The sequence below is a fragment of the Streptomyces herbicida genome, from assembly GCF_032656585.1.
GTDB classification, from domain to species: Bacteria; Actinomycetota; Actinomycetes; order Streptomycetales; family Streptomycetaceae; genus Streptomyces; species Streptomyces herbicida.
The window spans coordinates 1-56362 of the sequence record NZ_JAUYWJ010000023.1; the positions used below are offsets into that span (position 1 = coordinate 1).

A 56362-nucleotide genomic window follows, 5' to 3' on the forward strand; every position below is an offset into this window, starting at 1 on the left:
GCCCCGGCCGCCCCGGCGCCCGCCCCGGCGGCGCCCGCGGCTCCGGCCGCCCCGGCTCCGGCCCCGGCCGCTCCCGCTCCGGTCGCCGCCGCTCCGGCGCCGGTCGTCCCGGTGGCCCCGGTCCCGGTCGCCCCGGCTCCGGCCGCGACCGCCAGTGACGAGGGCGCCTACGTGACCCCGCTGGTGCGCAAGCTCGCCGCCGAGAACGGCGTCGACCTGGCCACCGTCAAGGGCACCGGCGTCGGCGGTCGTATCCGCAAGCAGGACGTCATCGCCGCCGCCGAGGCCGCGAAGGCCGCCGCCGCTGCTCCGGCTCCGGCCGCCGCTGCCGCTCCGGCCAAGAAGGCGCCGACCCTCGAGGTCTCCCCGCTGCGCGGCCAGACCGTCAAGATGCCCCGCATCCGCAAGGTCATCGGCGACAACATGGTCAAGGCGCTGCACGAGCAGGCCCAGCTGTCGTCGGTCGTCGAGGTCGACGTCACGCGCCTGATGCGGCTGCGCGCCCAGGCCAAGGACTCGTTCGCCGCGCGCGAGGGCGTCAAGCTCTCCCCGATGCCGTTCTTCGTGAAGGCGGCGGCCCAGGCGCTGAAGGCCCACCCGGTCATCAACGCCAAGATCAACGAGGCCGAGGGCACGATCACCTACTTCGACTCCGAGAGCATCGGGATCGCGGTGGACTCCGAGAAGGGCCTGATGACCCCGGTCATCAAGCACGCGGGCGACCTGAACATCGCCGGCATCGCCAAGGCCACGGCGGAGCTCGCGGGCAAGGTCCGTGCCAACAAGATCACGCCCGACGAGCTGTCCGGCGCGACCTTCACCATCTCCAACACCGGTTCGCGCGGCGCGCTCTTCGACACGATCATCGTGCCGCCGGGCCAGGTGGCGATCCTCGGCATCGGTGCCACGGTCAAGCGTCCGGCCGTCATCGAGACCGAGGAGGGCACGGTCATCGGCGTCCGCGACATGACCTACCTGACCCTCTCCTACGACCACCGTCTGGTGGACGGCGCCGACGCGGCCCGTTACCTGACGGCGGTCAAGGCGATCCTGGAGGCGGGCGAGTTCGAGGTCGAGCTCGGGCTGTAAGCCTCTGTCAGTGCCGTACGGTGCCCCGCCCGGAGCCTCTCCGGGCGGGGCACCGTCGTATCACCTGGGCGTCAGCCGCGCGTCGGACCAGGTGATCAGCGTCTCCACCCACACGTTGGGGATGTAGAGGCGGGGCGCGGGGGTGAGGTCCTCGGTGCGGTAGGCCTTCAGGACGTCGTAGGTGGCGTCCAGGCAGTCCCGCGAGGTGAGCTCCCCGGTCTTCGGATCGACGCCCACGAGAAAGCCGCGGCCCTCGACGGTACGGATCATCCTCCGGGCCGACCGAACGTCGCTCGTCGAGGACGAGGTGCAGCGGTAACGGCTGTACGGATGGGTCGACTTGCCGGGATAGAAGGCGTCGCGGGACATGTCGCTGAGCATGCGGTCGTACGACCCCCGCGCGTGCCAGGCGCCGATGCCCCCGCCGGGCGGGGTGTAGAGCTTGTTGGTGGGGTTCTCGACCGCGCCGTACTCCCAGGTGTTCGTGCCGGTGATGCGGAAGCCCCAGCCGACATGGCCGAACTTCTGGGCGCCGTCCGGCTTGACGAAGACGCAGGCGCCGCCGTGGCCGGCGGGCTGCCCCCGGCCGGCCAGGACCGCGGTACTCCCCGCGGCCGAGGCCGCCGTGCTCTTCACCTTGCCGGCCTTGGTGTGCCCCGGCCGGTGCGCGCCCGTGCTCATCGGCCGGCACGCCGTGACTCCCGTGACCGCCGCCAAGGCGACCGCGACGACCGCCCAGCCGGCCCGTCCCCCGATGTCCATTCCGTCCCCCAGTGGTGCCCAGGGGTGCCCCTGCCGGAACCCCTCTGCCGACCGCGACACGGATCGGGCACCGGGGGTTCTGCCGGTGGCCCGGTGGTGACACGGCGGTTACGGCTCCGCGGCCCGCCCGGTACGGGGCTTTACGGAACAAGCCGCCCCGAGAGCGTGTAAGTCTCGTCTCACCTGCATGAAAGCGCCCCCGTGCGCCCCTCCCCGACGGCGGTCCGGCCTTATTGTCTAAACGTCAAACGCCCCGGGGGCCTGCGGCCCCTCCCTAAGGAGCCCTCATGACCGCGCCCGTCGTCCACTCGCTGCGCGAACAGATCCGCGAGCACATCGTGGAGGGAATCGTGAGCGGTCGCTGGAAGCCGGGCGAGCGGATCGTGGAGCGGCGGATCGCGACCGAGCTGGAGGTCAGCCAGACCCCGGTGCGGGAGGCGCTGCGCGAGCTGGAGTCGCTCCGGCTGATCGAGTCCGCGCCGAACAAGGGCGTGCGGGTGCGGAACCTGACGGCGGCCGACCTGGAGGAGAGCTACCCCGTGCGGGCCGGCCTGGAGGCGATCGCGGCGGAACTGGCGGCCGCGAAGCTGGCGCAGGACTGCTCGGCCCTGGAGCCCCATGTCGCGGCCCTGTACGAGGCCGACCGCAATGCCGACGGCACGGCCCAGGTGCGGCACACGGTGGGCTTCCACCGCGAGCTGGTCCGTGCGGCCGGCAACTCGGTGCTGCTGCACACCTGGGAAGGCCTGGGCATCGAGGTCTTCACGGCCCTGTCGATCCGCTGGCTGGGGACGGTGCAGCAGTCGTACGCCGAGGAGCACGAGGAGCTGGTCGCCGCCTTCCGCCGGCGCGACCCCCGGATCGCCGACATCGTGAAGGCCCACGTCCTGGGCTGCGCCCCGCGCGCCTGAAGCAGCCGAGCACACCCACGCTCACCTGCGAAAACCCCCTGCTGATGCGGCACCCGGTGCCTGCCTCAAAGGCACCGGGTGCCGACTTTCTCGAAATCGAGAGGTTTTCCCCCTCAACCCTTTGATCGATCATCGATCAGCGAGTTACAGTCGCCGACGGGCACGCGACGGAGTCGTAAAACGACACCGCACCCGAGTCCACGCCCTGTCCTGCCAAAGACCAAGGGCACCCCCGAACCCTTACCGATGAGGGAACCCCCTTCGACTGAGGAAGGCGGCGACATGACCGACCCCTACGCCATCCAGCCGAGCGAGCTCGACCAGCTCCCGGACCGCGACCCCGAGGAGACTGCCGAATGGCAGGCCTCACTGGACGCGGTGGCCAGGGAAGCCGGGCCGCACCGTGCCGCGTACCTGATGCGCCGCACGCTGGAGCGCGCGGAGGGCAACGGCATCTCGCTGCCCAAGCTGATCGAGACCGACTACGTCAACACCATCCCCACCGCCGCCGAGCCCGCCGCGCCCGGTGACGAGGAGATGGAGCGCAGGATCACCGCGTGGAACCGCTGGAACGCGGCCGCGATGGTGACCCGCGGCAGCAAGTACGGCGTCGGCGGTCACATCGCCACCTTCGCCTCCGCGGCCTGGCTGTACGAGACCGGCTTCAACCACTTCTTCAAGGGCAAGGAGGCCGACGGCTCGGGCGACCAGCTCTACATCCAGGGCCACGCCTCCCCCGGCATCTACGCCCGCGCCTTCCTCGACGGCCGGCTGGACGAGGCGCACCTCGACAACTTCCGCCAGGAGGCCGGCGGCAACGGCCTGCCGTCGTACCCGCATCCGCGCCGCCTGCCCTGGCTGTGGGAGTTCCCGACGGTGTCGATGGGCCTCGGCCCGCTCTCCGCCATCTACCAGGCGCGCTTCAACCGCTACCTCACCAACCGCGGCATCAAGGACCTCTCCGCGTCCCACGTCTGGGCCTTCCTCGGCGACGGTGAGATGGACGAGCCGGAGTCGACCGCGGCCCTCGCGCTCGCCGCGCGTGAGGAGCTGGACAACCTCACCTTCGTCATCAACTGCAATCTGCAGCGCCTCGACGGCCCGGTCCGCGCCAACTTCAAGATCGTGCAGGAGCTGGAGGCCCAGTTCCGCGGCGCCGGCTGGAACGTCGTCAAGAGCCTGTGGGGCAGCGCCTGGGACGAGCTGTTCGCGCTCGACACCACCGGCGCGCTCGTACGCCGGCTGCGCCAGGTGCCGGACGCCCAGATCCAGACGTACCAGACCCGCGACGCCGCCTACATCCGCCAGGACTTCTTCGGTGCCAACCCGGCGCTCGTCGAGATGGCGAAGCTGCTGAGCGACGACAAGATCCTCGAGTGCTTCCACCTCTCCCGCGGTGGTCACGAGGCGCGCAAGGTGTACGCCGCGTACAGGGCCGCCGTCGAGCACAAGGGCGCGCCGACCGTGATCCTGGCCCAGACGGTCAAGGGCCACACCCTCGGCCAGGGCTTCGCGTCGAAGAACGCCAACCACCAGATGAAGAAGCTGACGGTGGACGAGTTCAAGACGATGCGCGACCTGCTGGAGCTGCCGATCTCCGACGCGCGGTTCGCCGACGGCGTGGTCCCCTACGGCCACCCGGGCGCCGACTCCCCCGAGGTCCGCTACCTCCAGGAGCGCCGCGCGGCCCTCGGCGGCCCGGCCCCGGCCCGCCGGGTCCACCCGCTCGCGCCGCTGCCGGCCCCGGCCGAGAAGGCGTTCGCCTCCTTCGACAAGGGCTCCGGCTCCCAGAACGTGGCCACCACGATGGCCTTCGTCCGCCTGGTCAAGGACCTGGTCCGCGACAAGGAGACGGGCAAGCGCTGGGTGCCGATCGTCCCGGACGAGGCACGCACCTTCGGTATGGAGTCGCTGTTCCCGTCCCTCGGGATCTACTCCCCCAAGGGACAGACGTACGAGCCGGTCGACCGTGACCAGCTGATGTACTACAAGGAGGCCAAGAACGGCCAGATCCTCAACGAGGGGATCACCGAGGCCGGTTCGATGGCCGACTTCATCGCCGCGTCGACCGCGTACGCGACGCACGGCGAGACGATGATCCCCTTCTACATCTTCTACTCGATGTTCGGCTGGCAGCGCACGGCCGACCAGATGTGGCAGCTCGGCGACCAGCTCGGCCGCGGCTTCCTGGTCGGGGCGACGGCGGGCCGTACGACGCTGACGGGCGAAGGCCTGCAGCACGCCGACGGCCACTCGCCGGTGATCGCGGCGACGAACCCCGCCGCCCTCACCTACGACCCGGCGTTCGCGTACGAGATCGCGGTCATCGTGAAGGACGGTCTGCGCCGCATGTACGGCGAGACGGCGCCGGGTGAGGACCCGAACGTCTTCTACTACCTGACCGTATACAACGAGCCGCTGCCGCAGCCCGCGAAGCCGTCGGGCCCCGGCATCGACGAGGGCATCGTCAAGGGTCTGTACCGCTTCAACACGGCGGAGTCGGCGGGACACGCCCCGGCGGCCAACGCCCCCCGCATCCAGTTGCTGGGCTCCGGTACGGCGATCCACTGGGCGCTTCAGGCGCAGCAGCTGCTCGCCGAGGAGTGGGGAGTCGCGGCCGACGTGTGGTCCGCGACCTCCTGGACCGAGCTGCGCCGCGACGCGCTGGAGGCGGACGCCGCCCTGCTGCGCGGCGAGGAGCGGGTGCCGTTCGTCCGGCAGGCGCTGCAGGGCGCCGAGGGCCCGGTCCTCGCGGTCTCCGACTACATGCGCCAGGTTCCGGACCAGATCGCGCAGTGGGTCGAGCAGGACTGGTCCTCGCTGGGCGCCGACGGCTTCGGCCTGTCGGACACCCGTGAGGCCGCCCGCCGTCACTTCGGCGTCGACGCCCAGTCGATCGTGGTGGCGGCCCTGGCCCAGCTCGCGAAGCGGGGCGAGGTCAAGGTGACCGCGGTGAAGGAAGCGCGGGAGAAGTACGGCCTGTAAGGACGGCGCACGCGCGAGGGGGTACGGCACCTGCCGTGCCCCCTCGTTGTCGGTGGGGCCCGGCATCATGGCCGTATGCGCGCTGCCCGGCTGATCAAGATGGTGCTGCTGCTCCAGTCCCGGCCCTCCATGACCGCCGCCGAGCTCGCCCGCGAGCTGGAGGTGTCGGAGCGGACCGTGACGCGGGACGCACAGGCGCTGTCGGAGGCGGGGGTGCCGGTCTACGCGGACCGAGGGCGGGCCGGCGGCTACCGGCTGATCGGCGGGTACCGGACCCGGCTCACCGGGCTCGCCCGGAGCGAGGCGGAGGCGCTGTTCCTGAGCGGGGTGCCGGGAGCGCTGCGAGAGATGGGCCTGGAGGACGCTGCCTCGGCGGCCCGGCTGAAGGTGTCGGCGGCCCTCCTCCCCTCTTTGCGTGACGCGTCCCGCACGGCTGCCCAGCGGTTCCATCTGGACGCACCCGCCTGGTTCCGCGAGCCAAAGACACCGACGCTGCTGCCCGCAATTGCGGAGGCGGTGTGGGCCGACCACCGCCTCACGGCCCGCTACCGGCGCGGCGATCGAGAGGTGGAACGAACCCTCGATCCGTACGGCCTCGTGCTGAAGGCGGGCGTCTGGTATCTGTGCGCGCGGGTCCTGCCATCGGACGACGAGGACGGCGCGACCGGGGTGCACAGTACGACGGGTACGCGCGGCGTGGGCGACGCGAGCGGCACGGATGGCCTGGGCGATGCGGGCGGCATGGGCAGCGCGGGCGACCTGAGCGATGCGGACGGCCTGGGCAAGGCGAGCGGCATGGGCCACGCCGGTTCTCCGGGTGACCCGGGCAACGCGAGCAGCCTGGGCGACGCCGGTTCTCCGGGTGACCCGGGCAACGCGAGCAGCCTGGACGACAAAGCGGACCGTCTCGCCGACGCGGGCAGCGCGGACGGGCCGCGCAATGCGAGCAGCCTGGACGGCCCGGGCGATACAGGTCGTCTGGGCGGAACGAGCGGCACGGACAGCCGGTGCGGCGCGGGCGGCCTCAGCGATGCGGACCGTCTCGGCGACGCAGATGGCCGGGACGACACGGGCAGCGCGGACGGGCCGCGCAGCGCGAGCAGCCTGGACGGGCCGAACGCGGGTCGTCCGGGTGGCCTGGACGGCGCGGAGGGGCCGGACGGCTTCGGCGCCACGCGGGACGCGGGCGGCATCGGGGGCGGCGGCGCACGCAACGCGGGCGGCATCCGGGGCGGCGCATGCAACGCGAGCGGCGTGCCGGGCCCCGGCACGCGCGACGTCGGCGGCGTCCGGGGCCGGGGCGACGCGCGTGCGCGCGGCGGCTTCCGGACCTATCGCATCGACCGGATCACCGCCGTCGCCGACCACGGCACCCGCTTCGTCCGTGACGAGGCGTTCGAGCTGCCCGGCTTCTGGGCGGCGCAGGCCGAGGGGTTCGCGCGGTCGATCCTGCGGGCCGAGGTCGTCGTACGGCTGTCCGCTCAGGGCGTGCGCAGGCTGGCGTACGTCGTCGATCCCGTGTCCGCGCGCGAGGCACTGCACAGCGCGGGCGACGCGGACGACGAGGGGTGGGTGACCGCGACGCTGCCGGTGGAGTCGGAGGAGGTCGCGCACACCCAGCTCATGGCGCTCGGCCCGGAGGTGGAGGTGCTGGCCCCCGCCGCCCTGCGGGAGCGGTTCGCCCGGGACGCGGCGCGGCAGGCGGAGCTCTACGGCCGATAACAATCCGCCGCACTCCACGTGCGCCCCACCCGCTCAGGCCCGATGCTTGACCCGTGATGGAAGAGTCGGAGTTCTGGGAGCTGGTGGACGCCGCCCGCGAGGCCGCCGAGGGTGACCCGGAGGAGCAGGCCGACCTGCTCGTGGAGCGGCTGCTCACGCTGGACCCGGAGTCGGTCCTGGACTTCGCCCGTCACTTCGAGTCCCGCTACAACAGGGCCTATCGCTGGGACCTGTGGGGTGCGGCCTGGGTGCTGCTCGACGGGGCGAGCGACGACGCCTTCGACTTCTTCCGGTGCTGGCTGATCGGTCAGGGCCGGGACGTCTTCGAGGGCGCCCTGCACGACCCGGACGCGCTGGCCGACCTGCTCGGCGAGTTCGACGAGGAGATCGACGGGGACGGCGAGGAGCTGGGCTACGCCGCGGACGAGGCGTACGAACAGCTCACCGGCACCGTCGCCCCGGACCTGGGCATCGCGCCCGCGCCCTCCGAACCGGAGGGGGCGCCCGTCGACTTCGAGACCGAGCGGGTGCTCGCGGAGCGGTACCCCAAGCTGTGGGAGCGGTTCAGGGAGTGATTTCCCTCCGGTGAGCGTCAGGCAGCGGTGCGCCTGCGGCCGCCGGTGTCCGTCGGGATGTATGCCTGTGCCCGGTCGGCCCGCACCGCGTGGTGCAGGGGTGCCCTGTTGGCCTGGTCGAGGGCGGATGCGGTGACCGCGGCCGGGCCGAGGATCACCGTCGCGACCGCGCAGACGACCGCCCAGGGGCTGCGCGCGGCCTTGGCCCAGCCGGCGTTCTCCGGGGTGTCCCCGCTACGACTGCCGTTCATGATCCCCACCTCGAGTCGTCTTGTGTTGCCCTGACCGTAGGACGCGGGGATCTGAGGGGCCTGCGGGCCGCCTATGGGGTTGCTGTGGGCGTCCTGCCCTCCAATGGCGGCCATCCGGTGGACGTCCTGCCCTGCAGGCGGGCCGCCGTCTCCCGCATCTCCGGGAGCCGGGCGGTCAGGGCCGCGCCCGGGCAGCTCGTCATGTAGCCGTCGTTGTGGCCCGCGAGCGCGGGGAGCGTGGCGGTGGTGCCAGCCTCATAGCGGCTGAGGCCGTTGCTGGAGACCAGCCGGACCCGGCTGCGCGGGTCGATGCCGGCGGAGCCGAGCTTCCAGGCGGCGACGGCGGCGATCGCGTCGGTCATCGCCCGCGGCACGGATGCCCCCGCGGTGAAGGTGCCGATGGCCGCGATGCCCGTGGTGCGGTGGTTGAAGCCCTGGGCGTGGGCACCGGTGACGGCCCGGTCGACGCCGCCCGCGCGGCCCTCGTAGATCGTGCCGCAGCGGTCGACGAGGAAGTTGTAGCCGATGTCGTCCCAGCTGCGGACGCCGGTCTGGCCCGCGTAGAGGTGACGGATGATGCGGGGCGCGTCGGCGCAGTCGTAGCCGTTGGGCGAGTCGGTGTGGTGGACGAAGACCGCGAGGACCTTGTCGTCGTACCGCGGCGGCGGCTGGGTGCGCGCCGTGCTGCCGTCCAGCCAGACCTCCCGCGGCACGATGCGGGGCTTGGCCGCCCGGTACGGCGCCGGGCCGACCGCCGCGGGCTGTGCGGGCCGGGCCGGGGCGGCCGGGCGGTCGACGCCGCGCACGCTCAGTACCAGGGCGAGGACGGCGGCGAGGCCGGGCAGACAGCCGAGCAGCACCAGGACGGGGCCGGGCAGGCGCACGGCGCGCCACCACCCCGGCCCTGGCGTTCTTCGCAGGAAACGCATGCGGTCCACTGTGGGTGTGATCCACTCCGTCCGCGATGTGCGATGTGCCACCTGGTGGAACCATCGTCCTGGTCCGAGGCGTTTTTGGAGGTACATGCGTGCGTGGCCGGTTCCGGGAGTCACGCTCGTCCGACTGATCACTGGGCCCGTCCTGCTCGTACTAGGGGTTCCGAGAGAAAGGCGGCTCCGTGGACCTGCTCGACCTCCTCCTTGCGCTGGTGATCCTCGTGTACGCGGGGTCCGGCTACCGGCGCGGACTGCTGGCCGGATGCGTGTCGCTGGCCGGGTTCGTGGGCGGCGCGGTGCTCGGGGTGTGGGTGCTGCCGTGGATGATGAACCTGGTCGCGCGGGGGTCGACGGCGGCCACGGTGACCGCGGTGCTGACGGTGCTGGTCCCGGCGGTGGTGGGACACGAGCTCGCGGGGCGGCTGGCGCTGCGGCTGCGGCGTGAGCTGGACCGCACGGGCCGGGACGGGCTGCGGGTGGCGGACGGGATAGGCGGGGCGGCGGCCAACTCGCTCGCGGTGCTGATCGTGGCCTGGGTGGCGGCGAGTGTGCTGGGCGCCTCCTCGTCCCCGGTGGTGACGACGGCCATACGGGACTCGGCGCTGCTGGGTGCCGTGCAGGACGCGATGCCGGACACCACGCCCTCGTGGTTCTCGCGGGCCACGTCCGCGCTCACGGAGGCGGGTTTCCCGCAGGTCTTCAACCCGTTCGAGAACGAGTCGACGGCGGAGGTCGCCAAGCCCTCCGGCGACAGCGTCACGGCGCGCGCCACCGATGCCGCCAGGACGAGCACGGTGAAGATCGAGGGTGCCGCCGGCAACCAGGGCCGCGAGGGCAGCGGCTTCGTATACGCGCGCGAGCATGTGATGACCAACGCCCACGTGGTGGCCGGCATCGACCGCCCGAGCGTGCGGATCGGCGGTGTCGGGCGGTCGTACGAGGCCCGGGTGGTGCTCTTCGACCCGAACAGGGACGTGGCGGTGCTGTACGTGCCCGGGCTCCGGGCGCCCGTGCTGCGGTTCGACGACGAAGCCGGGCGCGGGGACTCGGCGGTGGTCGCGGGCTATCCGCAGGACGGCGATCTGAATCTGCAGGCGGCGACCGTGGCGAACCGGGTGCGGGCGGACGGCAGCACCATCTACAACGACGCCACGGTGACCCGTGAGATCTACTCGATCCGCTCGACGGTCCGCCCCGGCAACTCCGGCGGGCCGCTGCTGACCACGGACGGCCGGGTGTACGGCGTGGTCTTCGCCCGCTCCACCTCCGACGACGAGACGGGCTACGTCCTGACGGCGGACGAGGTGGCTCCCGATGCACGGCGCGCGGCCGCGGCGACGGCGCCGGTGGACACGGGGGACCTGGTCACGTCGTAGGGGTCGGCCGCGGGGCGGTCAGGGGTCAGAGGGAGCGCCCCATGAACACGTCGTCCACGTACTCCCCCGCCAGCAGGAACTCCCCCGGGAGCACGCCCTCGACCACGAATCCCTCCGACTCGTAGAGCCCCCGCGCGGGGGTGTTGTGCCCGAGGACGCGCAGCGTGACGCGCCGGGCGCCGCGGCGGCGGGCCTCGTCGACGGCGGCCCGGAGCAGCGCGCGGCCGACACCCCTGCCGCGGGCGTCGTCGTGGACGGCCAGCCCCTGGATCTGCCGTACGTGCGCGTTCGCGGCGAGCGGGGTCGGGAAGCCGAGGCGGATGTAGCCGACGATGCGGCGGTCGAGTTCGGCGACCAGCGTGTCGTCGGCGCCGTGGCGCTCGCTGAAGAAGGAATCGTAGGGCGGCTGCGGCTCGGGCATCACCGCGTGCAGATGCGACCAGGTGGCCTTGTCCAGGAGCTTCAACTCCTCGTCGTCGTCCGGCAGGGCGGTGCGTATGTACGGATCCGGCATGACGGACACCTTAGACGCGGCAGGGCAGGATGGACTCATGGAACGTTCGCGAATCGCGGTGGCCGGCGCGTCCGGTCTCATCGGCAGCGCTCTGGTGCGGTCCCTGGTCGCAGACGGGCACGAGGTGGTGCGACTGGTCCGCCGTGCGGCCCGCGGCGCGGCGGAGGTCTGCTGGGACCCCGAGGGGCAGTACGTGGACACGGCGGGGCTGGTCGGCTGTGACGTCGTGGTCAACCTCGCGGGCGCCGGGATCGGCGACCGGCGCTGGACGGACGCGTACAAGCGGCGGATCAGGGACAGCCGGGTGCTCGGCACGGCGGCGCTGGCGGAGGCGGTCGCCGCGCTGGACGAGCCGCCGCGGGTCTTCGTCAGCGGCAGCGCGATCGGCGTCTACGGCGACACGGGAGACCGTGCCGTGGACGAGACGGCGGCGCCCGGGGACGGTTTCCTGCCCTCCCTGTGCGTGGAGTGGGAGGAGGCGGCGGCGCCGGCGGAGGAAGCCGGCGTACGGACCGTGTTCGTCCGCACGGGGCTGGTGGTGGCCCGTGAGGGCGGTGCCTGGGCTCGGCTGTTCCCGCTGTTCCGGGCCGGGCTCGGCGGACGGATGGGGGACGGGCGGCAGTACTGGTCGTTCATCGCGCTGCACGACGAGGTGGCCGCGATCCGCCATCTCATCGACACCGAGGACCTGTCCGGGCCGTTCAACCTGACCGCCCCGACGCCCCTGACCAACCGTGAGATCGTGGCGGCGATGGGGCGGGTGCTGCACCGGCCGGCCGTCCTCCCGGTCCCGGCGCAGGTGTTGCGCTCCGTGCTGGGCGAGATGGCGGGAGATGTGCTCGGCAGCCAACGGGTGCTGCCGAAGCGGCTGTTGGAGTCGGGTTTCGTGTTCGCCTTCCCGGGAATCGAGGACGCGATCCGCGCGGCCCTGGCGTAGCCAAGAAATGACTGTATGCGACCGTCGTGCGACCGTGCTCTGTCGGTGCGCGACTGTCCTTGACCGATCACGGCCCTAACCTCGACCCGAACTCGGGTATCCCTGGAGCCAGTTGGGGGCATCACGTCTCCACCGGCCGCGCAACATCGAGGAGGGGCCTCGTGCTTGAGCCCGTGTACCAGGCGGACGTCGTCATCGTGGGAGCCGGAATCGCCGGACTGTCGGCGGCTCATCGGCTGACCAGCGCGGGCGTAACGACCGCAGTCCTGGAGGCCGCCCCCTACGTGGGCGGCCGCATGTCGACGGAGAAGGTCGACGGCTTCCGGCTCGACCGGATCGGACAGCTCCTGTCCACCTCCTATCCCGAGCTACGCCTGACACCAGGGCTCGAGGCCCTCGTTCTGCGCCCCTTCGCCCCGGGCGTCCTGCTGCACCACGACGGACGCCGGCACCGCGCGGGCGCTCCGGCGGGCGGAGGGAGCGCAAGGGGCGCACTCCACGCGGTGCGCGCCCTGGCGAGCGCTCCCAGGGGTTCGGCCGCGTCGCCCGTGCGCACGGGCGCGCCCATGGGCAGCGCCGTCGACCAGGCCCGGCTCGGGGTGGCTCTCGCCCGGATCGCCGCCACCCCCGTCGAGCGCATCCTGGCCCGCCCCGAACTGCCCGCCGCGCAGGCGCTCGCCGTTCGCGGGGTGCCTGCCCGCACGATCGACGGCTTCCTGCGCCCGCTGCTCGCGGCCCTGCTGTGCGACCCGGAGCTGCGGACGTCCAGCCGGTGCGCCGACCTGGCGCTGCGCGCCTTCGCGAGCGGGCGGCTCAGCGTGCCCGAGGGCGGCGCCGAGGCGCTGCCGGAACTGCTCGCCCGCGCGCTGCCGCCCGGCACCGTGCACACGGGGGTCCGGGCCACCTCGATCTCCACGACCTCGGTGACCACCGCCGAGCACGGCGAGATCCGCTGCCGTGCCGTGCTGCTGGCCACCGACGCGCGGGCCGCGGCCGTGCTGCTGCCCGGTCTGCGGGTGCCGGACTTCCACCCGGTGACGGTGGTGCACCACACGACCGACGAGCCCCTGGGCACCGGCGCCTCGCTGCTGCTCGACGCCGACCGCGGCGGCCCGGTCGCGCACACCGCGATGGTCAGCGCCGTCGACCCGAGCCGCGCGCCCGCGGGCCGGGCGCTCGTCTCGTCGACCGTCCTCGGCACCCCCCCGGAAGGGGTCGACACGGCCGTACGGATGCACCTGTCCCGGCTGTACGGCACCTCGACCCGCCGCTGGGAGACCCTCGCCGTGCACCACACCGCCGAGGCCGTCCCGGTGATGCGCCCACCGCACGATCTGCGCCGCCCGGTACGGCTCCTGGCGGGCCTTTACGTGTGCGGCGACCACCGCGACACCAGCACCGTCCAGGGCGCCCTGCACTCGGCCCACCGGGCCGCGGCCGCGATCCTGGCGGACCTGGGCGCGGCGGGCTCGCTGCACCGGGCGGACCCGCTGCCCGCGATGAAGCGCGCCGCCTAGCCGGCGCTCACCCGAGAGCCGCCACCTTGTCCCGGTAGCCCCGTACCGGTGCCGCGTCCTTGTACGGCTCAAGACGGCGCTCGAAGTCCTTGACGTACTCGAGCGCCCGCACCGAACGCATCTCCACCGCCTGTCCGGCCGCCTCCGCGCCCAGCGTGCAGGCCTGGTCGAGCTCGCCGAGACCGAGGCGGGCGGTGGCGAGGACGACACGGCAGAAGAGGCGGCTGCGGGCGAACGTCGGGGCGCGCAGCTGCAGCGAGCGCTCCGCGTGCTGCGCGCAGGCGCGGAACTGCTGCAGATCGCGGTGGCAGTGCCCGAACTCGTCGGCGAGCTGCGCCTCGTCGAAGAAGCGCGCCCAGTACGGCACCTCGTCGCCGGGCCGGGCCGCCTCCAGGGCGCGCTCGGCGCGGACCAGCGCGCCGGTGCAGGCCCGCACCTCGCCGAGCACGCCGTGCGCGCGGGCCTCCGCGGAGTGCAGCAGCGCCTGCACGACGGGCGGGGCGGTGGTCCCGACCCCCTGCTGCGCCACCCGCGCCAGCTGGACGGCCTCGCGGCCGTGCCCGAGGTAGACGGCCTGGCGGCTCATGGTGACCAGGACGTAGGAGCCGTAGGTCCGGTCCCCCGCCGCCTGCGCGAGCCGCAGCGCCTGCACGAAGTAGCGCTGGGCGAGTCCGTGCGCGGCGATGTCGTACGACGTCCAGCCGGCGAGCCGGGTCAGGTCGGCGGCCGCGGCGAACAGGCGGCGGCCCGTCTGCTCGCCGTAGGTGCCGCGCAGCATCGGCTCGCACTCGTGCTCCAGGTAGCGAACGAGGGCCTGGCGGGCGTGTCCGCCGCCGTAGGCGTCGTCGAGGGTACGGAAGAGCTCACCGACCGAGCGCAGCGCGGCGATGTCTCCCCCGGTGACCTTCTGGCCGGGCCCGCGCTCGGCCGTGCCGCGCGGGCGCGGCACGGCGGGCCGCCCCTGTGGGGGCACCTTGGGCAGCGGTTCACCGCGGGCCACCCGGTCGTCGGCCCGGCCGATCAGCCAGTCCCTGCTGGGCACGACGAGACCCGCCGGGGTGAAGGCGATCTTGCGCAGTTCGGCATGGCTGCCGGAGTCCTTGCGCCACAGCCCGCTGACGATGTCGACGGCCTCCTCGGGGGTGGCCGCGAACTCCAGCCCGGCGTACACCGGCGCACAGGCGTCCAGGCCGAGGTCCTGGGCCGTGAGGCGGCGCCCGAGCCGGCGTGTGAAGACCTCGGCGATGAGCGCGGGCGTGGTGCCCCGGGGCTGCTGCCCGCGCAGCCACCGAGTCACGGATGTCTTGTCATATCTGAGATCCAGCCCGTGTTCGAGGCCGAGCTGGTCGACGCGACGGGCCAGACCTGCGTTGGAGAATCCCGCTTCTGCGATGAGCGCGGCGAGCTGGCGATTGGGAGTGCGCTGCGCGGGTCGTTCCGTCATCTGCGGTGCGGTCTCCTGCCTTCCAGGCCTTTGAAGTGCCCGGATTGCCTGTGAGCAGCCCTTATGGCCTCGTGAACGGCGCGAATGTAGCGGAGAGTGAGCAGTCAGTTGCACACTTCGTAGTTCATTCATCCGATCGTGTGAGGATTGCCCCCTGGGCTGACGTGAGCGGACCGGTCGTACAGTGGCTTGGGCGCATTACATGCCTGACACACCCGTCGCCGAGGGAGGCACTTGCCGTGAGTGAGTTGCGGTTCGTCCGCATGGGGTTCGGCGCACAGGCCGTCGAGTACCAGGAGGCCTGGGACGAGCAGCGCCGAGTGCACGCGGCGCGGTTCGCGGACGAGGTACCCGACACCGTCCTGCTGCTCGAACACCCGCCGGTCTACACGGCGGGCCGCCGCACCGAGGACAACGAGCGGCCGCTCGACGGCACGCCGGTCATCGACGTGGACCGCGGCGGCAAGATCACCTGGCACGGCCCGGGACAGCTCGTCGGCTACCCGATCCAGAAGCTCCCGCGCCCGGTGGACGTGGTCGCGCACGTCCGGCGCCTCGAGGAGGCACTGATCCGCACCTGCGCCGAGTTCGGCGTCGAGACCACCCGGGTCGAGGGCCGCAGCGGCGTGTGGGTGCTCGGCGACCCCGTCGAGCAGCGGCCGGCGCTCGGCGGACTGGACTTCGACCCGAGGCTGAACGACGAGGAGTTCGACCCCCGGCTGAACGGCCCGGAGTACGCCCCCTCCAACGCCGGCCAGCGCCGCGAGGACCGCAAGATCGCCGCGATCGGCATCCGCGTCGCCAAGGGCGTCACGATGCACGGCTTCTCCTTCAACGTGAACCCGGACAACGCCTGGTTCGACCGGATCATCCCGTGCGGCATCCGGGACGCGGGGGTGACCTCCCTCGCGGGCGAACTGGGCCGGGAGATCTCGGTCGAGGAGATCCTGCCGACGGTCGAGCGGCACCTGAAGGACGTCCTCGAGAATGCCGATCCGAAGCCGCGGGTGATCGAGAAGGCGACCGCCTGATCTTGGGAATGGACCCCGTCGAGGTGAGGTTGGCCTCACGGGAAGGTCCCAACAAGCACGGGCGTACCCTGGTGTACGCCGAAGAATCGAAGCTACAGGGAGCCGGTCGTGTCCGCAGTCTCACCCGACGGACGCAAGATGCTGCGCCTGGAGGTCCGCAACAGCCAGACCCCCATCGAGCGCAAGCCCGAGTGGATCAAGACGCGGGCGAAAATGGGTCCCGAGTACACGGAGATGCAGAAGCTCGTGAAGAGCGAGGGTCTGCACACGGTCTGCCAGGAAGCCGGCTGCCCGAACATCTACGAGTGCTGGGAGGACCGCGAGGCGACCTTCCTCATCGGCGGCGACCAGTGCACCCGGCGCTGCGACTTCTGCCAGATCGACACCGGCAAGCCCGAGGCCCTCGACCGTGACGAGCCGCGCCGCGTCGGCGAGTCCGTGGTCACCATGGACCTGAACTACGCCACCATCACCGGCGTCGCCCGCGACGACCTGGAGGACGGCGGCGCCTGGCTGTACGCCGAGACCGTGCGCCAGATCCACCGGCAGACCGCCGGGCGCGAGGCCGGGCGGACCAAGGTCGAGCTGCTCGCCCCCGACTTCAACGCCGTCCCGGAGCAGCTGGAAGAGGTCTTCTCCGCCCGGCCCGAGGTCTTCGCGCACAACGTCGAGACGGTGCCCCGGATCTTCAAGCGGATCCGCCCCGGCTTCCGCTACGACCGCTCCCTGAAGGTCATCACCGCCGCCCGCGACTACGGTCTCGTCACCAAGTCGAACCTCATCCTCGGCATGGGCGAGACCCGCGAGGAGGTCAGCGAGGCGCTGAAGCAGCTGCACGAGGCCGGCTGCGAGCTGGTCACCATCACGCAGTACCTGCGCCCGTCCGTGCGTCACCACCCGGTGGAGCGCTGGGTCAAGCCGCAGGAGTTCGTGGAGCTGAAGGAGGAGGCCGAGCAGATCGGCTTCTCCGGTGTGATGTCCGGCCCGCTGGTCCGGTCCTCGTACCGCGCCGGGCGCCTGTACCGGATGGCCGTCGAACAGCGTCAGTCAGGCGCTCCGCAGCGGAGCGGCACCTACATCGCCGCCCAGGCCGTCTGACACGTCGTCACCCCTGCGCCATACGGGTGCGGGGCAAGCGTGTGAATTCGCGCACTAGTTACTACTCGCCAGTAATGACCGAGAAGACGCGGCCCTGACCGTCCTCGCAGATAGGACGCCGGTCAGGGCCGCGTATGCATTCCACCCTCGCCCCATCAAGGCTTCATTGGCGTTTGACCGGTCAGTCACACCCTGGTAACACCAATCAGTGACCCTGGTATCACAGTTCGTACACCCGTACCCGACGCCGTCGAGGGGGACCTCCACCATGCAGGCCGCGCCCGTCCGCGCCACCGCCATCCCCACCTTCACCGACGCACTCCGTGCCGTCGAGTCCCTGCTCATGAGCGGCGGCCAGCGCACCGCCCGCCGCAATGCCTGGACCTCGGTCCTGGAGGACCGCCGTCGCGCCAAGGACCGGGTCGAGGCGCAGCGCGTCCTGGAGCAGGCAGCCACCCGCTCCTGACGTCCCCTCTCCGGGACTGCCGTCGTGGGCACTCCCGGGGCCACGTAGACTTCGTGGCATGGCGAGGAAGGAAACCGCAGCGGACGCTGCGAACCCAGGGCGACTGAAGCAGATCGCCCTTACGTACAAGATGACCCGCAAGGCCGACAAAGCGATCGGTCTTGTGCTCGCGGCTGTCGGCATCGGCACCTTCGGTGTCTTCCTCGCGATCGGCTTCTTGATCGGTCACCCCATCTATCTGGGCATCCTGGGCCTGCTGCTCGCGTTCCTCGCGGCGGCGATCGTGTTCGGCCGCCGGGCCGAGCGGGCCGCGTTCGGGCAGATGGAGGGCCAGCCGGGTGCCGCCGCGGCCGTGCTCGACAACATCGGCCGGGGCTGGACGACGACCCCCGCGGTCGCGATGAACCGCAGCCAGGACGTGGTGCACCGCGCGGTCGGCAAGGCGGGCATCGTGCTGGTCGCCGAGGGCAACCCGAACCGGGTGAAGAGCCTGCTCGCCGCCGAGAAGAAGAAGATGGCCCGCATCGTGGCGGACGTCCCGGTGCACGACGTGATCGTCGGCACGGGCGAGGGCCAGGTCGAGCTGAAGAAGCTGCGCACGGCCATGCTGAAGTACCCGCGCGTCCTGACCGGCCCGCAGGTGACCGCCACCAACGACCGGCTGCGCGCGATGGGCGACCTGATGAGCAACATGCCGCTGCCGAAGGGTCCGATGCCCAAGGGCATGCGGATGCCCAAGGGCGGCAAGGCCCGCTGACTCCCCTGGCCGTACGACGAAGGGGGCGCCCGGAATCACCGGGCGCCCCCTTCGTCGTACGGCCGCTGGAGAGTCGGCTGGAGGGTCGTCCCACCGCCGCTGGAAAGCCGCTAGATACGGACCTCGACCGTCCCGGCCAGCCGGTCGTGCAGACCACGGCCGTCGCGGTCCCAGACGAGCGCCGGGATGGCGAGGAAGAACAGGACCGTGCGCAGCAGCGCGCGCAGCGGGTTCACCCGGCCGGTGTCCAGGGCGACGACACGCAGCCCGAACAGCCGCTTGCCCGGCGTGGAGCCGACCGTGCCGAGGGTGAGGACCAGCAGCACGAGCAGGATGAGCGGCGCCCAGACCTGCGCCGCCTTGTTATAGCTGTCGGTGATCAACCCGTATGCGATCAAGAGGCACAGGCCCCAGTCCACAGCCAGCGCCCCCAGCCGGCGCCCCGGGCGCGCGATCGAACCCGGCCCCTCCTCCGGCAGACCGAGCTGTTCGCCGCGGTATCCGAAATCGGCACCGGCGTCTTCCATGGCCGCACGCGGCCCGGAAAGCCACGATCCCATTGCTTGCCTGTTGTCCACGCGTCCACGGTACTGCGCCCTCGGAAGCCGGGGGCACGGCGGGGTGTGTCGGAGCTACCGTGGAACCGAAGCCGGTTAACTTCTGCGAAACAAATGGGTCACGCCCGAGAAATCACCCGTCCCTAGGGTCGGGGACAGCGTGTGCCACCGCACTGGCCGCACGAACGAACTACCACCCCGGCGAGGACGGTCGGGAGTAGGAGGAGCTGGATGTTCCAGAACGCCGACGAGGCCAAGAAGTTCATCGCAGACGAGGACGTCAAGTTCATCGACGTCCGCTTCTGCGACCTGCCGGGCGTCATGCAGCACTTCACCGTGCCCGTCGAGGCGTTCGACCCGGACGAGGAGCTCGCCTTCGACGGATCCTCGATCCGTGGCTTCCAGGCCATTCACGAGTCCGACATGGCGCTGCGCGCGGACCTGTCGACCGCCCGGGTCGACCCGTTCCGCCGTGACAAGACGCTCAACATCAACTTCTTCATCCACGACCCGATCACGGGCGAGCAGTACTCCCGTGACCCGCGCAACGTGGCGAAGAAGGCCGAGGCCTACCTCGCCTCCACCGGCATCGCGGACACCGCGTACTTCGGTCCCGAGGCCGAGTTCTACGTCTTCGACTCCGTCCGCTTCGCGACCAGCGCGAACGAGTCCTTCTACCACATCGACTCCGAGGCCGGCGCCTGGAACACCGGTGCCCTCGAGGACAACCGTGGTTACAAGGTCCGCTACAAGGGCGGCTACTTCCCGGTCCCGCCGGTCGACCACTTCGCCGACCTGCGCGCCGAGATCTCCCTGGAGCTGGAGGCGGCAGGCCTGAAGGTCGAGCGCCAGCACCACGAGGTGGGCACCGCCGGCCAGGCCGAGATCAACTACAAGTTCAACACGCTGCTCGCGGCCGCGGACGACCTCCAGCTCTTCAAGTACATCGTGAAGAACGTCGCCTGGCGCAACGGCAAGACGGCGACCTTCATGCCGAAGCCGATCTTCGGTGACAACGGCTCGGGCATGCACGTGCACCAGTCGCTGTGGAGCAACGGCGACCCGCTGTTCTACGACGAGGCCGGTTACGCGGGCCTGTCGGACACCGCCCGCTACTACATCGGCGGCATCCTCAAGCACGCCCCGTCGCTGCTGGCCTTCACCAACCCGACGGTGAACTCCTACCACCGTCTGGTCCCGGGCTTCGAGGCTCCGATCAACCTGGTGTACTCGCAGCGCAACCGCTCCGCCGCGATGCGCATCCCGATCACGGGCTCCAACCCGAAGGCCAAGCGCGTCGAGTTCCGCGCGCCCGACTCCTCCGGCAACCCGTACCTCGCCTTCTCGGCCCTCCTCCTCGCGGGCCTCGACGGCATCAAGAACAAGATCGAGCCGGCCGAGCCGATCGACAAGGACCTCTACGAGCTGGCTCCCGAGGAGCACGCGAACGTCGCGCAGGTCCCGACCTCGCTCCCGGCCGTTCTCGACTCGCTCGAGCGCGACCACGAGTTCCTGCTCGCCGGTGACGTCTTCACGTCCGACCTGATCGAGACGTGGATCGACTTCAAGCGCGCGAACGAGATCGCTCCGCTGCAGCTGCGTCCGCACCCGCACGAGTTCGAGCTCTACTTCGACGTGTAAAGACGTCTGTCCGTAGAGACGCCTGAGTAAGTGGCTGAGGGCCGCCGCCTGCGACACTGCAGGTGGCGGCCCTCAGCCGTGCGCTGGGGTGCTTTGGTGAGTCACACCGCCTTTGTCAGCCGACTGTCAGCCGACCAGGATCACTACGACGCCGCCGGTGTTGAAGCCGTTGTTGAAGCCGTTGCCGAAGCCGAAGCCACCGAAGTTGCCGAAGCCGAAGCCACAGTTGTTCCACCAGCCGCCGTTGAAGCAGCCGCGGTTGGTCGTGACCTGGGTCGGAGTGGCGGCCGAGGCCGTTCCTGCCGTGGCGATGGTGGTGCCGCCGGCCAGCAGCACACCGACGGCGGACGCCGCCACGAGACGCCTAGCACGCTGTGCTTTCATGGACGTACCTTCCTTCCACCCCTCGTGCGGTATTCGCAGCACGAATCGGATGGCCGCGACCTCAGAGTGAAAAGTTCGGCGCGGTCGTAGGTCTGGCCGCCTGATCTACCAGGAGCAGCGCTGTCGGTTTTCCCTGGTGAGCAGGGATTACGCCAGCGTAGGGCGTACCCCGCACTGCGGCTCTCTCTCCTTCAGATGCTAGTGGTCCGCCGTCCACTCGGCATCCCGGGCAACCTTCCGCGCTTCCCAGGCTTCCTACTCTCGGGGGATCATCCTCCTTGGTTCTGTCGGACGAGAGAGGTTGAACGGGGATGACTGAACAGGACGACTGGGAGCGGGAGTTCGACCACAGGTGGGCGAATTCCGCCGAGCACAAGGAGCCCTCCGCCCGGGCCCGGATGCTCGCCGCCCGCTGGAAGGAGAACCCCCCGGACCCGGCACCGTTCCGCGCCGACCCGGACTCGGTGGGGCCCCGCCGCTCGTCGTGGGTGTCCACGGCAATAGTCCTCGGCTGTGTCGCCGCGGTGATAGTCCTGCTCGGGTACGCCCAGATGCGGGCGCCGTACTAGATCCGTAACCGGATCCGCACCATCCGGCACTCTCTGTCACGTCGCCGGCAGCAGGGACGCCGCGTGGGTGAGGAGTTCCTCGTAGATCTCGGGGCGGTCCTTGTCGATCACCGGGTAGCCGACCCCGAATTCGCCGCCCAGCCAGTGGGCCTCGATTCCGGGGTTCGCGCTGTTGGTGCCGTCGTGCAGGAAGATGTGCGGGCTGCAGTTGACGCGGTCGTCGCGGGCCGCGTCGTACTGGGCCATCACGGCCGCACGGGACGACCCGGTGTCCAGGGCCCCGGCGAGCCGGCCGACGTCGACCGCGCCCGTCTCCTCGGCGATGCCGAGGATGACGTGGCGCAGCGAGATGCACCGGCCCTCGGCCCAGAAGGCGCGGCGCAGCGCGCGGTCGAGGCGTTCGCTCGCCTCCCAGCCCTGCGCCTTGGCCGCCTGCACCGCCTCGTGCGCGGGGAGCATGGTGACCGGATACGCCCAGTCGGGGCCCTGCCACAGGCGCCAGCCGGCGTCCGGTTCCAGCGCGCCGAGCACGGAGATCTCGGAGTCGACGCCCGGCCGGGCGTTGACCTCGCGGTTGAACAGCTCCAGCGGGAAGGCCCGGAAGTCGAACCGGATGCGTCCCGCCAGGCCCAGCCGGTGCCGGGTCTCGTGCAGCCGGTGCACCGCGACATGGGCGAACGAGCAGTTCAGGTCGGTGTGGACGGCGATGGTGCCGGGGGTCGCGGGCAGCCGCGGGTCGTCACTCACGGGGTCTCCTCGGGCCGGGTGCGCTGGTCGAAGCGGGCGATGGTCGTCTCGCCGGAGACCACACCGCCCCGCCACCGGTAGACCTGCCCGAAGGACTCCTCCCCCGTCGGTACGCCCCGGCTGAAGGTGACGGCGATACGGTCGCCGCGCCGTACCGCGACCGGCTCGGCGACCGGCAGGTAGGCGTGCTTCCAGCTGTCGGAGGTCGTCCGGGCCCCCGGGTCGTCCGTGCCGATGTCGTCGCCGGAGATGTCCAGGGCGACGGTGTCCGACAGGTCGGCGACGAAGTAGCCCTGGAAGCCGGTGAACATGCCGTCGCGCTGGACGGTGTGGACGAGCGGCACGCTGTACTCGGCCGGGTGCCCGGCGCCGTCCCGGAAGTCGTAGCGGCGCAGCAGCCGGGGTGCGGCAAGCCGGGCGGCGGCCGGGACGACCGTGTCGTAGTAGAGGTCGAACGGGTTGCGGGCGCCGCGGCGGCGCAGCAGCTCGGCGAAGCCCGCACGGTTGCCGGCGTCCTGGGGTGCGCCGTCGCGCAGCTGGGCATGGGCCCGCTCGGCGGCCACCGGGACGAGATAGCTCTCGACCGCGCGCGGCAGCATGGCCCCGCCGGGACGCAGGAAGCGCCGGCGGGCGTCGTCGAGGATGGCGGCGCAGTTCTCGTTGTCGGCGAGATTGCCCATGATCTCGGAGATGACGAGGTCGACGGGTTCGGGCAGGTCCAGGTCGAAGGAGATGCCGGGCAGCGGATGGAAGCGGTCGCCGAATCCGGCGGCGGCGAGCCGCTCGGCCGCGGTGGCGAGGATCTTCTCGTTGAGGTCGATGCCGTAGACCCGGGCCGCGCCGGCCTCCAGCGCCCACCGGGCCAGGATGCCGGTGCCGGTGCCCAGGTCGAGCACGGTCGCCCCGGGGCGTACCGCCTCGGTGATCGCGGTGCGGTATGCCGTCATGCGCAGCCGGTCGCCGAGCATCAGGTCGTGGAAGCCGTCGTCCCAGTCGAGGAGCCGCTCGGAGGCCGGCAGCCACACCTGCTCGGGCCGGTAGCGCCGGCCGAGGACACCGCCCCGGTGGACGGTGAGCGACCTCTCGGCGGGGCCGGTCACCGGACAGCCGGTGGCCAGGTCGAAGCTGCTGCGGTGCAGCGGACAGGTGATGCGCAGGGTGCGCGGGTTGAGGTGGCCGTGGACCAGGCGGCCCAGCCGGTGCGGGCACGCCGCGTCGATCTCGAACTCGCGGCCGGCGGCCCGGACCAGGACCCGGTCGCCGGGGAGTTCTTCGAGCACCGGGTCGCTCATGCCGCCTCCCGGGCCCGGGTCACGGCCGCGTCGAAGGCGCCGCCGATCAGCTCGGACAGCAGCAGGGCGCCGATCCACAGCCGGGTGGGATCGATGCCGCCGGCCGCTTCGCACTCCTTGATGGCCAGCTGCATCTCCCTCATGTGGAAGGTGTCGATGTGCAGATGCTCGGTGTAGTAGCGGCCGCTCGCGATGCCGAGGCGTTCGCAGGCGCGGGCCTGGACGGTGAAGGCGTCGGGGATGCTGGCCTCCAGATAGGCGAGGGCGCCGAGGAAGTAGGCGATGTCCTCGGCGCGCTGGGTGAGCCAGTAGAAGACGTTGAGGAACTGGTAGGTCCGGTCGCCGGTGGTGTCGAGGAAGCTCTCCAGGTCCTGGGGCAGGCCGAGTTCGGCGAGCAGGTCGAGATAGAGCTGGGAGTGGGCCTGGCGCTGGTTGCCGCAGCCGAACTCGTCGATGAGCACGCGCATCACGGCCATCTGGGCGCGCAGCGGAAGCCGGGGTATCGCGGGGAAGAAGTTCTGCGCCTCGGTGAGTCCGTCGAGCGCGAACTCCCGGACGACGTGGGTGAATTCCTCGCGGGTGGCCTTCTCCGCGAGATAGCTGCCGGCCGGGCTGCCCGCGCGCTCGCGCGCCAGCAGCCCGTCCAGCCGGGTGAGCCATTCGGCGCGCGCGGCGAGGGGTTCGGTGCCCTCGGTGAGACGGGCCAGCAGCGGGCCGATCCACTGCGCCTCGAGCTCCTCGATCCGCGCGACCGTCCCGGCGGTGGGCCGGGCGCGGTTGAGCAGGAACAGCCGCTTGTGCGGGCTGTCGGTGGGGTGTGCGGTGACGTTCACCGCGGGACCTCCTTGTCCATGGGCTCCGGGACCTCCCGGGCGGTTTCCAGGACTCCGCGTCGGTGCAGTTCGGTCTTGAGGGTCAGGTACCAGTCGTCCCGGTCGAGGCCGTGGCGGGCGCATGCCTCGGTCAGCCGGGCGGCGTCCGCGGCGGACGGCCCGGTGAGCAGGGAACGGCACAGCTCGGGTTCGACGTTGCCGAGGGCGACGACGCAGCCGCCCAGCGGCCCGCACTCCAGGAGCAGGTGCTCCAGCCCCTGGAGGACGGGCACGCCGGGGCCGGCCGCGATCAGCTCCCGGGTGGCGCGGGGGTCGCCCGCCGAGTCCTTGACCGCGGCGATGCCGGGCAGCGCGCAGATCCGCAGCAGGGTGTCCCGGTCGAGTGCGTTTCCCGAGACCCAGGACTCGTGGTAGACGATCACGGGCAGACCGGTGGCCCGGGTGAGGTCCGCGAAGTGGCGGACCATGTCCTCCTGGCGCACACCGCGCCCGTACGGCGTGGTCGCCACGACCGCGGCGGCGCCGAGCTCCTCGGCGACGCGGGCGCGGGCGGCGACCTCGGCCGTGGTGGGCCGCAGAATGCCCGCGAACACCGGCAGCCCGTCGGCGTGCCGGACGGTCGCCCCGACCATCGCCCGCCACCGGCGGTCCGTCAGCCGGGCGCCCTCCCCGGTGCTGAGCGCCGGAAGCAGGGCGTCGGCGTGCGGCCGCAGCGTCGCGACCAGCCGGGCCACCCCGTCCTCGGACACATCCCCCGTGTCCGTGACGGGGGTGACCAGCGCGACCGTCAGTCCCCCGATCCCCGTGCGGCCTCCTCTCGACGTTTCGCCGGGCCCCGGCGACGGGGCCCGGGACGGGCCGACGCTCACAGGACACCGGCCGGGACGCGCAGCACGAGTGACTGGCGGTAGAGCGCTTCGAGCGGTTCGGGGAAGACGGGTTCCGGCCCGTCGACCGGTGCGGGCGCCCGCACCGGAAGCCCCGTGCGGTGCGGCAGCCGGGGGCTCGCGCTGTGCAGCAGCCCCTTGCGGTTGCGGACCATGCCGAGCAGCAGCCGTTCGTGTGCCGGGAGCCGCTCCGAAATCCCGTCGCCGTCCAGCGCCCACCGCAGGTCGGCCTCGTCGTAGCCGAGGCGGCGGATGTCCATCAGGGTGTGCAGGTTGTCCATGAACGGGTAGTAGGCGTCCTGGAGTTCACGGCCGTAGCCCCAGATGACGTCGTCGCAGCGGCCGACCTGCTCCAGGCTCATCACCAGCGTCCGGTCCAGGCGGGCGGCGAAGAACGCCTTGCAGGCGATCCGCAGGGTCTCGTCGGCGCTGTTCATGCCGAGGAACAGGGCGGCGTCGGCGTAGTCGTCCGCGGACCCGGCGTGCCCGCCGGCGGGCGGCTCAGCCGGCATGGCGGTCGAGCGCCTCGCGCATCCGCCCCATCGCGTCGGCGAACGTGCGCGGTTCACGGGCCAGGGCGAAGCGCAGATAGGACTCGCCCTTGTCGGGCTGGCTCCAGAAGAAATAGCGGCCGGGCAGCACATAGACCTCGGCGGCGCCCAGGACGCGCTGCAGCTCGGTGGCGGTCAGCTCGGGATGGTTGATGCGGGCCCAGGCGACGCTGACCTCGGCGATCGGGTCCTGGAGTTCGAGGACGGTGCCGTCGAGGGCCTTGCCGATGGCGTCCCGGTTGACGCCGAGCACCTCGCGCACCGAGGCGAGCTGGTCGGCGCGGGAGTCCTCGACGTACTGCGTGAGCATGTTGAGGACGAACGGCGAGACGTTGAGCAGGACGCTGGTGTGCAGGTTGTAGACGTCCTCGTGGATGTCGTCGCTGGGCGTGATCATGGCCGCCTTGGCGTCCTGCACCGGCCAGGTCTTGCCGGTGTCCTCGATGGCCAGGTAGGACACCCTGGACCTCTCCAGCAGCTCGTAGACGTCGAACCGCTCGAGCTCGGAGCCGAACAGGGTGAAGGAGGCGAAGCAGAAGTCGAAGATCAGCAGCTTGTTGTGGTCCTTGCAGAACCGGACGACCTCCTCGAAGCCCCGGCGCCCGTACTGCAGCAGCGTGAAGCCCGTGGGGTTGTTGGGGTCGACCAGGAACAGCGCGTCGGTGCGCACACGGCGCTTGAGCTCGGCGTATATCCGGTCGGGGTCGTGCAGTGCGGCCTCGTCGATCGGGTAGAGCGGCACGCCCATGTTGTCGAGGACGTCGTAGAGGTTGTCGAAGCAGGGCTCGACGAGCGTCACCGACATCCGCTGCTGCCTGAGGTACATGCCGGCGACCATGGTGGAGATGGACGCGGCGTAGGAGAGCATCGTCTTCTTCCGCTCCAGCGCGGCCCGCTGGCCGTGGAGGCGGAAGAACGACTCGATGAACCGCTGTTCGTAGGTGGCCTGCAGCCCGTTCTCCGCCTCGTACCACAGCTCGGGCAGCCGGGAGACGATGTCCTGCTGGGTGGCGGACTGGCGCTGGTGGGTGTGGGCGTCGGCCAGGTTGAAGCGGGTGCGCAGGGCCTGGATCTCGTGCTGGGTCAGATCGGTGAACTGCCGGTTGTCGGAACCGACCAGGGTGCTGTGCGAGTTCACGCTTCCTCCGGGTCATGTGCGGGAACAACCTTGTGGAGACAGACGTGCTGCACCGCTTCGGCCCGGTCGTCCAGGTCCGAGCGGCGATGACCTCACCGGCCGCGGACATACGTGCCCGTGCCGCGCGACAGCGGTGGCGGTAGTGGTGCGGGGTGGTGGCGACTGCCCGGTACGGCGCGCCCGGCGGCTCGGGGGGCGGCCTCTCAGTGGGTGAAAGGTGCCGGCTTCCCGGCCGAGAAGCCCCGATCGACGTGCACGGAATCTCTGATCCCTGCCATGGGTCCCCCGTCCGTCCCCCGTCCGCGGACTCCGGTCCGCATCCGTACGATTACACAGCCGTTCTCGAACGGACAAGTGAAACCGGCCAGTTGTGGACTTCTCTTCCCCTGCCCGTCACTGCCTCGTCCGGCAACAGGAGCCGACTGTACGTTCAGCGCTCCGAAACCTGTCAAGTTCCCAGGTCAGAGCGACAGTTGGGGTTCTGAGGGCATGCCTGACGGCGGGCCCGGCACGATGCCGGACCCGCATGGCGAAGGGCGGCCCGGGTCAGGTACCCGGGCCGCCCCAGGGCATGACAATCAGCCATGTGGAGGGCGGGAATCGATCACCCTCCGTGCGGCCGGGGACTCAGGCCTCCCGCACCGCCTCGATCTCCAGCGAGAGCTCGATCTCCTTGGAGACGAGGATGCCGCCGGTCTCCAGGGCCATGTTCCAGGTCAGTCCCCAGTCCTCCCGGTTGATCTTCCCGCGGGCGGAGAACACCGTCCGGTCGCCGCCCCAGGGGTCGCGGGCGTAGCCCAGGTAGTCGACGTCGAGCGAGACCGCGTGGGTCACTCCCTTGATCGTCAGATTCCCGTCGAGCGTGCCGCTCTTGCCGGTCCAGGTCACCGAGGTGGAGTCGAAGACGGCCAGTGGATGCTTCTCCACGTCGAAGAAGTCACCCGACCGCAGATGGTCGTCGCGGGTCCGGTCCCCGCTCTCGACGCTGGTCATGTCGATCACCGCGGTCACCCTGCTGTCCTCGGGCCGCTCGCCGATGTGGACGGTGGCGTCCACGCCGGTGAACCGGCCGCGCACCTTGGTCAGCATGAAGTGGCGTCCCATGAAGCCGACTTCGGCGTGCCCCGGGTCGACCTTCCAGGCACCGGCCGCCGGGAGTTCCACACCCTCGACCAGCCGGGTCGGCGTCGTTGCGCTTTCGGTCATCGGTCGTACCCTCTTCCTTCTTCCGACTTCCTCATCACTGGCCGGCTCGGTGTCAGGCGGACTCGGTCGGCAGCCCTGCGCCGATCCAGTCCTCCTTGCCGTCCTTGTACGTGTAGACCCGCTCGTAGCCGAGCTCCGCCAGCCGCTTGGCGGCGATCCCCGAGTTCGGGCAGGTGGTGCCCGTGCAGTAGACGATCACCTCGGCCCGCTTGTCGGGCAGCAGCTCCGGCGCGAGGGTGTCCACCTCGTCGAGCGGCAGATTGCGGGCGCCCGGCAGATGGGCCTCCTTGTAGTACGACTCCGGCAGGGCCTCCAGGACCGTCACCGTGCCGGCGTCGATCTTCTGCTTGACCTCGTCACGGGTCAGGTTCTGCACCATGTGGCACCTCCGATGAAGACTCGCGCTCCGTGCGCACCCACGCGGCCGGACCTCCGGCGCAATTTCCGTGCGTGCGCACACACCATAACCAGTGTGTGCGCACGCACGCAATGGCGGGTAGAATCACCCGATGGCTGACCGGGACTACGGACTAGAGGCATGGCGGGCGATGCTGCTCGCCCACAACGCCGCCCTGCGCGCGATCGAGAGCGACGTCCAGCGCGACGGCCGCGTCCCCCTCACGTGGTACGACGTACTGCTCGAGCTCAAGGCGGCCGGCGAGGAGGGCCTGCGCATGCAGGAGGTCGCGGGCCGCGTCGTGCTCAGCCGCACCCGGGTCAGCCGCCTGGTCGACGACATGGTGCGCGCCGGGCTGGTGCGCAAGATGCCCGATCCGCACGACCGCCGGGTGTCCTGGGCGGCGATCACCGACGAGGGCGCCGCCGCGCTGCGCGCCACCGCGCCGGTGTACCTGCGCAGCATCCGCCGCCACTTCTCGGCGCACCTGACCGACGAGGACGCCCAGGTCGTCGCCGAGGCGCTGCACAAGGTCGCGCAGCGGGACGACGGCCTGGCCTGCGGCTGATCCGGCCGCCCGGCGCACACCCGCGCCCACCGGGAATCTTTGCCGGTCCCAGGACCGATCCGGACCTCTTCATGGCAGTCGGCAGGTGCACACTGGACAGCGGGACGAGTGCCTGACTGCGGGGTGATGCAAGATGCAGAGCCGCTTCCGGAGCGATCGGCGGTTGACCGCGCGCATGGGGGTCACGCTGTTCCTGCTCGGGTTGTTGTACGTGGGGTTCGTCGCCGCGTTGATCGTGCTGCTGAAGTCCTGGGTGCTGGTCGTGGTGGTCGCGGCGGGGCTGCTCGTCGCGCAGTACTGGTTCTCCGACCGGGTCGCGCTGTACGCGATGCACGGCCGGGTCGTGGAACGCGAGGAGTACCCCGAGCTGCACGGGGTGATCGACCGGCTGTGCGCCCAGGCGGACATGCCCAAGCCGGTGGTCGCCGTGTCGGGCATGGATCTGCCGAACGCCTTCGCGACCGGACGGAACCCGGACCATGCCGTGGTCTGTGTGACGACGGGTCTGCTGCGCCGGCTGGAGCCCGCCGAGCTGGAGGGCGTGCTGGCGCACGAGCTGTCGCACGTGGCGCACAAGGACGTCGCCGTGATCACGGTCGCCTCCTTCCTGGGCGTACTGGCGGGCCTGATCGTCCGGTTCGCCTTCTACTCGTCGCTCTTCCGCGGCCGCAAGGACCAGAACACCATCGCGGTCTTCGGGATCGTGATGGGCATCTCCGCAGCCGTGTACGCGATCAGCTTCCTGCTGATCCGGGCCCTGTCCCGGTACCGGGAGCTGGCGGCCGACCGGGCGGCCGCCCATCTCACCGGGCGTCCCTCGGCGCTGGCCGCCGCGCTCACCAAGGTCTCCGGCGACATCGCCCGCATCCCGACCGAGGACCTGCGCACGGCCCAGGCCTTCAACGCCTTCTTCTTCACCCCGGCACTGGGCGCGGAGCCCGGTCTGGCACGACTCTTCTCGACCCACCCCAGCCTGGAACAGCGGCTGGAGCAACTGGGGCGGATCTCCGCCGAACTGGGTGAGGCGGCGACGCCCGGGAAGGCGGGCTGAGCATGGGGCTGCTGGACATCCTCCTGGGCCGTACGAAGCCCGTCGCACCCGACCTCGACCAGCTGTTCGCGCTGCCCTCGGCGGCCATCACGCTCCAGGCAGCGGCCGGGTTCACCCCCACCGGAGGCGGCGCGGTGTGTTTCGCCACGGTGGAGGGCGGGGCCTTCGAGCAGACCCACCGGGAGGTCCAGGCGCTCCTCGATGCGGACGCGGACCGCAGCGGGCCCCCGGTGGAACTGCGGCAGGACGACTACGGCTACTCCTGGCTGGTCTCGCGGCGCACACCCGACCAGCTCCCGCAGCTGGTCAACGATCTGCATGCGGTGAACAGTTCGATGGAGGTCAACGGCTTCGGGCCGCAGCTGCTGTGCTCGCTGGCCGGGTTCCGGGACGACTCCGGCCGCAGCCTGGCCCTCGTCTATCTGTACAAGCGGGGCACGTTCTACCCCTTCGCGCCGCTGCCCGGCGGGACACAGCGGCGCGACAACGCACTGGAACTCCAGGTGAAGGCGGCCCTCGTGAACGATCTGCGGATCGAGCAGGACCTGAGCCGCTGGTTCCCGGTGTGGGGAGCCCCCGGCCTGTGACCGAGGGCTCCCGCGGCGCTCACCTGCTCTTCTCGCGCTCCTGACGCCGGGCCTCGTAGGGGCGTTCGCGACGGTAGCGGCGCTCCCACTTGGCCTGACGGTCACGGCGCTCGCGGTACGCCTGGTAGCTGGCGGGCGCACCCGCCGAATCTCCCCCGGCGGTCGGGGTCGCGCCCCGCCCGTACTGCACGTACAGGAAGAGCACGGCGACGGCGGCGAGCCACCACATGTGGTTTCCGAATCCCAGGATCACCAGGACGGTGGTCCCGGACAGGACGATGGTGCCCATGACGGTCCTCCGTTGGCGTGGAAGGGTGGTCGGTGTGAATCCAGCGTAGGGATGCGGTCACTCGGAGTGCATCCGGATTTCCGTGAGTGAACGGGCGTCATGACCGAGCCGGTCCTGCACGGTGCCGGGCGGGGCAGGAGGAGCGACTGCGGCCGCTGCTCGCGGAGTTCGCCGCCCGCGACTGCCGGGGGCTCGCCTTCGACTTCTCGGGGCACGGCGAAAGCGGCGGGGAACTGCGGGAGTTGAGCTTGCGGCGGCGGTTCGAGCAGGCCGTGTCGGTGATCGACACGCGGGTGCCCGCGGGCGAGCGCACGGCGGCCGCCCGCTCGCCGACGGACCTGAGCACCTCTACCGGCGGCCGCTGGACGCCCTGGCCCACTCCCCCGACACGGCGAAGCTCGCCGGGCCCTGGCGCGAGCTGGGCCGTACCGATCCGACGCCGACGGTGCTGGGCGGACGACGGGAGGCGTATGTGGCCGGTCTGCTGGAGCGTCACGCCCGACCCGCCCGCGCTCAGACCCCCGGCGCCGCCTGCACCACGCCCGCCGCGATGGCGGCGCCGAGGGCCGCGTGGTCGGCGACGGTCTGGTCGGCGTAGCTCTGCGCGAAGTCGGCGACGGCGCGGTCGAAGACGTCGGTGGTGCCCAGGTAGCCGGCGATGGCGATGCGGTCGCCGGAGCGGGCGTGGGCGCGGGCCAGGGCGGTGCCGCACAGCCCCGCGTACTCGACGAGCCCGGCCGGAGTGATCCCGGCGACGTCGGCCGAGCCCTTCATGTCGCGCAGCTGACGCCAGTAGTAGGCGCGGCCCTGAGGCCCGGTCATCCAGCCCAGGAAGATGTCGCTGGCGGCCTGGAGCAGCCGCTGCCCCGCCACCACACGGTGCCCCGGATGGACGTACGGCGCGCTGGGCAGATGGTCCTCCAGTACGGACTTGGTGGCCTCCTTGATCTGCAGGAACAGAGGGTCGTCGTCGTCTCGTCCGGCGAGGAGCACGACGAAGCAGCGGGTGCCGACGCTGCCGACGCCCACGACCTTGCGGGCGGCGTCGACGAAGCGGTAGCGGTCGAGGAGGACACGGCGCTCCTCGGCGAGGGTGGAGCGGTAATCGCTGAAGATCTTGCGCAGGGAGGCCATGTCGGGGGCGCCGGCGGGTTCGAGGAGCGGCGGGACGTGGATGATCCGCAGCTGGCCGCCGACCGTCTCCGTCAGCTTGCCGAGGGCCTGCAGGCTGGTGCGGCGGCGAGCGCGGGTGAGCGTGGCCCCGACGCGGCTGCGGCGGCGGGCGGAGCGGGCGATCGCCAGCACGCTGTCGGCCTCGATGCGCTCGTACCAGACCTCGAGTTCGCCGAGCGCGGCGAGCCGCTGCATGGACCTGCGGTAGGCGGCCACGGCGGCCAGGACCGCCCCGCGCACCTTCGGCTCGGGGAACCCGTTCTCCCGGCCGGCCACCGCCACACTCGCCGCGAGCCGCTTGACGTCCCACTCGAAGGGCCCGGGGAAGGTCTCGTCGAAGTCGTTCAGGTCGAACAGCAGCACCCGCTCCGGGGAGGCGTACACGCCGAAGTTGAGCAGATGGGCGTCGCCGCACAGCTGCACGCCGAGCCCGGTGTTGGGCTGCGAGGCGAGATCGGCGGCCATGACGGCGGCCGCGCCGCGCAGGAAGGCGAACGGCGAGCTCGCCATCCGCCCGTACCGGACCGGCAGCAGCTCCGCCAGCCGGTCCCGCCCCTGCCGCTGCAGTACGACGACCGGGTCGGGCCGGTCGACGGGCGGGAGCCAGAGGGCGTGGGACGAGCGGGGGACGCGCTTGCGGGCGGCCTTGCCGCGCTGGGCGCGGTCGACGGGGGTGGTCATCCGAGCACGGCCTCCCTCTGGTCCTGGCACCTCCTGAACCTTCCGATCTCTGATTCGAAGTGAAGGCCGTGTCCGGGGGTGCCCGCATGTCCAGCAGGCAGAACGGGTGACGGGGACCGGCTGTCAGTGGCATCGGCGAAGATGCACCCAGGACGTGCTCGGCGTGGTGGACGGACTCGACGGACGGAGGTCGGCATGGGCGGCGGGGCACAGCGGCACATCGGGGCGGCGGAGCGAAGGGCCCGGCTCGCCCCGCGCCACCGGCTGGCCGGTACGGCACGGGCGGCCGCCCCCGAGGAGGTCGCCGCCTCGCTGGTGGCGCTGCACGGCTCGGACCCGGCCACGGTGTACCTGGCGGTGGGCGCGCGGCTGGCCGACCCGGTGAAGACGCTGCCGGAGACCGAGCGGGCGTTGTACGAGGACCGCACGCTGGTGCGGATGCACGGCATGCGGCACACGGTGTTCGTATTCCCCACGGACCTCACGGCGGTGGTCCACGCGTCGACGGGACTGACCGTGGCCGCCCGCGAACGGGCCTCGCTCCTCAAGGACATGGCGAAGGCCGGCGCGCCGGACGCGGCCTGGCTGGCGGAGGTCGAGGAGTCGACGCTGGCCGCGCTGGCGCGGCGCGGCCAGGCGACGGCGACGGAACTGGCGGCCGACGAACCGCGCCTGCGGGAGCAGTTCGTGTACGCGGCCGGGAAGAGCTACGAGGGCGTCCACACGGTCTCCACCCGGCTCCTGCGCGTGCTGGGCGTGGAGGGCAAGGTGGTCCGGGGGCGCCCGCTCGGCTCGTGGACCTCCAGCCAGTTCCGCTGGGCCCTGGCCCCCGCGCACCCCGAACTGGACGTCGCCGAGGCCCAGGCCGGGCTGCTGCGCCGCTGGCTGGCCGCGTGCGGTCCGGCGACGGAGGCCGACCTGAAGTGGTGGACGGGGTGGCGGGTGACGGAGGTCCGCCGGGCGCTGTCCGCGATCGGGGCGGAGGCGGTCTCGCTGGACGAGGGCGACACCGGGTACGTCACGCAGGGGGACGCGGAACCGGTGGCGGAACCCGCCGAGCCCTGGGCGGGGCTGCTCCCCGCGCTCGACCCGACGGCGATGGGCTGGCAGCAGCGGGACTGGTACCTCGCACCGGAGCTGCGTCCGAGTCTCTTCGACTACAGCGGGAACGTGGGGCCGACCGTGTGGTGGAACGGACGAGTGGTCGGGGGATGGGCCCAGCGGGCCGACGGTGAGATCGTCTGGCGGATCCTGGACGCCGAGGGCGTGGGCCGGGAGGGGGAGACGGCGATCGCGACGCAGGCGGAGCGCCTGCGCACCCTGCTGAACGGCTCCAGGGTGACCCCACGCTTCCGGACACCGCTGGAGCGGGAGCTGTCGGCGTAGGGGGGCGGAAACACCGGCGCCGGGCACCCGAGAACTCAGGGGCACCCGGCGCCGCGGCTCACCGCGAGTACCGCATGAACGCCCGCACCATGTGGCACGTCGTGTCCGACGGCGGGTGAATGCCGATCTGTTCCGCCGTGCTGCGGATCGTCTCGTTGCGGGCCTGGTCGGGGACGTGGACGCCCGAGTCGAGCAGGGCTATGGCGAGGCGCATCGCCTTGAGGCGGCGGTTGTGCATGACGTACCACTCGCGCGGACGGCCCGCCGGCAGCGGGCTCTTCTGCCTCGGCGCGTAGGGCGAGTCGAGCAGGACGGAACGCTTCGCGGTGGACTGGGTGGGCAGCGGCTTCGACTTCAGTGCGGCAGCGGGCACAGGCATCCTCCGGTCGCGGTCAGGGTGCCGTCCGGAAACCCCGGCGACATCCTCGAACACTGCTTCCAGTCTACCGGCCCCCACTGACAATCGGCGAGGTCACAGTCAAGCCTGAATTCCCTGGTGAGAAAGGTGATTTCGGGTGCTGCACAGTGTGCCGGAGAGGCATCTGTGAGGCGCCAAGAAAATCGAACAGCGACCTTGCCCCTCCCCGGGTTCGCGTACCGTGGACCGCATGGAAATCTGGATCAATCCGGCCTGCTCCAAGTGCCGCAGCGCGATCAGCCTGCTCGACGCCGAGGGGGCCGAGTACACCGTCCGCCGCTATCTGGAGGACGTACCGAGCGAGGACGAGATCAGGGGCGTACTCGACCGCCTCGGCCTCGAACCGTGGGACATCACCCGCACCCAGGAGGCGGCCGCCAAGGAACTGGGCCTCAACGAGTGGCCGCGGGACGAGGCCTCGCGCGACCGCTGGATCAAGGCGCTGGCCGATCAACCCAAGCTCATCCAGCGGCCGATCATCACGGCGGACGACGGTACGGCGGTCGTCGGGCGCACCGACGAGGCCGTGCAGGACGCCCTCTCCCGGAGCAAGAGCTGAGCAAATCTCAACTCTCGTGTGACGCAGGTTACTTCAGCGTTTCTCTGTGACCGTTGAGTAACCCCGTTCGGCATCTCGTACATAGCGGCGTACGCTCCCCTACCTCTTCAGGAGGCGCGCATGTCGCGCAGGCGAACTCTCAGCACGAAGAAGAAGGTCGCGCTGCTGGTCAGCGCAGCGGCGGTGGCGGGCGGCGGGGCCTTCGCCATGGCAGCCACGTCGAACGCGGCGCAGAGCCCGCAGAACGCCAAGCCCCTGGCCGCCGCCGACTCGAACGTATGCCAGGGGCTGGCCACCGCCCTCGGCAACAACCAGAAGTTCATCGACGGCCAGAAGGCGAACCCGGACGCGCAGTCGGCGGCCCGGATCGCCAACCGCGAGGCGGTCATCGCGCAGATCAAGGTCCAGCAGAAGGCCGCCGGATGCGCCGTTGGGGAGTCGGCTCAGGGCTCCCAGTCGGCGGGCGGTCAGCAGGCCGGACAGCAGAACGGACAGCAGAACGGTCAGCAGACGGCACAGCCCGCGCAGACCGCCCCCGCCGATAACGCGGGGAACGCCGGGAACGCGGGGAACAACGCCGGTGGCGCTGCCGCGGGCGCCGGCCAGCAGGTCTGCAAGGGCTCCACCGTGACGCTCTCGGGCGAGGGCGGCGCTCCGGCGGCCTCCAGCAACCAGTTCCCGGCGGGGACGACGCTGAAGGTCACCAACCTGGACAACAACAAGTCCACGACGGTGAAGGTCACCTCCGTCTCCGGCAGCTGTGTCCTGCTGAACAACGCGGCCTTCGAGCAGGTCCGCGAGCCCGGCAAGTTCCTGATCCGCCGCGCGGTCATCGAGAAGGTGGGGTGACGCCCGGGCGTCCAGGAACGCGGTGAGGCGGGGCCCGGTCGGGCGGGTGCGGTCTGCGAGTGCGTGGTCGGAGACGTCCGGGACCACGTCGGCCTCCGCGCGCGACAGCGCCGCACCCGCCTCGGCCGCCACACCCTGCGTGTCACAGGTCCTGCTGCTCCGGGCCAGGAGCAGCAGGACCGGCACGTCCGGGGCCCGCGGCGCGTCCTGCGCCGGGTGCGGACCGGTCACCGGCTTTGACGGAGGGGAAGCCGGCGGCCGTCCGGCCGCATACCCCGGCCGCCCGGACCTCACAACGTGAGACGCGACACAGAACCACCAGGTAACACGGGGTTCACATTCGAGCAATGATCGGGAAATCGCCTGTTGACAGGCTGCCGGGCATCCAAAGCGGCGCCCCAGTGCCGCAGCGCCGCAGCACCCGCAAGTGCGCCTGACCCACCCCCGAAGGATGTGGCCCCGTGACCTTCAAGGCTGAGTACATCTGGATCGACGGCACCGAGCCGACGGCCAAGCTTCGTTCGAAGACGAAGATCCTCGCCGACGACGCCAAGGGTGCCGAGCTGCCGATCTGGGGCTTCGACGGGTCCTCCACCAACCAGGCCGAGGGTCACGCCTCGGACCGTGTGCTCAAGCCGGTCTTCTCCTGCCCGGACCCGATCCGCGGCGGCGACGACATCCTCGTCCTGTGCGAGGTCCTCGACATCGACATGACCCCGCACTCCTCCAACACGCGTGCCGCGCTGGCCGAGGTGGCCGAGCGCTTCACCGCGCAGGAGCCGATCTTCGGCATCGAGCAGGAGTACACCTTCTTCGACGGCGCCCGCCCGCTGGGCTTCCCCGAGGGCGGCTTCCCGGCCCCCCAGGGCGGCTACTACTGCGGTGTCGGCGCCGACGAGATCTTCGGCCGTGAGATCGTCGAGGCCCACCTGGACAACTGTCTGAAGGCGGGTCTGGGCATCTCCGGCATCAACGCCGAGGTCATGCCCGGCCAGTGGGAGTTCCAGGTCGGCCCGCTGTCCCCGCTGGTGGTCGCCGACCAGCTGTGGGTGGCCCGCTGGCTGCTCTACCGCACCGCCGAGGACTTCGGCATCTCCGCCACCCTCGACCCCAAGCCGGTCAAGGGCGACTGGAACGGCGCCGGCGCGCACACCAACTTCTCCACCAAGGCGATGCGCGAGGGCTACGACGCGATCATCACCGCGTGCGAGTCGCTCGGTGAGGGCTCCAAGCCGCTCGACCACGTCAAGAACTACGGCGCCGGCATCGACGACCGTCTGACGGGTCTGCACGAGACCGCCCCGTGGAACGAGTACTCCTACGGCGTCTCCGACCGCGGTGCCTCGGTCCGTATCCCCTGGCAGGTCGAGAAGGACGGCAAGGGCTACATCGAGGACCGCCGTCCGAACGCCAACGTCGACCCGTACGTGGTGACGCGGCTGCTCGTCGACACCTGCTGCTCCGCGCTGGAGAAGGCCGGCCAGCTCTGATCCCGCCCAGCCGCTCCGAGGGGGCGTCCACCGTTCGCGGTGGGCGCCCCCTCGCGTTGTCGGTGGGGCATGTCATGGTGGGGCATGGTTCTTCGGCACGCCACGACGGCCGTCGGTCACGAGGCCGTGGCCGGCCTCACCGGCACCGGGCTGTCCGCCGTATGGGACGGCAATCCGGACGCCGCGATCGAACTCACCTCCCTGACCTGGCACAAACGCCTGTGGGGTGAGGTACGCGACGTCGGCTTGGCGCCGAGGAAGCGTCCAAGCAGTGAGAGGAGACTGCTGCCGCGGGCCAGCGTCTGCTTCAATGGGCGCATGGTCGGCTTCCAGAAGGTCATCGCGACGGGTCGCCATGACCTCGAGCCCTTCTGGCCCTCCCGTCAGCACCACGACTTCGACCGGGTGTGTTGCGGCGCGATGAACGCGCCGGCCCTCTAAAGCCGTATACCCCGGCCTTCGCCCGGCGCGGACGACGTACGTCCCTCGGCGCGCCCGACCACGAATCGCGGCCGCCGTCCTCCCGACGAACTCCTCGCGCGAAAGAGCTGACCTCTCATGGCGACCTCCCGTTCTCTTTCCTCCGCCTCCACCCTGACCTCCCCCGTCCGTCAGCGGCTGCGTGCCGTGGACCGGGACGAGGTCGTACGCATCGCGGACTTCCTGCCGCCGGGCGCCACCTGGTTGCCCGCGCCGCAGCACACCCTGCCCACGCTGCCCGGCCAACCTCCGATGGTCGGCTATCTGGTGCTGGTCCCTGTGGACGAGCAGCCGCCGTTCCCGCCGGTCTCGGTGCCGGACCGGCCCGAAACGGCCTCCGCCGGCGTCGAGCCGCTCGTGCGCATCGACCCCGTGCAGCGCACCGCCCAGGTCGACGGACGCGAACTCGACCTCACCTACCTGGAGTTCGAGCTGCTCGCGCATCTGGTGGCGCACCCCAACCGGGTGCACACGCGCGACCAGCTGGTCACCACGGTGTGGGGCTACGGCCATGTCGGCGACGGCCGCACGGTCGACGTCCACATCGCCCGGCTGCGGCGCAAGCTCGGCGTCGAGCACCGCTCGGCGATCCAGACCGTCCGGCGCGTCGGCTACAAGTACACCCCGCCGACCGGGCGCTGACCTCCTCTGCCCTCGGCAGAGTGCGGTTCCGTCCCACGGCCCGGCCGGGCACGATCTCGGGCATGAGACTTCTGGTGCTGGGTGGTACGGAGTTCGTGGGACGGGCCGTCGTCGAGTCGGCCCTCGGGCGCGGCTGGGAGGTGACCGTCTTCCACCGGGGACGGCACGCTCCTCCGCCGGGGGCGCGGGCGCTGCACGGCGACCGCAACGCCCCCGGCGGACCGGCGGCCCTCGCCGGGAGCGAGGAGTGGGACGCCGTCGTCGACACCTGGTCGGCCGCGCCCCGCGCCGTGCGGGATACGGCGCGGCTGCTGCGGGGCCGCGCCGGGCGGTATGCGTATGTGTCGAGCTGTTCGGTGTACGCCTGGCCCACGCCGGCCGGTGCCGACGAGGACGCGCCCGTGGTCGAGGACGCGTCGGCCGACGCGGAGCGGACCGAGTACCCGCGGGACAAGCGGGGCGGCGAGCTGGCCGCCGTCGAGGCCTTCGGCGCGGACCGCTCGCTGCTCGTGCGGGCCGGGCTGATCCTCGGCCCGTACGAGAACGTGGGCCGGTTGCCCTGGTGGCTGACCCGGATCGCCCGCGGCGGCCCCGTGCTGGCGCCCGGACCGCGGGACCTGCGCCTGCAGTACGTCGATGTCCGCGACCTCGCCGAGTGGGTTCTCGGGGCGGTGGAGCGGGGGCTGAGCGGACCGTACAACCTCGTGAGCCCGCAGGGGCACGCCACCATGGGCGAACTGCTCGACGCCTGCGTCCAGGTCACCGGCTCGGACGCCGAACCGGTGTGGACCGCCCCGGACGTCGTCCTCGGCGCGGGCATCGAGCCGTGGACCCAGCTGCCGGTGTGGGTGCCGCCGGACAGCGACATGTACGACGCCCTGCACTGCGCGGACGTCTCGCGGGCCCTGGCGGCGGGCCTGGAGTGCCGCCCGGTCGCCGAGACCGTCGCCGACACCTGGACCTGGCTGCGGGACATCGGCGGCATCGCGCCCCAGCGGCCGGACCGGACGAGCAAGGGGCTGGATCCGGAGGTGGAGGCGAAGGTGCTCGCGGCCGTCCGGGGTGTATCCGGCACCACCCCCTGACCGGGTACCGGGCCCAGTGACCTGCGCCCCGGGGTCGGCGAGACTGACGCCATGAACACCGACACGAAGAGCGGCGGCGCCGGCGGGCGCACCCGGGAAGTGGTGCTGGCCGCCGTACGGGGACTCGTGCTGGCCCTGGCGATGCTGCCCGTCGCCGTGCTCGTCTTCACGCTGGCCGTCGTCTCCATCGCGACGATCCCGATCGGCATCGGCATCGTCACGACCCCCTATGTCCTGGGCGGTGTGCGGGACTTCGCGGACGTACGGCGGCGGCTCGCGGCCGAGTGGTGCGGGGTGCGGATCCCGTCGGCGTACAGGCCGATACCCGCGGACGCCAACCTCTGGGCGCGTTGCTTCGGGATGCTCCGGGACCCGCAGGTCCGGCGGGACCTGCGGTGGCTGCTGGTGGACATGACGGCGGGCTACGTCACGGCGCTGCTTCCGGCCGTCCTGCTCCTCTACCCCTTCGAGGGGTTCGCGGTGGCGGCCGGGCTGTGGCGGGTGCTCGCCGACGGCCAGACCTACTGGTACGGCTTCGTGCCGGTCACCGACCAGCCGACCGCGCTCGGCGCGGCCGCCACCGCCGCGGTCCTGCTGGTCGCCGCCTACCGGCTCGCCCCGCGCCTGCTCGTCGTCCACTTCCGGCTCACCCGGGCCGTCCTCGGCGCCGATCAAGGTGAACTCTCGGAGCGCGTACGGGTGTTGACCGAGACCCGGCGGGACGCGGTGGACACCTCGGCCGCCGAACTGCGCCGTATCGAACGGGATCTGCACGACGGGGCGCAGGCCCGGCTGGTCGCCATGGGCATGGACCTCGGCACCATCGAGATGCTCCTCGACAAGGACCCGGCCAGGGCGAAGCAACTCCTCGCCCAGGCCCGCCAGTCCTCCGCCGACGCGCTCAGCGAGCTGCGCGACCTGGTCCGCGGCATCCATCCGCCGGTCCTCGCCGAGCGCGGACTGGGAGACGCCGTACGGGCGTTGGCGCTGCGGTTGCCGCTGCCCACCGAGGTGACCGTAGAGCTGGGCGGCCGCGCGGACGCGCCGGTGGAGTCGGCGGCGTACTTCGCCGCCAGCGAGGTGCTCACCAACGCGGTCAAGCACTCCGGCGCCGACCGGATCTGGGTCGACATCCACCACACCGACGGCATGCTGCGGATCGCGGTCACCGACAATGGCAAGGGCGGTGCCGAGGTGGGAGCCGGTTCCGGGCTCTCCGGAGTCGAGCGGCGACTGGGTACATTCGACGGCGTCCTGGCCGTCAGCAGCCCCGCGGGCGGTCCCACCATGGTGACCATGGAGATTCCGTGCGCGTTGTCCTAGCCGAAGACCTGTTCCTGCTCCGCGACGGACTCGTCCGGCTGCTGGAGGCCTACGACTTCGAGATCGCGGCGGCCGTGGAGTCCGGCCCCGAGCTCGCCCGCGCACTGGCCGAGCTGGAGCCGGACGTGGCCGTGGTCGACGTACGGCTGCCGCCCACCCACACCGACGAGGGCCTGCAGTGCGCCCTCAAGGCGCGGCAGGACCGGCCCGGACTGCCGGTGCTGGTCCTCTCGCAGCATGTCGAGCAGCTGTATGCGCGCGAGCTGCTGGCCGACGGCAGTGGCGGGGTGGGGTATCTGCTGAAGGACCGGGTGTTCGACGCGGAGCAGTTCGTGGACGCGGTACGGCGGGTGGCGGCGGGCGGTACGGCCATGGACCCGCAGGTCATCCAGCAGCTGCTGGCCCGGCGGTCCGCCGACGACCATCCGCTCGGCAACCTGACGCCCAGGGAGCGGGAGGTCCTGGAGCTGATGGCGCAGGGCCGGTCGAACGCGGCGATCGCCGCGCAACTCGTCGTCACGGAACGGGCGATCGCCAAACACACCTCCAACATCTTCGCCAAACTGGGTCTGGAGGTGTCGGACGATGACAATCGGCGCGTCCTGGCCGTGCTGGCCCATCTGGACCGGGGCCGCTGACTTTCCGCGACCTCCACACTACTTTCACGCAACTCCTGCTGCTCAAGGGGCTGTTGAGGCAGTATCGACGGCCAATCCTCTGATGAATTTGTGAGGCGGCTGAACACGCCTGGGACGCGATCCGTATGGATGGAAGCAGCTTCACTCCTGTCGGGCGCCTCGATGCTGCCCCGCCAAGGAAGTCAGAGGAGTTCCATGGGACGCAACACACGCAAACGCCGTACGCCGCTGGCCACCAAGGCCATTGCCGCATCGGCGGCCCTAGCGCTCGGTGGGGGCGGGCTGATCTGGGCGAACTTTTACGCATCCGCGCACGAGTCCAGCAACTCGGCGCAGAACCAGACCAAGGCCGCAGCGGCGCAGGTCGCGACGATCTCCTGCCCGGACGTCGGCCAGAAGCTGACGAACGTGCCGTACAGGGCGCGCAACGGCGTGGCCGCGGAGCTGGCGAACCTCGACAAGCAGATCACCGAGGCCTACGCCCGGCTCGCTTCCACGCGTCAGTCGCAGACGAACGACGCGAGCTTCGTACAGAACGCGATCGTCAATCCGCTGAAGGAGAAGCGGGCCGCCACGATCGACCGGATCAGGATCGACATCCAGCGGGTCGGCGGCACGTTCAACAACGCGCTCTCCCAGCTCGCCGCCTGTACGACGCAGACCGCCAACCAGACCACCGCCGGCGGCCAGGCCAACACCGGCCAGCAGCAAAACGGCGGGCAGGCGCAGAACGGCGGCCAGGCGAACACGGGTGGCCAGGCGAACACCGGTGGTCAGCAGCAGAACGGCGGGCAGGCGCAGAACGTCGGCGGGCAGGCCGGCAACGGCCCGGTGGCGGCCGACTTCGTGGACATCACGAAGGTCGCGGCAAACGTCCAGGGCAAGCCGCAGAACAGCGGCAACGCCTCGACCGGTACGTTCACCACCCGGTGCGGCGTGAACGCGAACAAGAACCACAACACCGACAACGTGATCGTGGCGCCCGGCGTGGCCAACGGCGCGCACCACCTGCACGACTACGTCGGCAACCAGAAGGTCAACGCGTTCTCGAGCAACAACACGTTCCTGCAGGCCGGGACCAGCTGCCAGAACCAGAACGACCTGTCGTCGTACTACTGGCCCGTGGTCCGTGTCCAGGACGGCACGCAGGACTTCGACCAGAACGCGGACGGCGGTGGCAAGGAAGGCAACGTCGGCAAGATCCTGACGCCGGTCCAGGCGCAGATCAAGTACGTCGGCAACCCGCAGAGCAAGGTCGTCGCGATGCCGCAGTTCCTGCGCATCATCACCGGTGACGCCAAGACGACCACCAACGGTCTGGCCAACGCCAACGCGCACTGGAGCTGCACCGGCTTCGAGAACAAGGTCCAGCTGACCACGCAGTACCCGATCTGCCCGCAGGGCAGCAAGGTGGTGCGTACGTTCGCCTTCCAGAGCTGCTGGGACGGCCAGAACATCGACAGCGCCAACCACCGCACGCACGTGGCCTTCGCCGACCCGGCCAGCGGCGCCTGCGGCAACGGCTTCAAGGCGATCCCGCAGCTGACGATGCGCCTGGTGTACAACATCACCGCGCCGACCATCCAGAACGGCCAGGTGAAGAACGCCTACGCGGTCGACGGCTTCCCGGAGCAGCTCCACAAGCCGGCCACCGACCACGACGACTTCATCAGCGTCACGAAGAACAACCTGGCGAACAAGATCGCCAACTGCATCAACAACGGTCAGCGGTGCGCATGATCCCCTGAGGTGGGCCGCCTCGTCGGCTCACCGAAGAAGGCCGGTGGCGGGTCCCTCCCGCCACCGGCCTTCGCCGTTGCGCGCGCCCGGCGCGCGGGCCGTCAGCCGCTGTGGGAACCGTGGGAGCTGTGGTCGGTCCCGATCTCCACCTCGCCGCCGAGCGTGCCGCGCAGCGCCTTGACCACTCCGTCGTCGCCGACGGCGACCCACTTGCGGCCCACGAGGTAGTAACCGCCGTAGTCCTTGGCATCGTTGATCCACTCGCGCTGGCCGCGGTCGGTGGCGAAGGTGGCGAGGATGAACTTGCCGTGGGAGTTCTTGCAGATGGCCTGGCGGATCTCATCGGCGTCCGTCTGCATGTTCGGCTTGCACTTCACTTCGGCGGCCAGGCTCTCCAGACTGCCGGTGGCCGTCGTCGGCACGGCGTCCGTGGCGCTCTTGCCGCCGCCGGAGCCGCACCCCGCCAGCAGCAGCGCGGCCGCGGCGCCCGTCACGGCGAGCATCGGTCGGGTCAACCTCATCTGTTCCTCCGGTCCTGATGGGCGTAAGCATGCCGCAGAGAGCCCTCGCGAGGGGCCCCGCCCCTCGATACGGGCGCCGGGGGCGATGCGCTCAAATCGAGTGCCGCCGCGGGCACACCCGTGCGAGGGTGTACCGGTGAACCAAGACTGGGAAGATCGCGTGACCGCCGCCTGGGCCACCTTCGACGACTACGCGGAGGAGGACGCTGCCGACTTCCGGGCCGTGATCGACGCGCTCGTGGCCGAACTGCCCGAGGACAGCCCGCTGGGCCCGTTCGAGCGGGCCTGCGCCTGGGACTCGACCGGTCACTCGGACAGGGCGGCATCGCTGTACCGCGAGGCGCTTGCCCGCGGGCTGAGCGGCTACCAGGGCCGCCGGGCCAAGATCCAGCTGTCCAGCTCGCTCAGGAACATCGGGCAGGCGGAGGAGGGCGTCAAGCTTCTCACGCCCGAACTGGACGGCCCGTCGGACGAGTTGGACGACGCGGTGCGCGCCTGTCTCGCCCTGTGCCTGTCCAGTCTCGGCCGCGACCGCGAGGGGCTGTCCCTCGTCCTCGGCGCCCTCGCTCCCCATCTGCCGCGCTACCAGCGGTCGATGGCCAACTACGCGCGGGCGCTGGTCGAGCCGGAGGACTGAGCCACCCGGACGGCGGGTGACCAACCAACGGCTCACTCGTTCTGAAGGACGTGCAGTCACAGGATGTAGCCCCGCGTCACGCACCCAACTCCTCCGGAGCCCCCGGCCCGGTCGTCGACGTCGAGCAGGCCGAGGCCGCGCTCGTCGAGCACTACCCGCGCCTGGTCCGGCTGGCCTATCTGGTGCTGCCGCCGGGCCTCGGCCGCAACCGCCGCGTCCTGACCGCGCACGCCCTCACCCAGCGCGCGCTGCCCAGGGGCCGCACCTCGGCCTCCGCGATCCCGGCCCAGTCGACGGGCCGTGACACGGACCCGGGCTACTCCTTCGTCCGCCTCCAGGTGGTGCGTTCGGCCCTGAAGGCCACGCGGACGCAGGGGCGCGGGATGCGGCGGCTGCCGCCGCTGCTCCCCCAGGTGTGGGGCCTGCGACTGTTCCCGCGCTCGGGCGGCGCCGACGAACTCGCCCTGGACCAGCGCCTTGCGACCCTGTCCGGCCCGGCCCGTGCCGCTTATGTGCTGCGCGGTCTGGAGCGGCTCGCCGACGGCGACGTACACCAGGTGCTCGCGGCCGCCGGGGCCGAGGATCCGGACGAGGCGCTGCTCGAGGCCGACGACATCCCGGCGCACTACGCGCTGCTCGTCTCCGCCGAGTTCGACCCCTGCTCGCTGCAGGCCCGGCCCACCGACCTGATGCGGCGCAGGCAGCACACCAAGGCCGCGCTCGCCGCCGCGGCCGCCCTCGCGGTGTGCGGCGCCCTGGTCGCCCTGCCGGGCGGCGGCTGGGGCCCCGACGGCGCCGCCGCCCCCGCGTACGCCCAGAACCCGGCGGCCGAGGCCGCTCTCGATCCCGGCAGGCTGACCAGGATCGCGCCCACCGCCTGGAAGACCTCGGCACGTGCCGACTTCTCCGTCTGGCCCGCGCGCGGCCCCCTCACCGCCGACACCGCACTGCTGCGCCGTGCCCTCGCCGTCTGGGCCCGCCCCGGGGAGACGGTCCGAGTCTCGGCGACCCCCGGCACCCAGACCGGCGGCCCGGCCGGACCGCCCCAGCTGCTGTACGCGGGCGACGTCGACAACGCCCGCGTGGTGATCCTCTACGACGGCCTGCGCATCGCCCGCTACGCCGAGCCGAAGAACGGTACACAGGGTGCGGCCCTCGACCTCGCCCGCGCCGACGGCGCGACCGGCGTCGGGGCGAGCGCGCTGGTGCTGGGCCGCGCCGACGGCAACGTCCGTTATCTGACGGCTCCTTGGGTGAAGCAGGCCGCCGAGCGGGACCTGACCAAGCCCGGGGCGGGAGCGATGGACCTCGGCCTGACCGACGGTGTCACCGGCCCGCTGGCCAGTCCGGCCATGCAGCCCGGCGCGTGCACGTCGTGGAACGTGCTGCAGCTGACCGACGCCTCCGGCGCCCAGCTCACCACCGACCTCGGCGAACTGGTCCCGGCCCACCTCACCACGGGCCGGCCGGGCAAGCCGCACGAGGCGGACGGGGCGGAGGCGCTGCGCACCTGGGCGCCGTTCGCCTGCTCGTTGTCCGCCGAGCGCTCGGCGGGGGTCAGGAGCGTCAACGCCTGGGCGTTCGCCGATCAGTCGCTGCCCGAGGACGGCGGGACGGCCAGGTGGGTGTGCACCCGGGCCGAGACCTGGCGGGGCGACGGGACGGCGGCGCTGGCCCAGTTCCACACTCCGGGCGGGCGGTACGGGGCGGTCGCGGCCAAGGGAACGGACGTGACGGCGTGCGGTGCGCGTGATCCGCATGTGCTGGCCGGGGTGTTGTGGAAGTCCGACGCGGGGACGTGGTACCTGCTGGCCGCGGGCGGCAGGGACACGGCGTCGATCCGCACGACCGGCGGGGTCACCGCCACCGGCCGCGGCAGCACACTGGCCGTACCTGCGAAGCAGGGCACCCAGGCACAGCTGTCGGGCACCCTGGACGACGGGTCCGCGCTGCGCGGTCTGCGCTAGCCACCGGCTAGCTGACACTGGCGTCAACAAGTACCCGCACAAGGGTTTCCCCCGGACTTACCCGCCAGTACATTGACGCCATGTCTAACACGCAGGCCCGGCCGGTGGAGTCCGAGCGGATACCGCTCAAGGCCCGCAAGGTGTCCTTCTCCTGGGAGGGCACCCCGCTGCACTGGGTGCCAGGGGACCCGTTCGCCACGCACACCATGAATGTGCTGCACCTTCTGCTGCCCGCCGGTGAGCGGTGGTTCGTGCACGTCTACAAGCAGGTGCTGCCGCTCATCCGGGACGACCGGCTCCGTGCGGACGTCATCGGGTTCATCGGCCAGGAGGCCATGCACTCCCAGGCCCACGACGAGGTGCTGCCGCATCTGAAGGAGCTCGGCCTCGACCCGACGCCCTACACCGCGCAGGTCGACTGGTTCTTCGAGAAGCTGCTCGGCGACCGCACCCTGCCGCCGGGCCGGGCCCGCAAGTGGTGGCTGCTGGAGCGCGTGGCCCTCATCGCGGCCATCGAGCACTACACGGCCTTCCTCGGTGACTGGATACTGAACGCCGACGAACTGGACCGCCGCCGGGCCGATCCGACCATGCTGGACCTGATGCGCTGGCACGGCGCCGAGGAGGTCGAGCACCGCTCCGTCGCCTTCGACCTGTTCATGCACGTCGACGGAAGCTACCGGCGCCGGGCACGCACCTGGGCCACGGCCTTCACCGCGCTGGTGTTCCTGTGGCAGCGCGGGGCCCGCTTCTTCATGGAGAACGACCCCACGCTGGTCGACGGCAAGGCGTCGTTCAAGGACTTCTATCTGAGCGGCCGGCGCGGCACCCTGCCCGCGACCGGCGACATGCTGAAGTCCATCCCCCGCTACCTCAGCCGGACCTACCACCCCTCGCACGAGGGCTCCACCGCACAGGCCGTCGCCTACCTGGCCTCCTCCCCCGCGGCGCGGGCCGCCGAGAAGGGGGCGTCCTGATGCCGAGGCTGCGGACCCTCGCGGTCCTCGCTGGTACCGCGCTGCTGGCCAGAAGGGCCCTGCGGCGCCGAATCCAGGACTCCCCGCTGTGGCCGCTGCCCGCCCTGGACCCGCCGATCTCCGGCCGGCCGCGGCCGCGGGCCCTGCGGCTGCTGGTGACCTCGCACGAGACGGTGGCCGACGGGGTCGTCCGGCTGCGCCTGGAGGGACGGGAGCTGCCGCGCTGGGAGCCGGGCGCCCATCTCGACCTCGTGCTGCCGTCCGGGCTGGTGCGGCAGTACTCGCTGTGCGGGGACCCCGAGGACACCTCGTCGTACACGGTCGCCACCCGGCTGGTCCCGGACGGCCGGGGCGGCTCGCGCGAGGTGCACGAGCAGCTTGCCGAGGACATGGAGCTGGAGGTGCGCGGGCCACGCAACCGCTTCCCGCTCGTCGAGGCGCCCTCGTACGTCTTCGTCGCCGGCGGCATCGGGATCACCCCGGTCCTGCCGATGCTGCGGGCCCTGCCGGAGAACGCCGAGTGGCGGCTGCTGTACGGCGGGCGGTCGCGGGCCTCGATGCCGTTCCTGGAGGAGGTCGAGAAGCTCGCCGGTGACCTGCTGACCGTGGTCGCGGAGGACGAGGAGGGGCGGCCGGACCTGGACGCGCTGTTCGCGGACGTGACCGGGGGCGCCGCCGTGTACTGCTGCGGGCCCGAGGGGCTGATGGCGGCGGTCGAGGAGCGGCTCCCGGCAGGCGCCACGCTGCACCTGGAGCGGTTCGCACCGCGCACCTCCTGCGACGGCAACGCTGAATTCGAGCTCGAACTCCGCCGCAGCGGGCGGACGTTGACCGTCCCCGCCGACTCCACCGTGCTGGCCGCCGTACGCAAGGAACTGCCCGACACGGCGTACTCCTGCGAGCAGGGTTTCTGCGGGACCTGCCAACAGCGTGTGCTGAAGGGCGAGGTGGAGCACCGGGACGAGCTGCTCACGGACGCGGAGCGCGCCGACTCGATGCTGATCTGTGTCTCGCGTGCACGAAGTGCGCGTCTCGTGCTGGACATGTGACGGTTCCATGCGAACACCACGACCGGTCCGGCCCGTTCCGGGCCGGATCCGATCGGTAAGGTGTTCGCATGACTACCGGGGTTCGCCGCAGAATGGGAGTGGAGGAGCGGCGGCAGCAGTTGATCGGCGTCGCCCTCGAACTGTTCAGCCGCCGCTCGCCCGACGAGGTCTCGATCGACGAGATAGCCTCGGCGGCGGGTATCTCACGCCCGCTGGTCTACCACTACTTTCCCGGCAAACTCAGCCTCTACGAAGCCGCGTTGAAGCGTGCCGCGGAGGATCTGGCGGGCCGCTTCCAGGAGCCGCACGACGGCCCGCTGGGCGCCCGGCTGCTGCGCGTGATGCGCCGGTTCTTCGACTTCGTGGACGAGCACGGGCCGGGCTTCTCGGCCCTCATGCGCGGCGGCCCGGCGGTCTCCGTGGGCGGAGCCCACTCAATGAGCCACGTATCGGCCACGAACGCGCTCATCGACTCCGTACGACAGGCCGCGTACGAACAGATCCTTTCGCACCTGCGCATCACCGATCCGCCCGCGCGACTGGAACTGGTCATCCGTTCCTGGATCTCGCTCGCCGAGTCGACGGCCCTGATCTGGCTGGACGGTCGGCGCATCCCGCGCGCAGAGCTGGAGCGGCAGCTCGTGCACGACTTCGCCGCGCTGGCGGCGGTGAGCGCCGCCAATGACGCCGAGATGGCGGAGCTCCTGCGCGACATACTCAAGGAAGAGCCGGCCGACGGCCCGTTCACGGACCTGGTCGGCCGGCTCATGTCCCTGGCCTCCTAGCCGTCCTATCCTTCGAACTTCCGGTAGGACGGATCCAGGTCGCGCACCTCGGCGGAGGCGCGCAGGGTGACTCCGTCCTCCGGCGTGACATGCCTGCGGAGGAGTTCCAGCACGGTCTCCGTCAACCTCGCCTTCGTCTCTTCGCTGCGCCCGGCGAGGAGCCCGATGGTCACATGCACCACGGCGGGCTGCCGATCCATGGGCTCGTAGGCGTACGCGGAGAGCGCGTCCCGGAACAGCGTCTTGCAGGCCTCCGGGTTGGCCGCCGCGATCTCGACGACAGCTTCGTGCAGGGCCCGCGCGAAGCCGTCCATGTCGAAGGCATCCGAGTCCTCCAGCACGGCGGTGTAGTCGACGGTGATCTGCGGCATGGACACTCCTGTTCTACGACGACGCCCAGACCCTACTTCGCCGCCCGGGTGAACACCGCCACGGTCCGTGCCGGGACGGTGAACGTGCCCGAGTCGGCCGCGTAGGAGGAGGTCTTCACCACCGCGTCCGTGCCGTCGGCCTGCACCGGGTGCAGCCGGTACGACGTCCCGGCCAGCGCGCCGACACGCTGCTCCTGCTTCTCCGGCGTCGCGTTGAACACCACGACCAGGTCACCCAGCTCCATGGTGATCACACCCGGTGTCTCGTCCTTCCCCGACAGCGGGAAGGAGAGCCGCGACTGCACCTGCGCGGCCGTGCCTAGGGAGAACGCCTTCTCCGTCGTACGGATCCTGAGCAGGTCCTGGTACGCGGCCGAGCTACCGGTGATCTGGGGGCAGCCGACGCTCACCGAGCTCAGCAGGGGCTTGGCGTACGGCCACTTGGACTCGTTGTCGGCCGCCATGGGCAGCCCGCGTCCGAAGCCGTTGCCGTCCGCGCAGTTCCAGTGGATAGCGTTGAACCAGTCGCCGCTGTCGAAGGAGTTGCGGTCCAGCGACTTGGAGCGCAGCAGGTCGCTGCCCGCCTGGGACAGGGACGGACCCTGCGAGAGGGCGGCCGTCGCCATCGCCAGGACCTGCATCCGGGCCCGGTCGGACGCCGAGGTGTCCTTGGGCAGCTTGTAGGTGAGGGCGTCGAACAGGGACTCGTTGTCGTGCGCGTCGACATAGGCGAGCGCATCGCCGGGCGCGTCCGCGTAGCCCGCGGGCGAACCGTTGTAGTCGACCTCGGAGCCCTTGACCTCCTTGCCGGCCGTGTCGGTGAAGGTGAAGGCCTTCAGGTTGCCGGACAGGCCCACCTTGATCAGGTCCTGGTAGTGCAGCAGACGGGCCTTCTGCTCCTCCTTCGTGCCGTTGGCCGTGGACGCGTTGGGGTCGGTGTAAAGCCCCGACGCGAAGCCCTGGATACCGGGGTCCGAGTCGAAGGGGCCGCCGCCGCGCACCGCGTCACGGGCCCGGTCGGAGAAGGTGGCGATGCCGGTGCCGGCCATGTTCTGCTGCGTGGCCTGCACGAACCGGGCGTCGTTCGCGACCTCGCCGAAGTTCCAGCCCTCGCCGTAGAGGATGATCTTCTTGCCGTCGACGCCGTCCTTGTCGAGGGTCAGCGCGTCGAGGGCCTTGCGCACGGCGAGGATGTTGGCCTTCGGGTGGTGGCCCATGAGGTCGAAGCGGAAACCGTCGACCTTGTACTGCTTGGCCCAGGTGACGATCGAGTCGACCACCAGCTTGCCCATCATGGCGTTCTCGGTCGCGGTGTTGGCGCAGCAGGTGCTGTTGGCCACGCTTCCGTCGGCGAGAAGCCGCTGGTAGTAGCCCGGCACGAGCTTGTCCAGGACGCTGGTGTCCGCCTGGCCGCTGGCCGCCGTGTGGTTGTAGACGACGTCCATGACGACCCGGAGGCCGTCGTCGTTGAGCGACTTGACCATCTTGCGGAACTGGACCGTGCGGGCGGTGCCGTTCGGGTCGGTGGCGTACGAACCCTCGGGGACCGTGTAGTGGAACGGGTCGTAGCCCCAGTTGTAGGCGTCCTTCGCGGCGGTCTTCGCGACGCACTCCTGCTGCTTGTCGGAGTCGGCCGCGAAGGAGGCCAGGTCGCAGTCGGGACTCGCCTGGTCGGCCTTCTTCTCGGGGATGGTGGCGATGTCGAAGGCGGGCAGCAGGTGCACGTACGAGGTGCCCGACTTCGCCAGCTGACGCAGGTGCTTCGAACCGTCGCTGCCCTGGTCGGTGAAGGCCAGGTAGGTGCCCTGATCCTTCGCCGGGACCGTCTTGTCGGCGACGGAGAAGTCCCGGATGTGCAGCTCCTGGATCTGCGCGTCCTTCAGCGGTACGGCCTTGGGCTTGCGCAGGGTCGACCAGCCGCCCGGGGCGAGGGCCTTGTCGTTCAGGTCGACGACGAGGCTGCGCTCGGAGTTCGCGGTGAGGGCGACCGAGTAGGGGTCGGTGACCTTGTTCGTCACGACCTTGCGGACGCTCGGGGCCCAGACCTTCACGAGGTACCGGTAGGGCTTGTTCTTCCAGGACGCCGTACCCGTGACGGACCAGACGCCGGTGGCCGCGTTGCGGTGCATGGCCACCTTGGAGCCGTCCAGCTCCAGGGAGACGCTCTGTGCCGTCGGCGCCCAGACGGAAAGGCTCGGTTTCCCGTCATGGAAGACCGGGCCCAGCTTCGCAGTCGTGGCGTCGTACACGTCGTCGAGCACACCCGCGATCTGGACGCCCGTCGCGGCCAGCACCGCGCCGTTCGCCGCGCGCTGGGAGGCCACGATCTGGCCGCTCAGCGCCTGGCGCACCCGGTCGCGGTCACGCGGGTCGACGGACCAGGCCGTGTAGTCCTTGAGGTGCGGGAACTTGGCCTTCTGGGCGTCGGTGAGAGTCGTCTTCGTCAGTCGCAGCCAGCGCTCGTCGTCGCTGGTCAGCGTCCCGTCCTTGACGGCGATCGAGCCGTCGTGGGAGTAGAGCAGCTGGGTGGAGACGGCACCGTCGACGCCGTTCCAGGCGACCGTGTTCCGGTCGATCCAGACCGCCTTGGAGGTGGTCAGGTCGAGGGCGGCCGCGCTGCCCGCGGGCTGCGGCAGCAGGTACTTCTCCTGGCCGTTCAACAGCCACACCTCGTAGCCGTTGGTCTTGAGGTCCAGGGACTGGTCGGCGGGGAGATCCTTGTCGTCGCCCTTGTGGATGATGTAGCTGAGACTGGTGGCACCGTCGCTGAGCGGCACCTCGAAGACCGCGCCATAGGCATCAGTCTTCACCGGCTTGAGGGGGTTCGACCAGTCGGTGGGGTTCGCGGCGCCCGTCCAGACGTGCAGGCCCCAGCCGTCGTAGCTCCCGTCGGCGCGGTGGTAGTGGACGACCGCCTTGGTCTTGTCCTGCGCGGGATAGTCGGGCTTCTGGGTCAGGACGTCCGGCTTGCCCTGCTCGACCCAGACCTCACCCGTCTTGGTGACGTCGATCGTGCGGTCGGCGGAGACGTCCTTGTTGCCGTCCTTGTCGATGACCAGGAAGCCGACGTTCGAGGCGCCGGGCTTCAGCTTCACGTAGGCGAAGGCGCCGTAGGCGTCGCGGCCGACGAAGGGGTGACTGGCGGGCCAGTTCGTGGCCTCGCCGTCGGCGATGTCGCCCCAGGCGTACAGACCCCAGTCGGCGTAGTCGCCATCCGTGCGCTTGTAGTGGACGATGGCGTAGTCGCGGGAGGAGGCCGCGGGGACCTCCGGGGCGGGCGGGGTGCCGGTCGTGCTCGTGGCCGTGGCGCTCGCGGTCCTGCCCGCGGAGTCGATCACGACCGCCTTGTAGCGCAGGGCCGTGCCGGAGGGGACGTCCTTGCCGATGACCTGGGTGACCTTGTACGGGGCGTGGTCGGCGGAGCCGAGGACGCGCCAGTTGCCGTTGCCGATCTGGGCGGCGAAGACGACCCGGTTGAGCTGACCGCCGTCGGGGTCGGCGGAGAGCTCGACGGTGCCGGTGGCGCCGGTGTCCGGGGCCTTGAGGGTGATCGTCGGCTTGGTGGCGGGCTTGGCGAGGGTGCCGGCCGCCTTGAGGACGACGGCTGAGCCGGCCGGGACGGTGACGGTGAGCTTCTTGTCGGCATCCGTGTTCGCGGTGGCGTCCGTGCCGTAGATCCCGCGGTACGTCATGTCCGCGGAGCCGGTCGCGAAGGTCGCGGTCCTGTCCTCGCCGGCGTTGTTGAAGGCGACGACGTACTCGGCGCCGGTCCTGGCGTCCGCGCGGGTGAAGGCGTAGATGCCCGGGCCGTCGGCCGTGTACCGCTGGGTCTGGACTCCGTCGGTGAGCGCCGGGTTGTTCCTGCGGAGCTTCGCGAGAGCGGCGATCTTCTTGTAGAGCGGTGCGCTCTTGTCGTAGGCGTCGCTCGCGTGGGTGCGGTCGGTGCCGATCTCGTCGTCGTCGAGGTAGTCGGGGACCTTGGAGGCGAACATCGTCTGGCGGGCGTCCTTGTCGCCGCCGGAGCCGGTGAAGCCCTGCTCGTCGCCGTAGTAGACGACCGGGTTGCCGCGGCTGAGGAACATCAGCTCGTTGGCGAGCCGGTCCTTCCCCAGCAGTTCGGCATCCGTGGCCTTCGGGTTGTCCTGGTTCAGGAAGTACCCGATGCGGCCCATGTCGTGGTTGCCGAGGAAGGTGACCTGCTCGTAGGCGTTGGCCTTGTCGGTCGTGTACTTGTAGTCGTCGCCGAAGACCCCGGCCAGCTTCTGCGCGCTGCCGCCCTGGGAGGCGTACTGGCGGGCCGCCTCCTGGAAGGGGAAGTCGAGGGTGGCGTCGAGACGGCCCTGGGTGACGTACGGGGAGGTGATCGAGGCGTCGGCGGAGTAGACCTCACCGAACATGAAGAAGTTCTTGCGGCCGTGCGCGGCGGCGTACTTGTCGAGCGCCGTCGCCCACTGCGTCCAGAACTCCATGTTCACGTGCTTCACGGTGTCGATCCGGAAGCCGTCGACGCCGAAGTCCTTCACCCAGCGCTGGTAGATCTTCTCCATGCCGCTGACGACCTCGGGACGCTCGGTCCACAGGTCGTCGAGCCCGGAGAAGTCGCCGTACGTCGTGGACTCGCCCGCGTACGTCGAATCGCCCCGGTTGTGGTACATCGTCGGGTCGTTGAGCCAGGACGGGACCTTGCTGTTGCTCGTGACCTTCGGCGTGCGCGGGAAGGAGCCGGCGTCGACGGCCGGGAACTTCCTGCGGCCGTCGGCGTAGGCGGCGTCGTCGAAGGGCCGCCCGTCCTTGGTCAGGTACGGGAAGGCGCCCTTGGAGAGGTAGTCGTAGGACTTCTCCTTGTAGTCGACGACGTCGGCGGTGTGGTTGGTGATGACGTCGAAGAAGACCTTCATGCCCTTGGCGTGCGCCTTGGAGATGAGGGTTTCGAGGTCCTTGTTGGTGCCGAAGTGCGGGTCGACCCGGGTGAAGTCGGTGATCCAGTAACCGTGGTACCCGGCGGAGGCGTTGGTGCCCGTCCCCTGTACCGGCCGGTTCTTGAAGATCGGCGCCATCCAGATGGAGGTGGTGCCGAGGCCCTTGATGTAGTCGAGCCGCTTGGTCAGGCCCTTGAGGTCGCCGCCCTGGTAGAAGCCCTTGTCGGTGGGGTCGTAACCGGTGCTCAGACGAGAACCGGTCAGACCGCCCTGGTCGTTGGACTTGTCCCCGTTGGCGAAACGGTCCGGCATGACGAAATAGAACTGCTCGCGGGTGTCGTCGTGCCGGGCGGGCTGTGCGGCGAGCTTCGCGTCCGAGGGCGGTGGGGGCGGGGTGTCCGCGTGGGCGGCGAGGGGCTGCACAAATGCTGCGGCGAGCGCGGCGACGGTGACGGCCGCGACCCGTCTGACGTGGGCGGTGCGGCGCGTCGGGGGCGCCGGCCATCTCGGTATCACAGGCGGGAACTCCTTGCGATTGCGGCTCTGTTGGGTCCGACCCCACGCCACGGCTCGGCTTCGATGCCGGGCGCCCGCGCGACCGTATCGCTGACGAAAGGTTTACAGCAAGAGGCTTGAAAGCATCGGTAAGAAATTTCAACTACCGTGGCCCGCACCGCCGTGGGACAGCGGTGCGGGCCTTTGGCCGGTTCAACAGCTCGACTTGCCCGCGTAGATCGCGAGTGCCGTGTTGCTGCCCAGGGTGGCCGTGAACTGCCCGCTGGAGTTCACCGTCACCGTCGTGTTGTTCTGGACGTTGCAGTACGTCCCGGCGGGCAGCGACGTCTGGTACGTCCGGGTCAGGGCGCTCGCCTCGTGGTTGATCGCCACGTAGCCCTTGTTCCCCCGGCCGAAGGCGATGGCCTGGTAGCCGTTGTCCCACCAGTCCCTCACCGCCTGGCCCCTCGTCGCGTTACGGAAGGCGACCATGCGGATGATCTCCGGCCAGGCGTGCTGGCACTTCCAGCCGTCCTGCCAGCAGGCGTTGACCGTGCCGCCGCCCGGCGGGCCGGCGTCCACGTCCGTCCACTCGTAGCCGGAGTTGATGTCCGGGGCGCCGTAGGGGTAGGCCAGCATGAACACGTTGGCCAGGGTGTAGTTCGCGCCGTCCTTGTAGTCGAGGGTGGAGCCGTTGCGCTCGGTGTCGTGGTTGTCGACGAAGACGCCGGCCACCGAGCTGCTCATGTAGCCCCAGCCCTCGCCGTAGTTCTTCAGGTAGGCGAGGCGCTCGTTGTTGAAGACCCGCTTGAGGTCGTAGGCGTAACGGAACTCCTGGACGTCCCCGTTGCCCGTGTACTCGGTGGGCTGGACGGCCTCGTTGGCGCCGTAGATGACCTCCTGCTTCCAGTAGACCGAGGGGTTCGCGAGGCGGGACTTGATGTTGGCGAGGTCGTCGGCGGGGATGTGCTTGGCCGCGTCGATGCGGAAGCCGTCCACGCCGAGGGTGAGCAGGTCGTTCATATAGCCCGCGATGGTCTTGCGGACGTACTCCTCGCCCGTGTCCAGGTCGGCCAGGCCGACCAGTTCGCAGTGCTGGACGTTCCAGCG

52 protein-coding genes and 3 pseudogenes (1 of these 55 cut by a window edge) are annotated in these 56362 nt (G+C 70.9%); 33 read left to right on the forward strand and 22 right to left on the reverse strand.

Translation table 11 applies throughout. The features are described 5' to 3' along the window. Positions 1–1089, forward strand: a 1089-nt coding sequence (gene sucB, locus Q8A52_RS37115; RefSeq protein WP_316759806.1) for a 2-oxoglutarate dehydrogenase, E2 component, dihydrolipoamide succinyltransferase, incomplete at its 5' end; no start/stop codon positions are given. A 60-nt stretch (positions 1090–1149) separates the two neighbouring features. Here the strand turns inward: sucB and Q8A52_RS37120 are convergent. Next, positions 1150–1851 (reverse strand): hypothetical protein, encoded by a 702-nt coding sequence (locus Q8A52_RS37120; RefSeq protein ID WP_316759807.1) that lies wholly within the window; start codon positions 1849–1851, stop codon positions 1150–1152. A 287-nt stretch (positions 1852–2138) separates the two neighbouring features. On the opposite strand from Q8A52_RS37120, the gene Q8A52_RS37125 reads away from it, so the two are divergent. From Q8A52_RS37125 to Q8A52_RS37145, 5 genes and pseudogenes are all read left to right on the forward strand, one after another. Beyond that, on the forward strand, positions 2139–2762 hold the full coding sequence (locus Q8A52_RS37125; RefSeq protein ID WP_316759810.1) for a GntR family transcriptional regulator: 624 nt from the start codon (positions 2139–2141) through the stop codon (positions 2760–2762). A gap of 282 nt (positions 2763–3044) precedes the next feature. After that, positions 3045–5747 carry a pyruvate dehydrogenase (acetyl-transferring), homodimeric type gene (gene aceE / locus Q8A52_RS37130; protein ID WP_316759813.1) on the forward strand — a complete coding sequence of 901 codons (2703 nt, stop codon included), beginning with the start codon at positions 3045–3047 and terminating at the stop codon, positions 5745–5747. 75 nt (positions 5748–5822) lie between these two features. Then, positions 5823–6383 (forward strand): annotated as a pseudogene (locus Q8A52_RS37135) (helix-turn-helix transcriptional regulator); the annotation flags it as partial. 681 nt (positions 6384–7064) lie between these two features. After that, positions 7065–7469: pseudogene (locus Q8A52_RS37140) on the forward strand (WYL domain-containing protein); the annotation flags it as partial. Between the two features lie 56 nt (positions 7470–7525). Continuing rightward, entirely contained in the window at positions 7526–8044 is a 519-nt protein-coding gene (locus Q8A52_RS37145) for a DUF4240 domain-containing protein (protein ID WP_316760204.1), read from the forward strand. Positions 8045–8061: 17 nt separating this feature from the next. Here the strand turns inward: Q8A52_RS37145 and Q8A52_RS37150 are convergent, their stop codons facing one another. Both Q8A52_RS37150 and Q8A52_RS37155 read right to left on the reverse strand, forming a co-directional pair. Continuing rightward, positions 8062–8295, reverse strand: coding sequence for a hypothetical protein (locus tag Q8A52_RS37150; RefSeq protein WP_316759816.1), 234 nt, complete (start codon positions 8293–8295; stop codon positions 8062–8064). A 71-nt stretch (positions 8296–8366) separates the two neighbouring features. Next, positions 8367–9224 (reverse strand): peptidoglycan recognition protein family protein, encoded by an 858-nt coding sequence (locus Q8A52_RS37155; protein ID WP_316759819.1) that lies wholly within the window; start codon positions 9222–9224, stop codon positions 8367–8369. 188 nt (positions 9225–9412) lie between these two features. Here Q8A52_RS37155 and Q8A52_RS37160 point away from each other — a divergent pair, with 188 nt between their 5' ends. Further along, on the forward strand, positions 9413–10606 hold the full coding sequence (locus tag Q8A52_RS37160) for a MarP family serine protease (RefSeq protein WP_316759821.1): 1194 nt from the start codon (positions 9413–9415) through the stop codon (positions 10604–10606). Between the two features lie 25 nt (positions 10607–10631). On the opposite strand, the gene Q8A52_RS37165 is transcribed toward Q8A52_RS37160, so the two are convergent. After that, positions 10632–11120 carry a GNAT family N-acetyltransferase gene (locus Q8A52_RS37165; RefSeq protein WP_316759823.1) on the reverse strand — a complete coding sequence of 163 codons (489 nt, stop codon included), beginning with the start codon at positions 11118–11120 and terminating at the stop codon, positions 10632–10634. Between the two features lie 37 nt (positions 11121–11157). Here Q8A52_RS37165 and Q8A52_RS37170 point away from each other — a divergent pair, with 37 nt between their 5' ends. Then, a complete protein-coding gene (locus Q8A52_RS37170) occupies positions 11158–12057 on the forward strand; it encodes a TIGR01777 family oxidoreductase (RefSeq protein ID WP_316759826.1) in 900 nt (299 codons plus the stop codon). 161 nt (positions 12058–12218) lie between these two features. Beyond that, positions 12219–13574: an NAD(P)/FAD-dependent oxidoreductase gene (locus Q8A52_RS37175; RefSeq protein ID WP_316759829.1), complete on the forward strand. Its 1356-nt coding sequence runs from the start codon at positions 12219–12221 to the stop codon at positions 13572–13574. A gap of 7 nt (positions 13575–13581) precedes the next feature. Here the strand turns inward: Q8A52_RS37175 and Q8A52_RS37180 are convergent, their stop codons facing one another. Beyond that, positions 13582–15018 carry a regulator gene (locus Q8A52_RS37180; RefSeq protein WP_316759832.1) on the reverse strand — a complete coding sequence of 479 codons (1437 nt, stop codon included), beginning with the start codon at positions 15016–15018 and terminating at the stop codon, positions 13582–13584. 239 nt (positions 15019–15257) lie between these two features. Between Q8A52_RS37180 and lipB the strand changes: the two genes are divergently transcribed. The 4 genes from lipB to Q8A52_RS37200 all read left to right on the forward strand — a co-directional run bounded on the left by lipB (position 15258) and on the right by Q8A52_RS37200 (position 18370). Continuing rightward, complete coding sequence (gene lipB, locus Q8A52_RS37185) at positions 15258–16049, forward strand: lipoyl(octanoyl) transferase LipB (protein WP_316759834.1); 792 nt, start codon at positions 15258–15260, stop codon at positions 16047–16049. Between the two features lie 108 nt (positions 16050–16157). Then, positions 16158–17147: a lipoyl synthase gene (gene lipA / locus Q8A52_RS37190; protein WP_316759837.1), complete on the forward strand. Its 990-nt coding sequence runs from the start codon at positions 16158–16160 to the stop codon at positions 17145–17147. A gap of 268 nt (positions 17148–17415) precedes the next feature. Then, positions 17416–17613 (forward strand): SCO2195 family GlnR-regulated protein, encoded by a 198-nt coding sequence (locus tag Q8A52_RS37195; RefSeq protein ID WP_066992994.1) that lies wholly within the window; start codon positions 17416–17418, stop codon positions 17611–17613. 58 nt (positions 17614–17671) lie between these two features. Next, the gene (locus Q8A52_RS37200) at positions 17672–18370 is read left to right on the forward strand and encodes a DUF4191 domain-containing protein (RefSeq protein WP_316759840.1); all 699 of its coding nucleotides are present in this window, start codon (positions 17672–17674) and stop codon (positions 18368–18370) included. Positions 18371–18480: 110 nt separating this feature from the next. Here Q8A52_RS37200 and Q8A52_RS37205 read toward each other — a convergent pair whose 3' ends face one another. Then, entirely contained in the window at positions 18481–18948 is a 468-nt protein-coding gene (locus Q8A52_RS37205; RefSeq protein ID WP_316759843.1) for an RDD family protein, read from the reverse strand. A gap of 210 nt (positions 18949–19158) precedes the next feature. Between Q8A52_RS37205 and glnA the strand changes: the two genes are divergently transcribed. Next, positions 19159–20568: a type I glutamate--ammonia ligase gene (gene glnA, locus Q8A52_RS37210; RefSeq protein ID WP_316759846.1), complete on the forward strand. Its 1410-nt coding sequence runs from the start codon at positions 19159–19161 to the stop codon at positions 20566–20568. A gap of 126 nt (positions 20569–20694) precedes the next feature. Here glnA and Q8A52_RS37215 read toward each other — a convergent pair whose 3' ends face one another. After that, positions 20695–20952 carry a hypothetical protein gene (locus Q8A52_RS37215; protein WP_316759849.1) on the reverse strand — a complete coding sequence of 86 codons (258 nt, stop codon included), beginning with the start codon at positions 20950–20952 and terminating at the stop codon, positions 20695–20697. Positions 20953–21263: 311 nt separating this feature from the next. On the opposite strand from Q8A52_RS37215, the gene Q8A52_RS37220 reads away from it, so the two are divergent. After that, on the forward strand, positions 21264–21521 hold the full coding sequence (locus tag Q8A52_RS37220; RefSeq protein ID WP_316759852.1) for an SCO2583/SCO2584 N-terminal domain-containing protein: 258 nt from the start codon (positions 21264–21266) through the stop codon (positions 21519–21521). Between the two features lie 36 nt (positions 21522–21557). On the opposite strand, the gene Q8A52_RS37225 is transcribed toward Q8A52_RS37220, so the two are convergent. The 8 genes from Q8A52_RS37225 to Q8A52_RS37260 form a co-directional block, all read right to left on the reverse strand. After that, positions 21558–22268, reverse strand: a complete 711-nt coding sequence (locus tag Q8A52_RS37225; RefSeq protein ID WP_316759855.1) for a DsbA family oxidoreductase — start codon at positions 22266–22268, stop codon at positions 21558–21560. Further along, complete coding sequence (locus tag Q8A52_RS37230; RefSeq protein WP_316759858.1) at positions 22265–23560, reverse strand: methyltransferase domain-containing protein; 1296 nt, start codon at positions 23558–23560, stop codon at positions 22265–22267. Before Q8A52_RS37230 ends, Q8A52_RS37225 begins: the two co-directional genes overlap by 4 nt. After that, the gene (locus Q8A52_RS37235) at positions 23557–24393 is read right to left on the reverse strand and encodes an iron-containing redox enzyme family protein (RefSeq protein ID WP_316759860.1); all 837 of its coding nucleotides are present in this window, start codon (positions 24391–24393) and stop codon (positions 23557–23559) included. The genes Q8A52_RS37230 and Q8A52_RS37235 overlap by 4 nt, the downstream gene beginning before the upstream one ends. Continuing rightward, positions 24390–25142 (reverse strand): dihydrodipicolinate synthase family protein, encoded by a 753-nt coding sequence (locus tag Q8A52_RS37240; RefSeq protein WP_408649319.1) that lies wholly within the window; start codon positions 25140–25142, stop codon positions 24390–24392. The genes Q8A52_RS37235 and Q8A52_RS37240 overlap by 4 nt, the downstream gene beginning before the upstream one ends. A gap of 116 nt (positions 25143–25258) precedes the next feature. Next, a complete protein-coding gene (locus Q8A52_RS37245; RefSeq protein WP_316759863.1) occupies positions 25259–25792 on the reverse strand; it encodes a DUF6190 family protein in 534 nt (177 codons plus the stop codon). Continuing rightward, complete coding sequence (locus Q8A52_RS37250; RefSeq protein WP_316759866.1) at positions 25782–26969, reverse strand: aminotransferase class I/II-fold pyridoxal phosphate-dependent enzyme; 1188 nt, start codon at positions 26967–26969, stop codon at positions 25782–25784. The genes Q8A52_RS37245 and Q8A52_RS37250 overlap by 11 nt, the downstream gene beginning before the upstream one ends. Positions 26970–27596: 627 nt before the next feature. Then, on the reverse strand, positions 27597–28175 hold the full coding sequence (locus tag Q8A52_RS37255) for a YceI family protein (RefSeq protein ID WP_316759869.1): 579 nt from the start codon (positions 28173–28175) through the stop codon (positions 27597–27599). Between the two features lie 52 nt (positions 28176–28227). Then, positions 28228–28554, reverse strand: coding sequence for a rhodanese-like domain-containing protein (locus tag Q8A52_RS37260; protein ID WP_316759872.1), 327 nt, complete (start codon positions 28552–28554; stop codon positions 28228–28230). Between the two features lie 130 nt (positions 28555–28684). Between Q8A52_RS37260 and Q8A52_RS37265 the strand changes: the two genes are divergently transcribed. The 3 genes from Q8A52_RS37265 to pspAB all read left to right on the forward strand — a co-directional run bounded on the left by Q8A52_RS37265 (position 28685) and on the right by pspAB (position 30778). After that, the gene (locus Q8A52_RS37265) at positions 28685–29140 is read left to right on the forward strand and encodes a MarR family winged helix-turn-helix transcriptional regulator (protein WP_316759875.1); all 456 of its coding nucleotides are present in this window, start codon (positions 28685–28687) and stop codon (positions 29138–29140) included. 133 nt (positions 29141–29273) lie between these two features. Further along, positions 29274–30191 (forward strand): zinc metalloprotease HtpX, encoded by a 918-nt coding sequence (gene htpX / locus Q8A52_RS37270; RefSeq protein ID WP_316759878.1) that lies wholly within the window; start codon positions 29274–29276, stop codon positions 30189–30191. A 2-nt stretch (positions 30192–30193) separates the two neighbouring features. After that, positions 30194–30778: a PspA-associated protein PspAB gene (pspAB, locus tag Q8A52_RS37275; RefSeq protein ID WP_316759880.1), complete on the forward strand. Its 585-nt coding sequence runs from the start codon at positions 30194–30196 to the stop codon at positions 30776–30778. 19 nt (positions 30779–30797) lie between these two features. On the opposite strand, the gene Q8A52_RS37280 is transcribed toward pspAB, so the two are convergent. Beyond that, positions 30798–31067 (reverse strand): hypothetical protein, encoded by a 270-nt coding sequence (locus Q8A52_RS37280; protein WP_316759882.1) that lies wholly within the window; start codon positions 31065–31067, stop codon positions 30798–30800. Between the two features lie 513 nt (positions 31068–31580). Further along, entirely contained in the window at positions 31581–32921 is a 1341-nt protein-coding gene (locus Q8A52_RS37285; protein WP_316759884.1) for a DUF2252 domain-containing protein, read from the reverse strand. Between the two features lie 195 nt (positions 32922–33116). Here Q8A52_RS37285 and Q8A52_RS37290 point away from each other — a divergent pair, with 195 nt between their 5' ends. Further along, positions 33117–34307, forward strand: coding sequence for a winged helix DNA-binding domain-containing protein (locus Q8A52_RS37290; protein WP_316759887.1), 1191 nt, complete (start codon positions 33117–33119; stop codon positions 34305–34307). Positions 34308–34365: 58 nt separating this feature from the next. Here Q8A52_RS37290 and Q8A52_RS37295 read toward each other — a convergent pair whose 3' ends face one another. After that, positions 34366–34680, reverse strand: a complete 315-nt coding sequence (locus tag Q8A52_RS37295) for a hypothetical protein (protein WP_316759890.1) — start codon at positions 34678–34680, stop codon at positions 34366–34368. A gap of 235 nt (positions 34681–34915) precedes the next feature. Here Q8A52_RS37295 and Q8A52_RS37300 point away from each other — a divergent pair, with 235 nt between their 5' ends. From Q8A52_RS37300 to Q8A52_RS37340, 9 genes and pseudogenes are all read left to right on the forward strand, one after another. Then, positions 34916–35284, forward strand: coding sequence for an arsenate reductase family protein (locus tag Q8A52_RS37300; RefSeq protein ID WP_316759892.1), 369 nt, complete (start codon positions 34916–34918; stop codon positions 35282–35284). Positions 35285–35404: 120 nt separating this feature from the next. Next, positions 35405–36133: an RlpA-like double-psi beta-barrel domain-containing protein gene (locus tag Q8A52_RS37305; RefSeq protein ID WP_316759894.1), complete on the forward strand. Its 729-nt coding sequence runs from the start codon at positions 35405–35407 to the stop codon at positions 36131–36133. 461 nt (positions 36134–36594) lie between these two features. After that, positions 36595–37623: a glutamine synthetase gene (gene glnII / locus Q8A52_RS37310; RefSeq protein WP_316759897.1), complete on the forward strand. Its 1029-nt coding sequence runs from the start codon at positions 36595–36597 to the stop codon at positions 37621–37623. A gap of 84 nt (positions 37624–37707) precedes the next feature. Continuing rightward, positions 37708–37833, forward strand: a pseudogene (locus Q8A52_RS49265) (DUF6891 domain-containing protein); the annotation flags it as partial. Positions 37834–38181: 348 nt separating this feature from the next. Further along, positions 38182–38745 (forward strand): winged helix-turn-helix domain-containing protein, encoded by a 564-nt coding sequence (locus tag Q8A52_RS37320; RefSeq protein ID WP_316759899.1) that lies wholly within the window; start codon positions 38182–38184, stop codon positions 38743–38745. A 62-nt stretch (positions 38746–38807) separates the two neighbouring features. Further along, positions 38808–39830 carry an NAD-dependent epimerase/dehydratase family protein gene (locus Q8A52_RS37325; RefSeq protein ID WP_316759901.1) on the forward strand — a complete coding sequence of 341 codons (1023 nt, stop codon included), beginning with the start codon at positions 38808–38810 and terminating at the stop codon, positions 39828–39830. Positions 39831–39881: 51 nt separating this feature from the next. Beyond that, positions 39882–41153: a sensor histidine kinase gene (locus Q8A52_RS37330; RefSeq protein ID WP_316759905.1), complete on the forward strand. Its 1272-nt coding sequence runs from the start codon at positions 39882–39884 to the stop codon at positions 41151–41153. Continuing rightward, positions 41138–41791: a response regulator transcription factor gene (locus Q8A52_RS37335; RefSeq protein ID WP_316759908.1), complete on the forward strand. Its 654-nt coding sequence runs from the start codon at positions 41138–41140 to the stop codon at positions 41789–41791. Before Q8A52_RS37330 ends, Q8A52_RS37335 begins: the two co-directional genes overlap by 16 nt. Before the next feature lie 195 nt (positions 41792–41986). After that, positions 41987–43531: a DUF1996 domain-containing protein gene (locus Q8A52_RS37340; RefSeq protein WP_316759911.1), complete on the forward strand. Its 1545-nt coding sequence runs from the start codon at positions 41987–41989 to the stop codon at positions 43529–43531. A 101-nt stretch (positions 43532–43632) separates the two neighbouring features. Here Q8A52_RS37340 and Q8A52_RS37345 read toward each other — a convergent pair whose 3' ends face one another. After that, entirely contained in the window at positions 43633–44052 is a 420-nt protein-coding gene (locus Q8A52_RS37345) for a hypothetical protein (RefSeq protein WP_316759914.1), read from the reverse strand. A gap of 85 nt (positions 44053–44137) precedes the next feature. On the opposite strand from Q8A52_RS37345, the gene Q8A52_RS37350 reads away from it, so the two are divergent. The 5 genes from Q8A52_RS37350 to Q8A52_RS37370 all read left to right on the forward strand — a co-directional run bounded on the left by Q8A52_RS37350 (position 44138) and on the right by Q8A52_RS37370 (position 49467). After that, positions 44138–44689, forward strand: coding sequence for a tetratricopeptide repeat protein (locus tag Q8A52_RS37350; protein WP_316759917.1), 552 nt, complete (start codon positions 44138–44140; stop codon positions 44687–44689). 50 nt (positions 44690–44739) lie between these two features. After that, positions 44740–46656 (forward strand): hypothetical protein, encoded by a 1917-nt coding sequence (locus Q8A52_RS37355; RefSeq protein ID WP_316759920.1) that lies wholly within the window; start codon positions 44740–44742, stop codon positions 46654–46656. 80 nt (positions 46657–46736) lie between these two features. Beyond that, the gene (locus Q8A52_RS37360) at positions 46737–47633 is read left to right on the forward strand and encodes a metal-dependent hydrolase (protein WP_316759922.1); all 897 of its coding nucleotides are present in this window, start codon (positions 46737–46739) and stop codon (positions 47631–47633) included. Continuing rightward, on the forward strand, positions 47633–48682 hold the full coding sequence (locus Q8A52_RS37365) for a PDR/VanB family oxidoreductase (RefSeq protein ID WP_316759925.1): 1050 nt from the start codon (positions 47633–47635) through the stop codon (positions 48680–48682). Before Q8A52_RS37360 ends, Q8A52_RS37365 begins: the two co-directional genes overlap by 1 nt. A 68-nt stretch (positions 48683–48750) precedes the next feature. After that, the gene (locus Q8A52_RS37370) at positions 48751–49467 is read left to right on the forward strand and encodes a TetR/AcrR family transcriptional regulator (RefSeq protein WP_316759927.1); all 717 of its coding nucleotides are present in this window, start codon (positions 48751–48753) and stop codon (positions 49465–49467) included. A 5-nt stretch (positions 49468–49472) separates the two neighbouring features. On the opposite strand, the gene Q8A52_RS37375 is transcribed toward Q8A52_RS37370, so the two are convergent. The 3 genes from Q8A52_RS37375 to Q8A52_RS37385 form a co-directional block, all read right to left on the reverse strand. Next, complete coding sequence (locus tag Q8A52_RS37375) at positions 49473–49838, reverse strand: 5-carboxymethyl-2-hydroxymuconate Delta-isomerase (RefSeq protein WP_316759930.1); 366 nt, start codon at positions 49836–49838, stop codon at positions 49473–49475. A gap of 32 nt (positions 49839–49870) precedes the next feature. Then, positions 49871–55273: a pullulanase-type alpha-1,6-glucosidase gene (gene pulA, locus Q8A52_RS37380; RefSeq protein WP_316759932.1), complete on the reverse strand. Its 5403-nt coding sequence runs from the start codon at positions 55271–55273 to the stop codon at positions 49871–49873. A gap of 192 nt (positions 55274–55465) precedes the next feature. Continuing rightward, on the reverse strand, positions 55466–56362 hold the 3' portion of the coding sequence (locus Q8A52_RS37385; RefSeq protein ID WP_316759934.1) for an alpha-amylase. It continues 477 nt past the right edge of the window; 897 of the gene's 1374 nt are visible here — the last part of the coding sequence; its start codon lies beyond the right edge, outside the window; it ends in the stop codon at positions 55466–55468.

Coding starts and splice junctions, on each gene's coding strand:
- Q8A52_RS37120 (WP_316759807.1), bottom strand. CDS start 1,851: ATGGACATCGGGGGACGGGCCGGCTGGGCGGTCGTCGCGGTCGCCTTG.
- Q8A52_RS37125 (WP_316759810.1), top strand. CDS start 2,139: ATGACCGCGCCCGTCGTCCACTCGCTGCGCGAACAGATCCGCGAGCAC.
- aceE (WP_316759813.1), top strand. CDS start 3,045: ATGACCGACCCCTACGCCATCCAGCCGAGCGAGCTCGACCAGCTCCCG.
- Q8A52_RS37145 (WP_316760204.1), top strand. CDS start 7,526: ATGGAAGAGTCGGAGTTCTGGGAGCTGGTGGACGCCGCCCGCGAGGCC.
- Q8A52_RS37150 (WP_316759816.1), bottom strand. CDS start 8,295: ATGAACGGCAGTCGTAGCGGGGACACCCCGGAGAACGCCGGCTGGGCC.
- Q8A52_RS37155 (WP_316759819.1), bottom strand. CDS start 9,224: ATGCGTTTCCTGCGAAGAACGCCAGGGCCGGGGTGGTGGCGCGCCGTG.
- Q8A52_RS37165 (WP_316759823.1), bottom strand. CDS start 11,120: ATGCCGGATCCGTACATACGCACCGCCCTGCCGGACGACGACGAGGAG.
- Q8A52_RS37170 (WP_316759826.1), top strand. CDS start 11,158: ATGGAACGTTCGCGAATCGCGGTGGCCGGCGCGTCCGGTCTCATCGGC.
- Q8A52_RS37180 (WP_316759832.1), bottom strand. CDS start 15,018: ATGACGGAACGACCCGCGCAGCGCACTCCCAATCGCCAGCTCGCCGCG.
- Q8A52_RS37195 (WP_066992994.1), top strand. CDS start 17,416: ATGCAGGCCGCGCCCGTCCGCGCCACCGCCATCCCCACCTTCACCGAC.
- Q8A52_RS37200 (WP_316759840.1), top strand. CDS start 17,672: ATGGCGAGGAAGGAAACCGCAGCGGACGCTGCGAACCCAGGGCGACTG.
- glnA (WP_316759846.1), top strand. CDS start 19,159: ATGTTCCAGAACGCCGACGAGGCCAAGAAGTTCATCGCAGACGAGGAC.
- Q8A52_RS37215 (WP_316759849.1), bottom strand. CDS start 20,952: ATGAAAGCACAGCGTGCTAGGCGTCTCGTGGCGGCGTCCGCCGTCGGT.
- Q8A52_RS37220 (WP_316759852.1), top strand. CDS start 21,264: ATGACTGAACAGGACGACTGGGAGCGGGAGTTCGACCACAGGTGGGCG.
- Q8A52_RS37230 (WP_316759858.1), bottom strand. CDS start 23,560: ATGAGCGACCCGGTGCTCGAAGAACTCCCCGGCGACCGGGTCCTGGTC.
- Q8A52_RS37245 (WP_316759863.1), bottom strand. CDS start 25,792: ATGCCGGCTGAGCCGCCCGCCGGCGGGCACGCCGGGTCCGCGGACGAC.
- Q8A52_RS37255 (WP_316759869.1), bottom strand. CDS start 28,175: ATGACCGAAAGCGCAACGACGCCGACCCGGCTGGTCGAGGGTGTGGAA.
- Q8A52_RS37260 (WP_316759872.1), bottom strand. CDS start 28,554: ATGGTGCAGAACCTGACCCGTGACGAGGTCAAGCAGAAGATCGACGCC.
- Q8A52_RS37265 (WP_316759875.1), top strand. CDS start 28,685: ATGGCTGACCGGGACTACGGACTAGAGGCATGGCGGGCGATGCTGCTC.
- htpX (WP_316759878.1), top strand. CDS start 29,274: ATGCAGAGCCGCTTCCGGAGCGATCGGCGGTTGACCGCGCGCATGGGG.
- pspAB (WP_316759880.1), top strand. CDS start 30,194: ATGGGGCTGCTGGACATCCTCCTGGGCCGTACGAAGCCCGTCGCACCC.
- Q8A52_RS37280 (WP_316759882.1), bottom strand. CDS start 31,067: ATGGGCACCATCGTCCTGTCCGGGACCACCGTCCTGGTGATCCTGGGA.
- Q8A52_RS37285 (WP_316759884.1), bottom strand. CDS start 32,921: ATGACCACCCCCGTCGACCGCGCCCAGCGCGGCAAGGCCGCCCGCAAG.
- Q8A52_RS37290 (WP_316759887.1), top strand. CDS start 33,117: ATGGGCGGCGGGGCACAGCGGCACATCGGGGCGGCGGAGCGAAGGGCC.
- Q8A52_RS37300 (WP_316759892.1), top strand. CDS start 34,916: ATGGAAATCTGGATCAATCCGGCCTGCTCCAAGTGCCGCAGCGCGATC.
- Q8A52_RS37305 (WP_316759894.1), top strand. CDS start 35,405: ATGTCGCGCAGGCGAACTCTCAGCACGAAGAAGAAGGTCGCGCTGCTG.
- Q8A52_RS37320 (WP_316759899.1), top strand. CDS start 38,182: ATGGCGACCTCCCGTTCTCTTTCCTCCGCCTCCACCCTGACCTCCCCC.
- Q8A52_RS37325 (WP_316759901.1), top strand. CDS start 38,808: ATGAGACTTCTGGTGCTGGGTGGTACGGAGTTCGTGGGACGGGCCGTC.
- Q8A52_RS37330 (WP_316759905.1), top strand. CDS start 39,882: ATGAACACCGACACGAAGAGCGGCGGCGCCGGCGGGCGCACCCGGGAA.
- Q8A52_RS37340 (WP_316759911.1), top strand. CDS start 41,987: ATGGGACGCAACACACGCAAACGCCGTACGCCGCTGGCCACCAAGGCC.
- Q8A52_RS37345 (WP_316759914.1), bottom strand. CDS start 44,052: ATGAGGTTGACCCGACCGATGCTCGCCGTGACGGGCGCCGCGGCCGCG.
- Q8A52_RS37350 (WP_316759917.1), top strand. CDS start 44,138: ATGCGCTCAAATCGAGTGCCGCCGCGGGCACACCCGTGCGAGGGTGTA.
- Q8A52_RS37360 (WP_316759922.1), top strand. CDS start 46,737: ATGTCTAACACGCAGGCCCGGCCGGTGGAGTCCGAGCGGATACCGCTC.
- Q8A52_RS37365 (WP_316759925.1), top strand. CDS start 47,633: ATGCCGAGGCTGCGGACCCTCGCGGTCCTCGCTGGTACCGCGCTGCTG.
- Q8A52_RS37370 (WP_316759927.1), top strand. CDS start 48,751: ATGACTACCGGGGTTCGCCGCAGAATGGGAGTGGAGGAGCGGCGGCAG.
- Q8A52_RS37375 (WP_316759930.1), bottom strand. CDS start 49,838: ATGCCGCAGATCACCGTCGACTACACCGCCGTGCTGGAGGACTCGGAT.